We start from the raw sequence: 57,671 nt of genomic DNA, 5'->3' as shown, positions 1-57,671 counted from the left end.
TTTACCTTCATGCGTATCATGATTTGACTTATCTCCACGCTCACAGCGCGGCTCTTTATCACCATCATGTTCTGCTTGAGCAAGGCTTGCAGCAGGCAATGACACTGCTAAAAACGACGCAAGTAGCATTTGTTTAAATGAAAACGTTTGTTTAAATCTGAATGGGGTATTCATGATCAATCCTTTGTATGATTAAAAATTGCTTAAAGTGTACAAGCCGTGAAGGAGTCACTTTTCATACTTGTTTAAGACGATGCCATTGTGTATTAAGGCAATGTTAAAGCGCGTTAAGTGCATGTAAATCTGAGTAAAGTCAGCTATAAAAGATTGTGGCAAGCTTAATGGCTGGTTATTATGGTTATCCATAATGGTTAACATTGATTTAGGGTTGAAGCCACACATGCAAACAGTATTGCTGATTGATGACGATGTTGAACTTGTAGAAATGCTCAAGGAGTATATTGAGCAAGAAAACTTTAGCGTGCAAGTCGCCCACGATGGGATGACTGGTGCGCAAATGCTGTTAGAGCAAGCGATTGATATTGTGGTGCTAGATATCATGATGCCAAGATTAAACGGCATTGAAACGTTAAAAGCCATACGCCAGCATAGCAATGTGCCAGTGATTATGCTTACCGCAAAAGGTGATAACACTGACCGCATCATAGGCTTAGAACTCGGTGCAGATGATTACGTGCCAAAACCAAGTAGCCCACGCGAGTTAGTTGCGCGCATTCGGGCTATATTAAGACGAGTACAGCCAATAGAAACAACCAACGCAAGCGCAAAAATTTCCATTGGCGCACTTAGTATATCGCCCGCAAAACGTCTGGTTGAATGGGATAATCAGCCCGTTATACTCACCAGTACTGAATATAGCCTATTAGAAATTCTAGCAAAAAATGCAGGGCAAATTGTCTCTAAGCAAGATTTATCGCAACAGGCGCTTGGGCGGCCATTAGCCAGATTCGACCGCAGTATAGATGTACATTTAAGTAGCATTCGCCATAAACTTGGGTTGTTGCCTGATGGGCGACACTGCATACAAACGGTGTTTCGCTCAGGTTATCAACTACTTAAAAGTTAATGCTGCACATGTGTGCAAATTAAGGACAGCATATGGGTCGTTTGTTTTGGAAATTTTTTATTTTCTTCTTTTTAGCACAGTTAACTTCAGTGATTGGTGTCGGCCTAACCGTTTCAATTATGCATGAGCGCGAACAACTTCAGCGCGAACATGAATTTCAAATGCAAGCACAGAATAAAAATTTGTCGGCCTCCGTGCCTTCTAAACCACTTAAACCAAGACATAAGCGTTGGTTTCCACAGACGCCTATTTTAGTTGGCGCACTTGCCAGCTTTATTTTTGCGGCAATATTGGCTTGGTATTTTTCAAAACCAATTAAGCAGTTGCGGCAAGCATTTGCAAGCGCAGCTAATGGCAATCTTAATGTAAGGCTTGGCAAATCTATGGGGTCGCGCCGAGATGAGTTGGTTGATTTAGGCAACGCCTTCGACGTGATGGCCGTTCGACTAGGCGCCTTGTTGCAAAGCCAAACGCGTTTGTTACACCAAGTTTCACACGAGTTACGCTCACCCTTAGCGCGCATGCAAATTGCCGTGGGTTTAGCGCGACAACAACCAGATAAACTGGAATCTTCACTCACACGTATAGAGCGTGAATCGGAGCGCATGGATGCTTTGGTCGGTGAGTTACTCGCGCTTTCTCGTTTAGAATCAGGCGTGATTAAGCTAGATAATGAACCCATCAATTTAAACGAATTGCTCACTAGCGTTATAGAAGATGCGCGTTTTGAAGGTGAAGCAAGAAAGATAACCATAGGCTATGTGCAACATGCTGAAAAACCTGATTCGCCAGTAACTTTGCTTGGTCAGCAAGACTTGTTACACCGTGCCATTGATAATGTGTTGCGCAATGCACTTAAGTACAGCCCCAGCCAATCGCATATTTCAATTACAAGCAAGCTTGAAAATGCGCTGATCAAAATTGAAGTTAACGACCAAGGGGCAGGGGTGGCTAATGACGAGTTGGAGAATATATTTCAAGCGTTTTTTAGAGGTAGTAACACCAATCAAACTGACGGGCACGGCGTAGGTCTAGCCATTGCCAAGCAGATAATAGAAGCGCATGGCGGCACAATTGAGGCAAGCAATATCACTACCGGCGGTTTAAGCGTGAAAATGAAATTACCAGTTTCTTAGGTTTGAATGTCAGTTTGTAGGTCGCCCCACGCAAAGCTAAGGAGCGCGGCTCTCATGGACGATTAGCGAAGCCATCAATGTCGGGAAAAACAACAAACCTTTAAACCACCACGATAATTCGCGTCTCGATTGAGCGCCATGTAATGTGGCGAGTATTCATTTCGCCTCGTCAACCATCTGGATGGTTTTCTCCTCAACCTCTTTAGCAACTTGTGCTAACACGGCATCCTGAGATAGTGCTGAAAGCATTTGCACTGGTTTAATAAGACCAATCATCGTTTTGCCTTTCTCTGTAAACACCGAGATACGACACGGCAGCGCCATGTTCAGACGCATATCGGTTGACAGAACTTTAGCAGCCTGCCCCGGATTACAGACTTCAAAAACCTTGCACTGCTCATCAAATGCAATGCCTTTACTGCGAAGTGTGATCCCCAAGTCGTGGACATGCAGTACCCCGAAGCCATGACGTTTAACAGCTGATTCAAGGTCTGCCGACGCTTGGTTGAATGATTTATCGGTTTCAACTATGTAATACATGAATCACCTCGATTGTAGTATCAGACACATACCGTTTGAATTAAGGGGCACGCTTTCACTCAGAATAATGTACTTTAGCACATATATTCTGTGGGGAAGCCAAATGCTGGCTTAGCACGTCCCGCTTGACCAACGGGTTAGGGAGTAGCTTGCCAAGAAATATCAATTTTTCTATGGTGAGCTGCGCAATCTCGTAAATATAGATTGATTAGACTTTGATACGGCATGCCAGCCTCCTCTGCCATTTGCTTGAAATAGCCAATAACATCTTCGCCCAGTCTCATTGTGACTGACTTTTTGAGTTTAGTCGCGTAAGGGTTTTTACGCGACTTCATTGTTGATAAATCATATTCAGTTTTCATGGTTTAATTCCTTGATAATATTTTCCTTCGTTTTTTGTGGCTTTTCTTGCTGAGATGATTCTGATAGTGTTGCTTGCCTTGGTCTCGCTCGCAATGACAAACAATTAAAAGGCGAGCCTCATCGCTAAAGCCAAGCATTAAAAACCTATCTTCTGCCTGAGAACTATCTTCATTAAAGAATTGCACAGCAAACTCATCGTAAAAAACGGATTGAGCTTCTTCAAACGAAACACCATGTTTCTTTTGATTTGATGCTGCCTTAATTGTATCCCACTCAAACTTAATCATAAATACATTGTATGTACATTATAGGGATTGTCAAGAAGCCCTAACGTTTGGTTAAGGGGCGGGCTTGAACCACTTGTTAGGCTTCCCGTGCTGCTAGAGCGATTTTATCTTTTAGTGCGTCACAGGCTGTTCCAAATTCTAATTGAGCATCACTGATCGGCTTGAGAAAAGCTCCACCTGGCTCACCGCGGCGATAGGCAGACTTATGCTCTGCTTCTATAGAGTTAATATGCTCTCGCGTTTTAAGCGTGGCGTCATATGCGGGTTGTACTTGTTCCCCGTAAACACCAATGATCATTTCAAGGCGGTTGAAGTCAACGCGATTAGATGAGTTTTCATTTATAAGAGTGTCGAGGTATTGGTTGTAATCGGTATGTCCTTTCATTACGAGGGACAGATTCATGTAGTTGCTAAACATACCGTTTTGCCATTGACAAACCAAAAGGTACAGCTCTTCGAGGCGTTCTTTTGCTAGTTGCTGGCTCTGTAGTCGCTTTTCGTGCTCAAGCTGTAGTTTCAATTGCTTTCTGTTAGAACTGTTGGTTAGCCAGACGCCAAGAGTTGTAAGCAATGAGCCAAAGATTACTCCTAATAGGCCCACCCAGGCCCCTGAAGGTACTGCGCTTAGAATGTTCCACATGTTTCCATTTGCCTAACGTCAAATTGAGGGGCAGCCCGCTTTTGGGCTGTCCCTCTCGAATGTCAGGTTATGCCTTTTTGGATATTTCATCGACAAGCTCTTCAATTGATGCACCCGAAAAGCCGTTGTCATTTCGCCAGTCTCCTGTAGTACGCTTTTGAACACAATGGACATCTTCGCGCTCAACGATCCGATAGCTTGTTTTTCCAAAAAGAATAGGCGCTCCGTCAACAACTCTCCAATCAAGTATTGATGGGCGGAGCTCATGAAGTTTTGCCATGAACGAAGATGAGTTTGCAAAACGCTGTGCACTATCCACGTGGCACGCCTTCCGTATAAGTCGTTTCAGAGTTTGAGGTACCCAAGGGGGAAGCGACGAAAGATTTAGTACTTTACCGACAACAATTTGTGACCGAATGCACTGATCAACAAACTCACTCTGATCATCAGGCAGTATGATCGATTCGTAGTGCTCGAGCTCGCGACGAGAGAGCCATTCCCGACCATCGTATGGAAGGGCTCCACCAGCTAGTTGGTATAAGACGATACCGGCTTGGTATATATCACCCTCGATGCCGTAACTATTTTTAGTAATACTCTCTGGCGGACGATATAAAAGAGAATGGCTGGAAGCGGGGATGGATGTTGCGCCCTCTGGAATTTTCTTGACTGACCCAAAATCACCAATTACGGCTTTGTTGTCGTCTGAGATGTATATGTTCGCTGGCTTGATGTCACGGTGAAGAAACTGCTTTGAATGGAGATGGCTTAGGCCAGATAAAATCTGATATGTGTAATCGATGGCCGCCATGTTGCCCAGCGATGTTGTCTCAAGTAATTCGTCAAGGTCGCCGTTGGCACAGTTTGGCGTAACAAAGTATGCCCATCTGTTGTCCAATAATGCCGCATCTTGAATTTTAAGGACGTTGTCTGCTTCAATTTGAGCAAGCTGCTTGGGTTCAGCGTGGAACTCAGCTTTGCCGCCCCAATAGTAGAATTTCACCGCTAGGCTTTTCTCAGTTATTCGATTAGTTCCAAAGAAAACGTAACCGTTAGCAGCCTTCACGTCCTCTTTCGTAAATGCAATGTTTTTTGATAGTTCACGTAGCGCCTTTTTGATCTCGGGTGGCGCATTGGTGCCTTCGATATACAGCGTACTCACTCAGCTGCCTTCATTAGAGCCGCACATGCAGTGAGATATGCATCGTGCTGATACTTGTTCAGCGTGGTGGGAATGACAAAGGCGTGTTTTCGTATTTGCGCACTGATCGTTTGAGGGGAAAATAACATCACTTCGCAGTTAGCGAGCATCTGTAGGATGCCCTCGATCTTAAATGTTGTTGGGCCTCCAGCGAACTCCCCTTTCTTGCCACGTTTCTTGATAGCGATATGCTTAATGTCATTGTCTCGAATGAAACCAGCGGCTAATTCAAAAAATGACTGCACATTTTTCGATTCATCGTCATCGGCAAGAGCAATTTTTTTTGTATCAATCGGAACGTGAATTAGCTTGCCATTTGTGAAGCGTGTTATGGCAAGTATTGCTTCACTGCCTTTGATATCAACTCCGCAAATTTTCATACGGTCTCCTTGAAGGCATAACATTTGAGTTAAGGGGCACGCTTTAGCGTGTCCCGCTTGAACGATGGGTTAGAGCATATGTACATTATCCTAACTCCTTTCTGGCATCATCATTAAGATACAACTTTACAAGTTCCAAGTTGTTCAAACCAGAATTACTAAGACCTATATCCTCTCGTATTGCGAAATATAGGGAGTTAACTGACATGAGAAGTTTTTTTGTGTCTCCACTTTCTGACACGTTTTCAAATTCAATTTGAGCTTTTATAACTTTTGGGGAGCCCCATAGCAATATGTCTGCCTTGAATTTAAATAAATAATGAATTAGCTCTTGGCTGTCGGGCTCTTTCAAAGCGAGATTTTGATTTGATGAACCAATCATTCGAGAGATCATGTCAATAAAGCTTTGATATCTCTCTACTTTTTTAAGACGGTGCGCCTCTTCCGATGAGCGCTTACGCTCATGTGCCTGACTAATTAAAACTGCCGATATGCCAACTAAGATTGTAGCCATGGCACCAATAATTGCAGCAACAACTTCAGGACTAGCAACCGCTACAGCAACACGAAATGCGTTTATTAGAAGCCATGCCCCATATATAAAGCCACCAACTAGAGAAAGCCCTAGAATAAATTGAAAGACCTTCTGTGTCTTAGCGTTCATTTTTTTGCTCTAACGTATATTAGCTATCCTTAATGATGAAATAAAATCCATCATGGATGCTTTTTGTTTAAAAAAATTGTACAATAGTTTATTATTTTTCATATACTTATTGCTATTTAGTACATCCTAAAATTATATGGTTACTATATCAACTTCAGAAGATGCACCTAAGTTACTTAACTTGGTGCGTAATGAAATTCGGCTTAAGCATTACAGTATTCGCACTGAACAAGCTTATGTAGATTGGATTAAACGCTATATTTTGCATTTTGGCAAGCGCCACCCTAGCGAGTTGGGTGCGGAGCATGTGGAGCAGTTTTTAACTTATTTGGCGGTTGAAGGTAAGGTTGCCGCTAGCACGCAAAATCAAGCAAAAAGTGCATTAATATTTTTGTATAAAGAGGTGCTTGGGCAGTTGTTGCCGTGGCTGGACGATATTGAGCATGCTAAAACGCCTAAGCGCTTGCCTGTGGTACTCACCAAGCAAGAAGTGCAGGCAGTTTTGCGTGAGCTAAATAACACTAATCATCTGATTGTAAGTTTGCTTTATGGCACGGGAATGCGCATTTTAGAGGCTTTGCGTTTGCGCGTGAAAGATATTGATTTTGCCCGTAAAGAGATTTTAATTCGCGATGGTAAAGGTTTTAAAGATAGGGTGACCATGTTGCCAACCTCGCTGGTGCAGCCCCTGCAGGCGCATCTAGCAAGAGTAAAAGCTTTGCACGAGCAAGATTTAGCCAAAGGATATGGCGCGGTGTATATGCCGCAAGCTTTGGGTAGAAAATACTCTTATGCGGCCATAGATTGGTCGTGGCAATATGTATTTCCATCTGCTAAGTTATCGATTGACCCGCGTAGCGTGAACGAAAGCGGGCAGGGCGTTACGCGCAGGCATCATGTGCAAGATCAAGCCATTCAGCGCGCCGTGCGCCAAGCAGTGGTGAACGCAGGCATTACCAAACCAGCTACGCCGCACACTTTGCGCCATAGTTTTGCTACACACTTGCTTGAAGGTGGCTACGATATTCGCACGGTGCAAGAGTTGCTAGGGCATTCTGACGTGAAAACCACCATGATTTATACGCATGTACTTAATCGTGGTGGGCGCGGTGTGTGCAGTCCGCTGGATGGTTTGTAGGAGCGGCTTGTAGCCGCAAACCAAAAGCTATTCGGGGCTACAAGCCCCTCCTACATTATTCTGGGCTACATTTCTAGAAAATACTTTGTGCTCTCTGCAAATTCGTCATGCCGTTTGTGCGCAGATGACGGTGAAGTATTAGTGATTAAACTCGCCCGATAAGTAATACCAGTTACCATCTATGCGCTCAAACTGGCTTGTTTCGTGCAATCGTTCAGCTTTCCCAGCAGTTTTGTAACGCGCAACAAACTCTACAATCGCGGTTGTTTCACTTGTATTTTCGGTGCGTTTAATTTGTAACCCAAGCCACTTGGTGGGCGGCTCCTCTGCTAAGTTAAGCGGGGCAGGGCGGGTGCTAGGGTGCCAACTTTTGAGTAAATAGTCTTCTAGCCCCAGTACAAATGCTGTGTAGCGTGAACGCATTAAAGCCTCGGCTGTGCGTGCACTCATGCCCTTATGTAAGGGCTCGCAACAAGAGGTGTAGGATTTACCGCTTTCGCAAGGGCAAGGGCTAGTCATTTAAATTCATTAAATTGCATACTAAAGTGTAGTCAAGTTGAGATTAGGCGCTCTGACGAAGACAGTGCACTTAGTGCGGCTAGAAAGCACAACCAGGTATCAGCTTGAATAACTTTTGTATTAGTTAAGCTCACGTGTTTCTAAGAATTCTATATCAGGATAACGCTCTTGCGCCATTTGCAGGTTCACGCGGTTTGGGGCGAGATAAACGTATTCATCTGCGCCATCCAGCGCCACGTTAAAGCCGTACTTATCTGCAATGGCTTTTAAGTCAGAATCTTTGCCGCGTAACCAGCGTGCGGTGTAGCAGTCGTATGGTTCAAATACCATGTCCACGCTATATTCATGTTCTAGACGATGCGAAACCACTTCAAATTGCAGCATACCCACAGCGCCTAAAATTAAATCGTTACTTAATAATGGACGAAATAATTGCGCAGCGCCTTCTTCAGCCAATTGTTTTAGGCCAATTTGCAGTTGCTTCATTTTCATTGGGTTTTTAATGCGCGCGCGGCGGAAAAACTCTGGCGCAAATGATGGAATGCCAATGTATTTTAAATTTTCGCCTTCACTAAATGTGTCGCCTACTTTAATCGTACCGTGGTTGGGTATGCCGATAATGTCGCCCGAATACGCTTCATCCATCGTGGTGCGGTCTTGCGCCATAAAAGTAATGGCATTATTCACGGCTATTTGTTTATTGGTACTCACTTGCTTGATTTTCATGCCACGCTCAAAACGGCCAGAACACACGCGTAAAAAGGCAATACGGTCACGATGTTTTGGGTCCATATTCGCTTGAATTTTGAACACAAAGCCTGAGAATTTATTCTCGTCTGGCGGCACAGGGCGCGTTGCGGTGTTGCGTGCGAGTGGTGCGGGGGATAAGTCAACTACCGCATCCAGCAAGGATTGCACGCCAAAGTTGTTAATCGCAGAACCAAAGTAAACAGGCGTTTGTTTACCATTTAAATAACGCTCGGCATCAAAGGCATGCGATGCACCGCGTACTAACTCAATATCAACACGTAAGTTTTCTGCCACATGGCCTAGCACTTCATCTAAACGCGGGTTATTAAGCCCTTGAATCACCTCAGAAGTGCCTTTTTCTGCACGTGGATCAAAGAATGAAATCGTGTCAGTATATAAATTATAAACGCCTCTAAAGCCTTTACCCATACCGATTGGCCAAGTCATAGGCGCACATTCCATGCCTAGCGTGGTTTCAATTTCATCTAGCAATTCAATTGGCTCGCGGCTTTCGCGGTCTAGCTTGTTAATGAAAGTAATAATTGGCGTATCGCGCATGCGGCAAACATTCAGCAACTTGATAGTTTGCGCTTCCACGCCGTTCACGGCATCAATCACCATGACGGCGGAATCGACAGCCGTTAATGTTCTATAAGTATCTTCCGAGAAGTCATCATGGCCTGGGGTATCCAGCAAATTCACCATGTGTTCACGATAAGGGAATTGCATGACAGATGAAGTCACCGAAATTCCGCGTTGTTTTTCAAGCTCCATCCAGTCCGATGTTGCATGGCGAGAAGCCTTACGCCCACGTACTTCACCAGCCACTTGAATCGCGCCACCGAACCATAATAGCTTTTCAGTCAACGTAGTCTTACCAGCATCGGGGTGAGAAATAATGGCAAATGTGCGGCGGCGTTTGATTTCGAGTTGTAACGGGGTTGCGGGCGATGACATGGTGAACTTTAATCTTTGAAAAATGCTAAAACGACATTTTACCTTAAATTAGCTGTTTAACTTACAGCTAGCTACTTTGGCATTTGCGCTATCAAAGATTTATGGTTTGTTGAGTGATTTAAAATCTCCTTCATGGGCAATTCGCACTAAATCCAACAGGTTAGTCGCGCCAGTTTTATGCATCACTTTTGATTTATGAATCTCAACAGTGCGATGACTAATACCCAGTTGCCTTGCTATTTCTTTGTTAGAGTGACCCTGCACCGCAAGTGCCATTACATCACGCTCACGTTCGGTAAGTTCGGCCAAATGTGATTGTACGCTTTCATTATTGGCTCTTATATTGAGCATTTTTTCACATTCTAAGAGTGCAAATCGCACGCATGTCATGAGTTTTTCGCGAGTGACGGGTTTGGTTAAAAAATCGACTGCACCTGCTTTAATAGCGCGTACGCTCATGGGTATATCGCCATGCCCAGTGAGGAAAATGATAGGCATTTGAATGCGATGTTTTGTAAGCATATCTTGTAGTTGTATACCATCCATGCCGCTCATGCGAATATCAAGGATGGCGCAACCCAAGCGCTCCGTTTGAAAACTTTCAAGAAAATCTTCGGCGCTTTCAAACGTACTAACGGCAAAGCCTTCCTGCGCCATCATTAAGGTTAGAGAGTCCCGTATTGCGGGATCATCATCAATAATAAAGATAGTAGCTTCAGCACTCATTAATTATTTTCATTTAGCAATTTATGTTCACTTAGCAATTATGTTCAACCAGCAAAAGGTAAAGTAAAGTGAAATGTAGCGCCAGGTTTGTTGTTGTGTTCTAGCCAAAGTTGACCGCCATTGGCTTCTGTCAGCGCGCGGCTAATGGCCAGACCCATGCCTATTCCTGTTGGTTTGGTGGTGAAAAATGGTTCAAAAATATGTCTTGCGGTTTCAGCATCTAAACCTGGGCCGCTATCTTGTATGGTCACGTGTGCCATATTAATTTTTTGATTAGTGCGAACTGTAATTGAAATGGCTGAAGACGGCACACTTGCTCCACGCATGGCTTCTACGGCATTTCTTAGTAAATTCACTAATATTTTTCGTACTTGAGTTTCATTGCCTAACACTTCTGGCAGAGCAGGTTCTAACGAGAGCAGCGGGCTAAAGTCGCCGTAACCATCACCTTTCGCAATATTCAGGGCTTCATTTAATACATGATTCAACTCAAAACGCTCCGTGACCAGCTCACCTTTTTGCATAAAAGCCAGCAACTCGTGCAGACTTTTGCCCGCTCGCTGCGCTTGCGTTACTGCACCTTCCAGCGCCCGTTTGAGATTTTCTGAGTTAAAGTTGTTGCTATCAAGCGCGTGCAAAGCCACTTCACTATAGGCGGAAATGGCGGCAAGTGGTTGGTTAAGCTCATGTGCTATCGCTGATACGGTTTGATATGCCACTTGCTGTTTGAATAGCGATTCCATTTCTGCACGTTGTTCTTGCAGTGTTTTTTCTAGAATTTTTTGATCAGTTATATCTCTGGCAATGCCCAGCAGGCGAGTGGCTTGTCCATTGGTAAAGTGAATACGTCCCATGGTTGTTATCCAGCGTTCAACGCCATCGTTGGCGTTTCTTACTCGATAATCTACGCTATATTCACCATTGCTCGCAGGGTCAATAGCGCGTTCAATCACGGTCTGCCTTGCAGCGCGGTCATCGGGGTGTATGGCCGCCACGAATTTTTTATAAGAAACAGTTTCTTCAGATTCTTCGCCCCAGATATCGCGCATACGCTCATCCCAGTGAATAATGTTATTGCGATAGTCAAAATCAAATACACCTAATCCAGCGGCTTCTTTAGCTAAGCGCAATCTTTCTTCACTAATTTTTAATGCTTCTTCAACTTTTCGGCGTTTGTCTGCAATATGAAGTGTCGCTAAAACAAATTGCCGATCACCCGTTTTTATCGGACTTAAACTAATATCAACGGCCAGTTCGCTGCCATCTCTGCGTAATGCAATTAAATCTCGACCTTTACCCATCGGGCGCTTCTCAGGATTTTTAGCATAAGTATTTCTGTGTAGAGAATGCTGGTTACGATAGCTATTTGGCATTAAGGCCTCAATTTCGAGACCATTTATTTGTTCGAAAGAATAGTCAAGCAAGTTAAGTGCAACCTCGTTGGCTTGCACTACACGACCACTCTCATCTACTAACAACATCGCATCTGCTGCCGCATCAAATAGCGTTTTGACACTTAAGTTTGATAAAAATGAATCATTCACCATGACGAATCTTGAAATAAGTAGGTCAACGAATATCCTCTATATTAAAAGTGCTATACGATTCATTTTAAGTCTACGATAAAAGCTGAATCATTGTCTATGATTCATACCGCATATAAGGGTTAGCCCTTACGTGTTCGCACTCATTTACTCAGCTTAGCGACTACTGTAAATTGCTCAGATCGACGGTACGTTCCCAAGCAACCACGGGTTGCAGAATCTCTCTTAAAGTTCTGTGCCGTCGATCTTCTTTTTTACTTAATGGAGGAATTATGGAACTTTCTACTGTAAATGAATTGCATGCAAAAAACCATATTCCTGTGTTTGGTATTGAGTCTAAAGCTGAGTCTGTAATTGACACAAACTCTAAAAGTGAAGCTAAATCTAAAAAGGAATCCATTAACAGAAGCAAAAATTCTAGTAGTGAGAATACTAGTGACGAGGATAAACGTTTTCTAGTGGCAGAATCAGCTTATTATAAAGCGCAAGCAAGAGGATTTGAAACAGGTTATGAGCTAGAGGATTGGCTAGCAGCAGAAGCTGAGGTGATGAAATGAATACCACCGCACAAATTGAATACATCGATTTTTCAAATCAAGCTAAGGAAAATGCTTGTTTATGCCGTAGCGAGCAAGAAACTGCGGTGTTAACGCTTTACGAAAACGGCACCATACGCGATTGTAATCAAGCCGCGGCTGAGTTGCTAGACTGCAATCCCAGCAAACTTACATGGCGGCATATCTCTACTGTCATGCCAGAATTAACCGAAGATAAATTAATGCAAGGTGAAAAAGTTAACCCGCACTTACGTTTTCTTTCCCACATTGGCTATGGCTTTGAAGTAGTAGCTTTTAATGGCGAGCATTTTTCCTGCGCATTATTTTTTAATGAAGTTGAAAGTTTCGGACGTCATTGCTTGCGTTTGATTATTCGTCCAATTACTCAAGATTTAATACCTTCTTAAATATCGCTAAAGACTAAATACATTCACCGCTCCGCCACCTGGTGCGGCGTTCCACTTTGTTAGCTCTCGGTAAGCCCCAGCAGCGCCTGCACCGTCTGAATCCTCAGTTAGCCCTAAGTTGATAGCAATGCCCGCCCAACCACCTATGCCAGACATCACACCAACATATTGCTTGCCTTTGTTTACGTAAGTGAACGGGTTGCCAATGACACCAGACCCTACCTGAAATTGCCATAGATTCTTGCCCGACTTCGCATCAACCGCTTTAAACCATCTATCCAAGGTGCCATAAAGTACTAGATTTGAGCTGGTGGCTAAAACGCCACTCCAAATAGAATATGGCTCTTTTTTATACCACGCAGCTTTCCCCGTTAAGCCGTTCCAAGCCATAAACCCACCAGTCACGCCATCTGGCCCAGGGTGCATGGTTAAACCTGCACCTACCCATGGCTGACCCGCAGTGTATTTAGCTTCTACGACATCGTAATCCATACATAAATGATTAAGCGGTACGTAAAATAATTTGGTTTTTGGTGAGTAAGCGGTTGGTTGTTGGTCTTTTACGCCGAGCGCAGCGGGGCAGATATTTTTAGTTGTAGTATCTTGGTGTGCAGAATATTTAGGGTCTTTTTGCGGAATGCCTGTAGTCAAATCTACACTCGTTGCCCAGTTCACAAACGGGTGCATTTTCTCAGCGACTAACAAGCTGCCATTGGTGCGGTCAAACGTATAGCCGAAACCGTTGCGGTCAAAATGCGTAGCAAGTTTTTTGTGATTCGCATCCCACAAAATCACCTCATTAATGCCGTCATAATCCCACTCGTCATGCGGCGTCATTTGGTAGCCCCATTTTGCCATGCCGGTATCAAGGTCACGTGCGAAAATTGTCATCGCCCATTTATTATCACCTGGCCGCACATCAGCATTCCAAACCGATGGATTACCAGTGCCGTAATAGACTAGATTCAGTTTAGGGTCATAAGAAAAATAGCCCCACACAGGGCCGCCGCCGTGTTGCCAACCATCTTGATTAGCTTGCGGTTTCAGCCAAGTTCTAACGCCTAAATCAGGCTCAGGAAATTTGAGTTGCTCTTTTGTCAGCGCTTTAAATGAGCCATCTTCTTTGTTGCCGCCATTCACATCTTGGTAAGTAGATAAAGCCGAGTAGTACGGATTGGTTTCGTTAAAGCCAGCGCCAATTAGTGCTTCACTATCAGGCCCTGTGCTGTAAGCTTTCCAAGCTAAGGAGCCATCTTTGATATTGTAAGCCGCAATAAAACATCGTACGCCGTATTCGCCACCACTACAGCCTGTGATAACTTTATCTTTCATCACATGTGGTGCGTTGGTGTTACTCGCACCAGTTTTAATGTCATTGACTTTGGTTTGCCAAATCAGCTTGCCAGTTTTTGCATTTAGTGCGACCAATATGCCATCATTTTGCTGCAATAAAATCTTGCCATCGCCATAGCCTAAGCCGCGATTTACCGTATCGCAACACAATAAAGCCTGCGTTTGCGGGCCTTGCTTTGGAAAGTAAGACCATAGTATTTTTTGGTTGTTATTAAGATCGAGCGCGTAAATGTTATTGGGAAAAGCCGTATGCACATACATTGTGCTACCTAACACAATCGGTGAGCCTTCATGACCGCGATTTACACCTGTTGAAAAAGTCCAAGCCAGCTTGAGCTTGTTAATGTTATTGGCTTTGATTTGATGCAAGCCGCTATAGCCAGTATTGGCGTAATCTTTGCGCGGATGCACCCATTGCTTATCATCTTGTGTGAGCTTTTTATAATCATCCGCTCCATGGGCTGACGATATTAATAGGCTAAATAAGCCTAAGAAACTTAGGCAATTGCGTGAAAATGGGGGCATGAGATTTGATGTGCTATTTACGCATTAAAAAGAAGGCTGCTAGTATTAGTGCAATCAATACTAGCAAGCCTTCCATGGTTTCAGTACTTTGTCTAAGCTAACTATTTAACAACTTCTTTGAGCTGATCCAAAATCGCGGGGTTATCCAGTGTAGAAATATCTGAAGTGATTTCTTCACCTTTAGCTAGGCTGCGTAATAATCTGCGCATGATTTTACCTGAGCGCGTTTTTGGCAAATTATCACCAAAACGAATTTCGTCAGGTTTAGCAATCGGGCCGATTTCTTTACCCACCCAATCCCGCAACTGCGCGACGATTTTTTTCAATTCTTCACCTTCAGGACGCGCGCCTTTTAGCACCACATAAGCAACAACAGACTCACCTTTTATATCATGCGGTTTACCTACTACTGCGGCTTCAGCCACTAATGGATTTGAAACTAAAGCGGACTCAATTTCCATTGTGCCTAAACGGTGGCCTGAAACATTGAGAACGTCATCAATTCGACCCATGATGGTGAAATTGCCTGTTTTAGCATCACGCACAGCACCATCACCCGCTAGGTAAATTGTGCCACCTAAATCGATAGGGTAGTAGCTTGATTTGTAACGTTCAGGGTCATTATAAATAGTGCGAATCATTGAAGGCCACGGTTTTTTAATCACTAATAAACCGCCTGTACCCCAAGGCACGTCTTTACCTGTTTCATCCACTACATCAATATCAATGCCTGGGAATGGTAATGTGCATGAGCCTGGCACTAACGCCGTAGCGCCTGGTAAAGGTGTAATCACGTGACCGCCAGTTTCTGTTTGCCAGAAAGTATCCACAATTGGGCAATGGCTGCCACCAACGTTTTCGTAATACCACATCCAAGCTTCTGGATTAATCGGCTCACCTACTGAACCAAGCAGACGCAAGCTGCTTAAATCATAGCTCTTAGGGTGTGTACTGGCGGTTGTTTCAGCCGCTTTAATGAGCGAACGAATTGCCGTTGGCGCTGTGTAAAAAATACTCACTTTATGTTTTTGAATCATTTGCCAGAAACGACCCGCATCAGGGTAGGTTGGAATGCCTTCAAATATAATTTGCGTCACGCCCATGGCGAGAGGGCCATACGCAACATAGGTATGGCCTGTAATCCAGCCTACGTCTGCCGTACACCAAAATACGTCATTGTCTTTAATGTCAAATGTCCAGCGCATGCTGTTCATCGCGTGTAGCAAATAGCCAGCTGATGAATGTTGCACGCCTTTTGGTTTGCCTGTGCTGCCTGAGGTGTAAAGTAAAAATAGCGGATGCTCGGCACTTAACATGACTGGTTCACAGGTATCTGCTTGCCCAGCAATTAAATCGTGCCACCAAATGTTATTGGCGTTCCCATTTTGATTCCAGGCAATCTCTTGCCCAGTTTTTTTCAAAACAACCACATTTTTAATCGACTCACAGCCACCCATTGCGATACCTTCATCTACCGCAGGTTTTAATGGAAGTGCTTTGCCGCCGCGAAATTGACCATCAGAAGTAATCACGGCAACCGCACCTGCGTCAATAATGCGTTCGTTCAGGCTTTTCGCTGAAAAGCCGCCGAATACGACTGAGTGCGTTAAACCTAAGCGGACGCAAGCTTGCATCGCCACTACGGCATCGATACCCATCGGCAAGTAAATAATCACGCGGTCGCCCACGGAGAGGTTGAGCTTTTTTAAGCCATTCGCAAATTGGCAAACGCGGTGATATAGCTCTTTAAATGTGACGTTAATCACAGTGCCGTCATCGGCTTCAAAGATAATGGCGATTTTGTTAGGGATAGTATTGAGGTGTTTATCTAGGCAATTGGCTGAAACATTCATTTCACCATCTTCAAACCATTTATAAAATGGGGCATTATCCTCATTAAGTGTTTTAGTGAATGGCTTGTTCCACACTAAAAGCTCACGTGCCAATTTCGCCCAAAAGCCTTGATAATCGTCAGTTGCCTCTTTGCATAAAGCGTTGTAGGCTGACATACCAGAGACGTTGGCGTTTTTTACAAAATCTGTGCTTGGTTCAAATACGCGATTTTCTTGAAGAACTGACTCAATTGACATGCTTAAAACTCCCTTTAAATCACTTTGATCTATTTATAATTGGTCTATATTAAATTGTTCTATTAAATGATTGTTACGACATTAAAACACCATATTACCTTAAAAAACCTATGATAACACTTGATATGATTCTATCAGAAAACCGCATGAAATCTAGCGATGAAGCCTATGTGCAGCATGCAGTCGCTTGTAGCCCGTTTGTTGCAAAGTTGTTTACAAGAGATGAAGGTTTGCTGAATGATTTGCTAGTAAACCTGCATCAAGAATACCAGTTAAGTGACATGCAAAGTTTTTTAGCGCGTCAAAATATTTTTGACGAAACAACTTTAAAGCAAGCTTTAAGGCATTTGCGTCAGCAGGTCATGGCGAAAATCATCGTGCGTGACTTGAATGGTTTAGCAGATTTAATGGAAGTTATGCGCACGACTTCTGCATTGGCAGAATGTGTAATTAATACTTCGATTGATTACTTGAATACTTGGTTAGTAGATATGTTTGGTCAGCCTGTAAGCGGCGCAGGCTACCCTGAAAGTTTTATGGTGATAGGCATGGGCAAGCTTGGCGGTGGCGAACTTAATGTTTCCTCTGATATTGACTTAATTTTTGCCTATGAAAACGAAGGTGAAACAACCGGTGAGAAATCCATTAGTAACCAAGATTTCTTTACCCGATTAGCCAAAAAATTAATCGCGGCGATAGACGAAATTACCGAAGATGGCTTTGTGTTCAGGGTGGATATGCGTTTGCGACCATTTGGTAGCGAAGGCGCGCTGGTTTCAAATTTAGATGCGCTTGAAGCGTATTACCAAAACAATGGACGCGAGTGGGAGCGCTATGCTTGGATAAAAGGTCGCGAAGTCACAGGTGGCTCGCAAGTAACTAAGTTGCTAAAACCATTTGTTTTTCGAAAGTATTTGGATTTTGGTGCATTTGCCAGCATGCGCGATTTGAAAATCCAAATACAGCGCGATGTGAACAGCAAAGGCATGCAGGACAATATCAAACTTGGTCGTGGCGGTATCCGCGAAATTGAGTTTATTGCCCAAGTTTTTCAGTTAATTCGCGGTGGACAAGATGCAAGCCTGCAAGTGAAATCTACGCTTTCAGTGTTAGCGCTATTAAAAAACAAAGGCTTGTTGCCTGAAAAAACTGTAGCTGAGTTAACTGAGGCTTATGTGTTTTTGCGTAATTTAGAACATAGGTTGATGTATGTAGATGACGCGCAAACACAAGAACTGCCTAAATCAGATGAAGCTAAGGCGCGTATCGCCAAAGCGATGTGTTTTGCAGATTGGGATGAGTTTTTAGCTAAATTAAATGCCTACCGCCAACAAGTGCAACATCACTTTGATGAAACTTTTAGTGATGCTAATACGCCGCAAGGTGAACTGGAAATAGAAAAGTCTATTTGGAATGGCGCAATTGTCGAGCAAGAGTCATTTTCAGCCTTGCAAAAGCTAGGTTTCTTTGATGCACACGAAACATCGCGTCTACTCAATACCTTGCATCAAAGTAACCGTTATCGTCAGCTGCCAGAACTTAGCCGTCAACGTTTTGATGCGTTAATGCCACTAGTCATATCGCAATCGGCTGAGATGCAAAATGCTGACATTACACTAATGCGCATGATTGATTTGCTAGAAAGTATCTGCCGCCGTGCGAGCTACTTAGCTTTGTTAGCTGAACATCCGCAATCCATGCAGCTATTGGTTAAATTGTGTAGCAGTAGCCCGTGGCTCACGAACTATTTAGTACAACACCCTATACTTTTAGATGAGCTATTAGATACGCGCACCTTGTATGCAGCCCCTGATTTCTCAGCCTTGCATGCAGACTTGCTCGCCCGTTTAGCCGAAGTGCAAGGCGATGTCGAGCGTGAAATGGACGTATTTCGCCACTTTAAGCACGCCAATATATTCCGCTTTGCCGCACAAGATATTAACGGCGAGTTAAGCCCAGAAAAGCTATCCGATTATTTGAGTGAACTTGCGCAATTAATTCTAAGCGTAAGTTTGGAAATTATTTGGCCAAATGTGCGCGGTAAGCATTTAGATGTGCCGAAATTCGCTGTGATTGGTTACGGCAAACTCGGTGGAAAAGAGCTGGGTTACGCTTCAGACTTAGATATTATCTTCTTATATGATGACGATGCAGATGAGGCTGGCGAAGTTTACGCACGCTTTGCACAGCGCATTAATAACTGGTTCAATAGCTTAACATCAGCAGGTTTGCTTTATGAAACCGATATGCAATTGCGTCCAGATGGCAATAGCGGCTTGCTAGTGAGTAGTGTGACTGCATTCAAAGAATACCAAATGCAAAAAGCCTGGGTATGGGAACACCAAGCCATTACCCGCGCACGCTTTGTGGCAGGTGATACTAAAATTGGCGAGGCCTTCGATGCCATTCGTATTGAAGTGATAACGCAGCAGCGAGACCTGAACCAACTAAAAACAGAAGTGCACTCCATGCGCGAAAAAATGCGCTCCTCACAACATATTGAAGCCAATATGTTCGATATTAAACACAGTGTTGGCGGCATTATTGATGTGGAGTTTTTAGTACAATATTTAGTGCTGGCGTATGCAAAACAATACCCACAACTCACAGCTAACATCGGCAATATAGGCTTGCTAAGACTACTTGCGTCACTTAATATTATCGACCAAGATTTGGCAGATAAAGTTGTATTGGCATACCGAGATTATCGCCATAGCCAGCATATGCTTAAACTACAAGGCGCCGCGCATTTAAGGGTGGGGTTGCCAACCGTGAGTGAGCATGCGACTGCGGTGAAAACTTTATGGGAAAAGGTTTTGTTGATTAGTTGATGCCTGGGTCTATGGGCTATTGGCATGTTAAAATGCCAAGCTATGAATGTGAATAAATCTGTGAACCCAATTCCTACCGTGTCAAATCCAGCCAACTTAAGCACAGCTTTGCAAAGCTGCATGTTGGCTGATCGTCATGCTTTGCGGCGCAAATTGCGTGATGCGACAGATTTGCAAAAGCTGAAAGATGAAAAATCTGTGGCAAGAGCCCAGCGCCTGTTGGGTGAAATTTCACAAAAAGTGCGCACATCTCAGCAAAAATTTGCAGCGAGATTAGCCAATTTACCTAAGCCTGAATATCCGCTTGAGTTGCCAGTGAGTGGCAAAAAAGATGAAATTGCTGCAGCTATTAACAATAATCAAGTGGTGATTATTTGTGGCGAAACGGGTTCTGGTAAAACGACACAAATCCCTAAAATTTGCCTTGAGCTTGGTCGTGGTGTAGCTGGTTTAATTGGGCATACGCAACCACGCCGCATTGCTGCGCGTTCAGTGGCGTCGCGTATTGCACAAGAGCTACAAAGTCCGTTAGGTGAAGTGGTTGGTTATAAAGTGCGCTTTAACGATAAGCTTTCTGAATCTAGCTACGTTAAGTTGATGACCGATGGTATTTTGCTGGCAGAAACGCAGGGCGATAAATTCCTGAATGCTTATGACACTATTATTATCGATGAGGCGCATGAGCGTAGTCTGAATATTGATTTCTTGCTTGGTTACCTCAAACAGTTGTTACCAAAGCGTCCTGACTTAAAAATTATTGTGACTTCTGCAACGATTGATGCCGAGCGTTTCTCAAATCATTTTTCATCGCTTACAAGCGATGGGGTATTAAAAGTTGCGCCAGTTATTGAGGTATCAGGCCGCACTTACCCAGTTGAAATCCGCTATCGCCCATTAGGGAAAGCTGGTTTTCGTGCCAAAGAAATCGCAGAGGCAGAAAACGCTCAGTTTGATTTTGAGGACGAAACTATCTTTGGTATTGCGCGTAAAGCAAAGACAGAAGCGCGTTGGCTGGAAGAGGATGACGAAGAAGAAGCCATCGAAGAAGCAATTCTAGATGCGGCGGATGACTTGTTGCGCCAAGGCGATGGCGATATTTTAGTGTTTCTACCAGGTGAGCGTGAAATACGCGATGTTGCAGATCATTTGCGTAAATATCAAGGACGTTCGGCGAAGTTAAAGCATATTGAAGTGTTACCTTTATTTGCTCGTTTGAGCATTGAGGATCAGCAAAAGATTTTCAAAAGCCATAGCTCGCGCCGTATTGTGTTAGCGACTAACGTGGCGGAAACGTCACTCACTGTGCCTGGCATTAAGTACGTGATTGATGCTGGGTTGGCGCGGATGAACCGTTACAGCACGCGCGCAAAAGTTGAGCAATTACAGATTGAGAAAATTAGCCAAGCCGCTGCAAAACAGCGTGCAGGCCGTTGCGGCCGTGTTTCAAGTGGTATATGTGTGCGTTTGTATTCTGAACAAGATTTTAACGGTCGCCCAGAGTTTACCGAGCCTGAAATTCTGCGTAGCTCATTAGCGAGTGTGATTTTACGCATGGCGGCATTAAAGCTTGGCGACGTGACGGAGTTTCCATTTATCGAGGCGCCATCATCTCGACTAGTGAGCGACGGCTATTTGTTGTTACAAGAATTAGGCGCGGTAGATAGCAAGCGCCAAATTACCGAAATCGGCTTGCAGCTAGCGCGCTTACCTTTAGATCCGCGAGTTGGTCGTATGATTTTAGCCGCTAAGCGCGAAGGGTGTTTGAACGAGATATTGATTATTGCTAGTGTGTTGAGCATACAAGATCCGCGCGAACGACCCATGGATAAGCGCGAAGCGGCTGATAATGCACATGCAAAATTTGCAGGCGAGGGCTCAGACTTTATGAGTTACCTCAAGCTTTGGGACTTTTTTGACAACGCGTTAAAAACCAAAAAGTCGAACAAGGATTTGCTAAATCAGTGCCATAGCAATTTCTTATCTTTTTTACGCCTAAAAGAGTGGCGAGAATTGCATAGCCAAATTAAGCAAATAACGGACGAAATGGTGCTTCTATCCCCCTCACCCCAACCCTCTCCCACGAGGGGAGAGGTAGTTCAACGACAAGCCAACTTTGAGCAGATACATAAAGCCTTGTTAGCAGGTTTGCTCGGTAATATTGGTTTTAAAGATGGCGATAACGATGCTTATTCAGGCGCACGCAGTATCCGTTTTTATGTTGCACCTGGTTCTTGCCTAAAGAAAACGCGACCGAAATGGGTGATAGCCGCTGAATTAGTAGATACCACTAAGCTTTACGCGCGCTGTGTGGCAAAAATTGAGCCTGATTGGATTGAGCCATTAGCACGCGGCTTAACCGAAAGCCAATATTCTGACCCACGTTGGGATAGAAAAATGGGCATGGTCAATGCATGGGAGCGCGTTTCTCTGTATGGCTTAACTATTATTCCTAAGCGCCGTGTGCATTACGGGCCAATTAATCCAAAAGAAGCTCGCGAAATATTTATTCGCGAAGCCTTAGCGAGTGGCGAGTTTGATACCAGAGCTGCATTTTTCACTGCAAATGAGCGCTTAATCTCCGAAGTTGAAGAGTTGGAGCATAAAGCACGTCGCCAAGATGTGCTGGTAGATGAGCATCAGCTATTTGCTTTTTACGATGCAAAAATCCCAGCTGATATTTTTCAAGCCGCGACTTTTGAAAAATGGCGTGAAACCGCTGAAAAAGAAAATCCGAAGTTGTTGTATCTCACTCGCGATGATTTGATGCGCCATGGTGCCGATGCGATTACAGCTGTGCAGTTTCCTGAAATGATTTTGTTAGATGGCGTTGAAACACATCTCAAATACCGCTTTGAGCCAGGTCATGTTTTGGATGGCGTGACGGCGACTATTCCCTTAGCTTTGTTAAATCAACTGAGTCCAACGCAATCTGAATGGTTGGTGCCAGGTATGCTGCGTGAAAAGCTGACCTATTTGATTAAAGCCCTGCCTAAAACTTTCCGCCGCGTTTGTGTGCCAGTGCCTGAGTTTGTGACGGTATTTTTAGACCAAAATAAAATAGGTGGTGGTGCGATAAAGCAAGTACTGGCAGCACATATTCAGTGTGTGACTACGCTGAAAATTTCAGTTGAAGATTGGACAGAAGAAACGCCAGCGCACTTACTAATGAACTTTAGTGTTGTAGATGATGCAGGCCGCGAGCTTGCCATGGGGCGCGATTGGAATGCGCTTAAAAAACAATTAGGTTCAGCCGCGCAGCTTACCTTTAGAAACACTTCGCCCGATATTGAGAAAACTGGTCTAAAACAATGGGATTTTGGTGATTTACCGCAAACCTTGAGTTTTGAGCGCGATGGCTTAAAAGTGGTCGGTTATCCAGCGCTTGAAGATGATATTGATAGTGTTTCTGTGAAGCTTTTTGACACAGAGCGCGAGGCCGCTGTAAATCTACGTAAAGGTATTTGCCGATTGATTCGTTTTGAGTTAAAAGAACAAATGAAGCAGCTGGAAAAAAGCCTGCCAAATTTTAATCAATACGCTTTAACGCTTAGAAACATAATGTCGCCAGAAGATTTACGTGAAGATATGATTACGGCCATTGCCGATCGCGCCTTTATCGGTGAAGATGATTTGCCTCGCACCAATGCTGAGTTTATGAAGTTGAAACAACGGGCCAGAACACGTCTGCCAGCCGTTAGCGAGGCCATTGCAAGGCAGGCTCAAGCGATTGCCACTGAATATCAGTTGCTCATTACCAAGCAAAGTCAAATGGCGACAACAGCTAATCGATTAAAGCGCGATTTAGAGCAGCAAGTGGTGCAACTGGTTTACAAAGATTGTTTTAGCCAAACACCGTGGGAGCATTTGCAGCAAGTGCCGCGCTACTTAAAGGCTTTAAGATTGCGCATTGAAAAGCACCCTGCGAACCCTGACCGCGATGGCAAAAATGCAGGTAGCGTGGGTGTGTTGTGGGAAAAATGGCAAAATAAAGTTAACGCATTACATCAAGCAAATTTAGCTGTTTCGGAAGATTTGCAAGAATTCCGCTGGTTGATTGAAGAGCTACGAGTCTCCTTATTTGCGCAAGAACTTAAAACGCCATTTCCAGTCTCGCTTAAACGTTTAGAAAAAACATGGGCTGACATCACTTAACCGTGAGTCGCCAGTCACACATTCATGGAAAATAATCTGAATCCGCTAGAAACATCAGCCGACCAATTTGACGAGTTTTTGCTTAAGCCGCGTGGCGATAAGTTTATTCGCATCAATATTAGTCGTAACACGCTAATTGCGATCATCTTTTCGCTGTTGGTGCATGGGCTGCTTTTAATTGTTTTCTTGCCGAAAATTGATTTTACTAATCCTGCGTCACCGCAACCAGAGGCTTTGGAAGTGAGCTTGGCACCTCCAACTCCGCCTAAAGTTGAAGTTCCAGAAATACCTGAGCCAGAACCTATTGTGACTAAATCTCCACCAAAAGTCATTACACGTAAACCAAGTAAAAGTCCTAAGCCATCGACTTTTTCTGTGCCAGATGTGATTGCAACAAAACAACCCACACCAGAACCGTTACCGCCTAAAGAAGTTAAACCAAATGACGCGCCAACTGATATGGCCTCTTACGTTAAGCAGCAACAAGCTAAGCGTAACGCTACGGAGGCAGATGCCGCAAGACAAAATGCAGAAGCTGTAGCGCGTGAAGTTGGCCCTAGCCAAGAAAAAGTCAGAGATGACAGAATTAAAAGTAATTTAAAAGTCGGTACTAATGGAATTTTTGAAATCACCAATTTAAGTGGGCGGCATGGGGCATTTGCATTCAAGGGTTGGACGAATGATTACAGCAGTGCAAAACGTGAATCATTTGAGGTGGAAGCGGGCACTGGTCAAGACGTTAGATTGGTGATGATTAAGAAAATGATCTCTTTGATACGCCGACATTATGAAGGCGACTTTAACTGGGAATCTCAACGCTTAGGTCGTGAAGTGGTGAAGTCAGCACGCCCAGAAGATAGCGCTGAACTAGAAGAGTTTATGATGATGGAGTTTTTTGGCACCAACTATAAGAACACGCCATATTAGCGTCTAGGTCAGATATCCCTTTCAATAAAACTTTTACCAAAGGTGTTAGAAGTTTTAAACCTAGTGTTTATTGAGCTATATCATATAAAAGTGCTGGCAATGCGCTAACATAACAATTCCGCTATTAACGGCAATGTAAAACCATGAGTCAGCACCATCTCAAGCCTTTGTTTTCACCTAAATCTGTAGCCGTGTTTGGGGCGAGTGACCGTGTCGATTCCGTTGGGCAAGTAGTATTTCAAAATATGTTGCAAAGTGGTTACCAAGGTAAGCTCTATGCGATAAATCCCAAACATAGCAAAGTGCAGGGTTGCAAGGCTTATGCTTCTATCACGGAAATTGCTGAACCTATAGACTTGGTGGTAATTGCCACGCCAGCTGAATCTGTGCCAGATATTATTGAGCGCTGTGGTCTTAATAAGGTGAAAGTCGCCATTATTATTAGCGCAGGGTTTGGCGAAGCGGGTGCAGCAGGAAAGCAACTGGAAGCCTCAGTGCTAGAGAAAGCCCATCATTATGGCATTCGCCTGATTGGTCCAAACTGCCTCGGTGTCATGTGTCCAGATATTGGCCTAAATGCGACCTTTAATAAGGGTAACGCCATTTCAGGCAATATTGCCTTTATTTCTCAATCTGGTGCGTTATGCACGGCGATTTTAGATTGGGCAAGCGCTAACGATGTTGGATTTTCTAACGTTGTTTCTATGGGCGCTTCGGTCGATGTGGATTTTGGTGAAATTCTTGATTATTTGATATCAGACACAAAAACGCATAGCATTTTGTTGTATATCGAAGGCATCCATGATGCACGCGGATTTATGAGTTCAATTCGTGCTGCTGCGCGTATTAAACCTGTCATTTTGGTTAAAGTAGGGCGCCATCCTGCGGCGTCTAAAGCGGCTATTTCACATACTTCTGCCATTGTTGGGTCTGATGATGCCTTTGATGCGGCAGTAAGGCGCGCGGGGGTTGTACGCGTGCAAACTATTACACAGTTATTCTCAGCGGCTAAAGCACTTTCATGCGGCTTTGACCCAATAGGCAGCCGCTTGGCTATTGTCACTAATGGCGGCGGCCCAGGTGTGATGGCAACTGATTACGCCATTGATTTAGGCTTAGAAATCGCGGTGCTGTCTGAGGCTACACTTAAAACGCTTAATGAAGCGCTGCCTAACACTTGGTCGCACGGTAATCCGATTGATATTATTGGCGATGCGCAAGTCGATAGATATGAATCTGCCGTTAAAGCTTGTTTAGAAGATCCGAATGTGGATGGCGTACTCACTATTTTGACGCCGCAAGCCATGACTAAGCCGTTAGAGGTAGCCAATGCCATGATTGCGTTAAGCCATCAATATAAAAAACCTTTGCTAACGTCGTGGATGGGCGAAGCGCAGGTGAGCGAGTCGCGCGCTGCGTTTAATCGCACTAAGATGCCTAGCTTCCGTAATCCTGAATCCGCTGTAGATGTATTTTCCTTTCTTTCTGCCTACCATAAAAACCAGAAGCTTTTAATGCAAATGCCTGGGCCAATCTCCCACCATTTAGCACCAGATGTTGAAAGTGCGCGCATGATTATTGAGGGCGCATTGCAAGAAAAGCGTAAGATTTTAGGTGAAATGGAATCCAAAGCCTTGCTATCAGCATTTCATATTCCTGTGGCGCACACCATGGTTGCACGTTCACCCAATGAGGCATTGTTAATAGCACAGCAACTGGGCTTTCCAGTAGCGATGAAAATCAACTCACCAGAAATTACGCATAAATCTGATGTAGGCGGTGTGGTGCTTAATTTGGCTAATGCACAAGAAATCCGCTCGGCCTATCATTCCATTATTGAAAACGTTAAAAGCAAACGCCCTAATGCGCATATCAATGGCATCTCTATTCAGCCCATGATAATCAAACCAAATGGTCGCGAGTTGATGGTAGGTGTGACTAACGACCCTGTATTTGGCCCGATTATCACCTTTGGCGCGGGTGGCACAACCGTTGAAATTATTGCAGATCGCTCGGTAGCGCTTCCACCATTGAATAATTTCTTGGTAAAAGACCTGATTAATAATACGCATGTGGCAAAAATGTTAGGCACATTCAGAAATATGCCGCCAGTGAATATGCAAGCGCTAGAAAGTGTGCTGTTGCGCGTTTCTGAAATGGTATGTGAGTTGCCAATGTTAATGGAAATGGACATTAACCCATTGATATTAGATGAAAATGGCGTGCTGGCTGCCGATGCTCGAATAATGGTAGAAGTGCGGCCGCCAAGTGCCGACCGCTATGCGCATATGGCGATATACCCTTATCCAACGCACTTAGTCACTAACTGGCAACTGGCAGATGGCACCGATGTGAAAATTCGTCCAATACGCCCAGAGGACGTGTGGTTGGTGCAAGATTTTGTAAAAAATCTCTCTGAAGAGGCGCGATATTTTAGGTTTATGAAAAGTGTAGAGCAACTTAGCGAGACCTTGTTAGTACGTTTTACACAAATCGATTACAGCCGCGAGATGGCGTTGATAGCAGTCAGAAATGAAAATAATAAAGAAATTGAGTTAGGCGTCACGCGCTATGCTATTAACCCCGATGGTGAAAGCTGTGAATTTGCTTTAGTAGTCGCTGACAGCATGCGCGGCACTGGCTTAGGTCATAAGTTGATGACGGCACTCATGGATATTGCACGCACAAAAGGCCTAAAACGTATTGAAGGTGAAGTGCTTAAAAATAATGCCAGCATGTTAAAACTCATGAAACGCTTGGGTTTTAATGCCACGGTTAACCCTGACGATAGCAGCATTAAAAACGTGACAATCGATTTATAGTCTAATAAATCATGCACACGGCGTACATCACACATCCTGAGTTTCTTAAGCATGACATGGGGCCAGACCATCCCGAATGTCCGGCACGCATTCATGCGATTCAAGATCAGTTGATTGCATCAGGCTTATTCGACTTTTTGGAGCATTATGAAGCCCCCAAAGTCAGCAAGGAAATATTGGCTTTGGCACATACTCAAGAATATATCGATTGGGTGTTTAGTCAGTCACCCGATTCTGGCCTAGTAGACCTTGATGGCGACACATTAATGAATCCATATACATTGGATGCCGCTTTGTACGCCACTGGCGCGGTTGTGGAAGGCGTTGATTTAGTCATGGCAGGCAAAGTGAATAATGCTTTTTGTAATATTCGCCCACCAGGTCACCACGCCAAACGTGAAGGTGCATCTGGATTTTGTATATTTAACAATGTGGCGGTAGCAGCCACTTATGCGCTTGAACATCATGGCTTAGAACGTATAGCCATTGCCGATTTTGACGTGCATCACGGTGATGGTACGGAAGATATTTTTCACTATGACCCGCGCGTGATGATGTGTTCGACTTTTCAACACCCTTATTACCCATATTGCGGTGCCGATAGTGCTAATGAGCATATGATTAACATACCACTTGCGGCTGGCAGCACAGGCGAACAGTTTCGTAAAGCTGTGACTGAACATTGGCTACCCGCGCTAGACCGTTTTCAGCCACAGATGATATTCATTTCCGCAGGTTTCGATGCGCATTGGGAAGACGATATGAGCGATATTCAACTGCATGAAAAAGATTACTTATGGGTCACCGAAATGTTAAAAGCAGTCGCTAAACGCCACGCGAATAATCGTATCGTTTCCGCACTTGAAGGTGGTTATGCTCTGCATGCGCTAGGGCGATGTGTCATGACGCATGTGAAGTGTTTGAGCGATCTTTAATATTCCTAAATGACTTAACAAATAGGTCAATGAAGTAGCCGCGGACTAGAATAAATACTATGCTTAAATTAATCACCGCCTTATCTTTATTGTTAGCTTGTACCGCGTGCTCTCATCAAACACAACCAATCACGGCAAGCGAGAAATCAGCCCTCGTCTAAGAACAAGTCCTCGATAATAAACAATGTAGCCATTTTAAAAATGACTTACATTCGGCGTCAGTGAGTAATTTAGAGAATGATAAAATCTACCATGATGCGACAAAAGCGCAGTGTCATAGATATTTAATCAGCTTCTTGAGTGACAATAAGCTCATTAACCATTTACATCTTCTACGGATTCTACGACTACTTTGTGGCCGCAAACATTACAAAGCATTGCGAAAACTCCATCGTCTGTAGTGTGCAAATTAAAGTCCATGCTTTTGCATTCAGGGCATTTCTGCTCTGCATCAAAGCCAAGAAACTTCAGATATAGATTTTGGAACATTGAAACAACTGCGCAAGTAAATAGAAGGCAAATTTTCGCATCTGGGATATTCTTGTTTGACGAGTGAACAACTTCGGCTGAGTAATCCCAAGCCATTTCTGACAGACTGCGACTGAATTTCCGCAAATTGCAATTGCTTTTTCCTTGAGCATAAATAGAAATCGCAACCTTTGCGATGCCTTTAAAATCTGCTGACTTGAGATTGTTTTCCTTTAAAAGTGTGGGGTTGGCGTCTACTAGTGCAGCAGTCAGTTCAATCAAGCTTTCCCTACATGTCAATCCTATACTTTGAATATTCTCTGCACCAACAATATCATTCAAGCTTACAGCAGCTAGGTTAAGGCGTCGGCTTATTGATTTTGTAGCATCTATGTCCAAAGGCAATTCATCAATAATATGCTTGAACTCTTTATGGTGTCTTGCATGTAGCCTTTGAGTTATCCCAATGTGAAATGAATATGCTTCATCGGTAGAGAAGTAAAATTCATCTTGTGTATAGAGGTTCATGGGGGCATCTTCCCCTTCAACAACCAACCAATTGCCGCCCATAGTTTTTACGTTCCAAACATTAATTTCGGAACCCAAGTCTCTGTATGTTTGCTCAACTTGAATGTATTTGATGTCCGTTATGTCATTACTATGAAGGTAAGACGTAATTATTTTTTCCGTTTCGATTCTATATTCAGGAGTCATTGCTTGACCTTCTAATAATGCTAGGATTAAACATGTCGTTAAATAGGCATCCTGTTAAGTCTTAAGTATTTCAACAAAAACACAATAACCTGTTCATTGTTAAAACTGTGTTAACGCTTTTCTAATTTCCATTTCATCTAAGCCTTTGCAAATAATCACAATGCGCGATAATGGCTCATCTTCGCTCCAACCTTCTAGCAATGTGGGTGGGTAGGGCGTGAAATGTACGGCATGAATGGCGAGTGGTGCAGATTGGTCTGCCGCATGGATAATGCCTTTTAATCGCAATAAGTTTTTGCCATACTTTTGGCAAAATTTTAATAAATGCGGTTTTAATTGTGACCAGTTAAGCGGGCTGGGCATGGCAACGGTGAAGCTGGTGATTTCGTCATTGTGTGATTTTTGCGAAAGGCTTGATGGTAAAGTACCTTTGGGCTGCACTGGCTTAAGGGGCGCACGCAACCAGCGTTGTGGTTCAGCTTGTTTAGTCGTTAAATCAAATAAACCTACATCGACTACAAATGCGGGGTCTAGCTCGCCATGCATTATTTTATGTTGTGTTGCCCCAGGGTTGATGTTGATGAGTTTTTCTTTTAGCGCATTTATTTGTTCGGCGCTGGCTAAGTCTGTTTTAGTCAGCACCAATACATCGGCCACAGCGGCTTGTTTTAATGCTTCGGTATTGTCTTCAATTTGTTGTAAGCCATAAACGCTGTCTATGGTCACAACGACCGCATCCAAGCGGTAAACAGACTCAATCACAGGTTCGTTCATCAAGTTGGCAAGTATCGGGCCTGGGTCGGCCATGCCAGTGGTTTCAATAATCAGTCGATTAAATTGTGGAACGGCTTGCAGGGCGCGTTTAAAAAACAAATCACGCATGGTGTCAGCCAACTCGTTTTTAAGTGTGCAGCATAAGCAGCCCGAACTCAGCAACACGGTGTTGTCGGCAATATGCTCGTTTTCAATATTTTGCGCTAAGTTGCTGTTGGCGAAAATTTGGTCTAATCCTGCGTCGCCTAGCTCATTAATGATAATTGCGGTGTCGCGCATATCAGGGTGATGCAGGAGCTTGTTCAGTAAGGTAGTTTTGCCGCTGCCTAGAAAGCCAGTGAGTAATGTGACGGGTATGCGTTTATCCATGTTTAGGGTGCTTCTATAAATCCAATTTTCGTTGCTACACTGCGTTACTCACAAAAAATTACTTCTTACATATTCAATATATGCGGCGTCGCAATTTTTTGTTCGCGCCTTGTTTAGCTTAGAAACTTGAATTTATAGAAGCACCCTTTATATTTTAAATGCAATAAAGCGAATTAGCTAATACATAAAGCAAACTCACTAATACAAGGTAAAATGTCACCAATTTAGTTAGAACAACGCATATAAGCATTTATGAACGTATTTTTTGAAGAAGACGGCAGTTTTAAAATTGCCTCCATTATGTCCGAAACGCAGGGCGCTTTGCAGGTGGAATCTGTGAGTGGCAAGCGCACCAAGGTGAAAGCCAGCAATGTGTTAATGCGCTTTGAAACGCCTTTGGCGGGCTTTATGGAAGCGGCTAACACCGAAGCGGAAACGCTAGAGTTAGATTTTCTGTGGGAATGCTGTGGCGAAACTGAGTTTGGTTTTGAAGAGTTTTCCACAGATTATTATGGTCGCAAACCAACTTCAATTGAGGCTGCGGCGATTGCGATTAAGCTGCATAGTGCGCCCGTGTATTTTAATCGTAAAGGTAAAGGCCGCTATAAAGCTGCACCTGCTGAAATATTAAAAGCTGCACTGGCTGGGCTTGAGAAAAAACGCTTATTAGCCGAAAAAATGGCCGCTTTTGTAGAAGATTTAAAATCACACAAAATGCCAGAAGATCTGATGCAAAAGCGCGATATGTTGCTTTATGAGCCAGATAAAAATGCTTTTGAATATAAAACATTAGATGCTGCTGCGAATGCGCTTCATTTAAGTCACCTCAAATTAATGCATTTTTGTGGCGCGATTCCGTCGGTTCATGATTATCACTTAGGTGCTTTTTTACGTGAATATTTTGCTAAGGGTACAGATTTTACCGCTGAGCAAATTGCTGAGATTGCTGCTGATTTAAGTTTTGATTTGCCGATGGCGGATGCGGAAGCTTTTAGTATCGATGACAGCACGACCACAGAAATTGACGATGCATTTTCAATTAAGCAACTTGCCGATGGCATCACTCGCGTGGGTATTCATATTGCCGCGCCGGCCTTGGGTATTAACGTTGAAGGCACGCTAGATAAAGAGGTGATGCAGCGATTGTCTACCGTCTATATGCCAGGTAACAAAATTACCATGCTGCCAGAGTCGGCTATTCGACCATTTAGTTTAGATGCAGGTGAAATTAAACCTGTTTTATCTTTATATTTGCATGTGAATGAGGCGCTAGAAATTATTCAACGTGATAGCAAAGTAGAGTTGATTAAAGTAGCCGAAAACTTACGCCACGATACATTAGAGCCGTTCTTTAATGAAGGCACATTAGAAGCCGATAGCGGACATCCGTATTGGGCTAAGTTACTGTATTTATTTAACTTGGCGGTTTCTTTAGAAAAATCTCGCGGTAAATACGACCCAACAAAACCACCACAAGTTGACTATAATTTTTATGTCACGGATGACAAAGTTAGCATTGTTGGCCGCCACCGTGGCTCACCTATGGACAAGCTCGTGGCAGAGTTAATGATAGAAGCCAATAATCAATGGGGTGCCTTATTGGCATCGCATGAAGTGCCAGGTTTGTATCGCGCACAAATGGGTGGCCGAGTGTATATGACCACTAAGGCCGAGCCGCATCAAGGTTTAGGCGTAGCGCAATATGCTTGGAGCACGTCACCTTTGCGTCGTGCGGTGGATTTAATTAACCAACGTCAAATTATTAGCGTAGTACAAAATGATCAGCCTGCTTATCCGCAGAACAGCGATGCGCTCACTACGCATATGCGCAACTTTGAGTTAACTTACAAGGCTTATAGTGAGTTTCAAACTCGTATGGAGCGTTATTGGTGTTTGCAGTATTTGATTCAAGAGAATGTGCAGGAGGTTCACGCAACCGTTTGGCGCGAGAACTTAGTACGTTTAGATAATATGCCTTATATGACTAAAGTTTATGGCTTGCCCGAGCTTAAATCTGGCACACGCGTGAGCTTGCAAGTTCAAGAAGTCGATACACTTCTGTTGGATTTGCGTACTAAATTCGTACAAGTGTTGGAGGAAGCTGCTGTAGCTTTAGACTTTGATGATGCGGATTCGAATAATGAAGTTTTGGAAGTCTTAGAGCCAGAGCTTGTTGATTCGAATGCACCTGATTTGATTAGTACTGATATAGCCACTCCAGATGATGCCGTTAATGCGGAGACAATCTAATGTTCCGTGTTGCTAAACATTTAATGCGTAATTTCACACATACTAGTGCGGTAGACGAAACCGCTTACGTGAGCGAAACCAATGGCGTTCGCTCTTTGCATTTAGGTTCTGTCACAGTACAAAGCGCTATGCGCATACGTGACCCGTTTGCGCTGGAACTCACCTACACACGCGGCATTATGTGCTTTTTACTGTTTAAAAATAATGTTAAAGACATGCTCACCATTGGTTTGGGTGGTGGTTCCGTTGCAAAATATACTTATAAAAACTGCCCAGAAATTATTAGTACTATCGTTGAGATTAATTCAAAAGTGATCCAAATGGCGCGCAACCAATTTGCGGTGCCAGAAAATGATGACCGAATGAATGTGATTGAAGGTGATGGCTTGCAATATCTAGCCGAGCATATCAATGCCACTGATGTATTGTTGATTGACGCGTTTGATAGCAATGGTATTCCACCCGATTTTTGCAGCCAAGATTTTTTTGATCAATGCTCAGTGACACTTAAACGTGACGGCATTTTCGTGATTAATCTATGGGGTAGTGATAAGAATTTTGATATTTATTTGCAGCGCATCGAGCAAAGTTTTGAGCAAAAGGTACTAATGATGCGCACTGGGAAGCCTGGCAATATCGTTGTTTTCGGCTTTAATAAAACCCCTAGCAACTTAAGTGTAGCTCATCTGCAAGAGCGCGCAAAAGCACTTGAGGCGCAACATCAGATAGAGTTTTCTGATTTCATCGATAAACTATGCAATGATAATCAGGTATACCAAAAAAGATTGATGCTTAGAGGCGACGCAAGCAATATATAGTCAACATCAAAGCCATCAAAGGCAAACAAACAAGCAGTATTTAAACACTTTAATTTAAGAATATTTATTATGATACCCAATCGTTATTTCGCCACCTGCCCACGTGGTTTAGAGCAATTACTTGCAGATGAACTGCAAGAAGTGAAAGCAAAATCCATCAAGCTCACTGACGGCGGCGTGAGTTTTGATGGTGACTGGGCGGTCTGTTATGCAGCAAATTTACATTCGCGCATAGCTACACGTATTTTGTGGCAAGTTGCACGTGGTAAGTATTTGAACGAAGAAGATTTGTTTGAGGGCGCATACAAGCTTAATTGGCCACTATGGTTTGATGTGAAAAATGACTTTATGGTAAAAGTCACGGGCGTGAAATGTCCGCTTAAGAGTTTGGAATTTGCCACCTTAAAAATCAAAGATGCGGTATGTGATAAGTTTAGAATGGCAGTAGGAAGCCGTCCGTACATTGATACCAAAACGCCTGCGGTACGTATTCATGCCTATTTAGCGGCTGACGAATATCAATTCTATTTAGACACTTCTGGTGCGGCTTTGTATCAGCGCGGCAACCGTGGTGCAAGTATTGAAGCGCCTTTGCGTGAGAACTTAGCAGCTGGTATTTTAAAATTATCTGGCTGGCAAGTGGGGCAGCCTTTGTTGGACCCAATGTGCGGTAGCGGTACATTTTTACTAGAGGCCGCGATGATTGCGTTAGACATGGCGCCAGGTTACAAAAGGAGTTTCGGTTTTGAAAAACTGAATACTTTTGTACCCGAGGTTTGGAGTAAGATTAAAAACCAAGCCCTGAGTAAAGTAAAAAAAGTAAGTTTCCAAAAAATCTATGGCTCAGATATTGATTTACGCGCGGTGCGCATTAGCAAGAAAAACTTAGAAGATGCGGGTTTGTTAGAAGCGGTTCAGTTGTCGCATGTGGATATGATTGCCATTGTTCCGCCAGCCGATAGCGGTGTGTTGGTGGCAAATCCTCCTTATGGAGTTCGTATCGGCGAAGGCGATGATTTGGCGCTGCTTTATCCAAAAATGGGCGAAGTGTTAAAACGTAAATTTGCCGGCTGGAATACTTACTTCTTAACCAATGACTTAACCATGCCTAAAGTGATGCGATTAACACCAAGTAAACGTACACCATTATTTAACGGCTCTTTAGAGTGTCGACTGTTCGAAATTAAGATGGTGGCGGGCAGTAACCGTAAGTAGAATTAACTTTGCCACCAATAGAAATGTTTGTTGTAGGAGCGACTTTTAGTCGCGATAGCGATATTGCAATCGCGACTAAAAGTCGCTCCTACATTTGGCATCAGATGATTAATAGGAGTGTTCATGACTGATTCACTGGATAATTTACGCGACAAGATTGATCAATTTGTCACCGAGCGTGATTGGGCGCAGTTTCATACGCCAAAGAATCTAGCAATGGCGATGATTGTTGAAGCCGCGGAATTAGTTGAGCAGTTTCAATGGGATACGCCTCAAGAAAGTCAACAGTTAACGCCCGAAAAGCGGGAGGCTGTTAGTCATGAGCTGGCTGATACTTTTGTTTATTTACTAAGAATTGCTGAAGTTTTAAAGATTGATTTAATTGAGGCTGCGAATGCTAAAATTGAACTGAACGCAAAAAAGTATCCAGTAGAAAAGTCGCGAGGCAGTAACGCTAGATATACGGAGTATTTATAACAGGCTAATAAAAATGCCCTGTAACCTTTTTAACTAAAGGCTTACAGGGTAGTTGATTAAATACTTTTTAGTATTTAATGGTTAAGAATTACAAGCTAGCTAATGCCGCATCATAGTCAGGCTCATCAGCAATTTCTGCCACCAATTGACTATGTAACACCTTATTATTCTCGTCTAACACTACAACTGCACGTGTTGTTAAGCCTGCTAAGCTGCTATCTAAAATTTGCACACCGTAATCTTTTGCAAATTTTGCAGTATCACGGAATGTAGATAAATTCACTACGTTTTCAACACCTTCAGCGCCGCAGAAACGGCTTTGGGCGAAAGGCAAGTCAGCTGAAATGCACAGTACAACTGTATTGTTTATGCTGCCCGCTTTTTGATTGAAAGTTCGCACTGAACTTGCGCATGTTGGAGTATCAATACTTGGAAATATGTTTAGCACCTTACGTTTACCAGTGAATGCATCAAGACCAACCATATTGCGTTTTGCATCAGCAAGTTGAAAATCTGGGGCTGTTTGGCCTTTTTGTGGAAAATTACCGCCAATTGAAACGGCTCCGCCTTTTAAAGTGACTGAATTTGTCATAATGATTTTCCTCTTTTTGTGGGTTTTGAATAGAAATGCTAGACCCGCTATCATAAAACAAAAATGCCCAGTTTGCACTGAGCGTTTAATAATTATTGCTGCTTAATCCCTTGTTTTAATAGGGTCTTTTTAATTTGTAAGCAGTATAGTTAAGCGAATAAATCTTCACTTAGATAACCAATTGTCATCGTTTGGTTATGCAATACACTATCGCTAGTGTCTGGGCGAGGTGCAAATTCGCCATAAGAATAGAAACCTGTAATCGCCGTTTGGGAGCCCAAAATCTGCTTGACCAGTTTCACTTCGTCAACTACTAATTCCGCCATTACACCTTTACGGCCCACACAGCTCACACAAATGGCTAAGCCTGTTTGATTGGTACTGGCTTGGTTGGTGACTAAATGTGCAGCATCACCTGCGCCTTCAACTAATCTGTCATGAGTAGCTTGGCAGAACCGCACGGTTTCACCTTCATCTACGTTACCCGCGAAAGTTAAGCTATTTTTAGCACTGTCGATAGCTAATAAGGTGCGAATTTTCTCAATATCGCGTTTACCTTCTTCAATAATGGCAAAAGGAAAATTCAAGCCGCTGCCAGGTAAACCTTTTGCTGTATGTGCCCCTATGTACATATTGTAGAGAGGCAGGGCGGGTTTGCCATCAAGCTCTAAAACCACGTTCTTTTCAGATCTGGTCACTTTACGCGGTGGGCCATATGGTTTCCAGCCTCTACCTACGCCTGTTGCCGCCACTAAATTTTTGCCATATAAACCAACAGCAATGACTAGGCCGTTAGAAATAGTCTCATTGAAAATTTGCACAGTTTGACTGAAATTAAAACCATCTCCAGCCATGCCGCCCATCAGTGGAGTGTCGCCCAGCACGCTTTTAAAACCTTCTAAAAGCTCTGAACCGTTTACGTTTAATCCGTCGGAATAAACTAATACCGCTTTTAAGTCGTCAGATTTAAGTTGGCGTGCTAAATCCACCGCAGTTTCATAGGAGTTTTGCATGCTTGTCATTTTGGTATGCGTCACGCGCTGTATAGTTTTCTCCCACAATACAGCGGTAATTTGCAAGCTGTCATCAAAAACGCCGTCAGCTGATATTTCGCCAGAGGTTGAGCAACCAATAATTTGTGCTGCAGGATAGCGGTTTTTTAATATGCTATCTAACTTCGAGTCGCCAAAGCGTTTTACTGAGCCAAATACCAATACTAAGTTTGCCATAGGCAGAGGTGAGGCTGCAGGCAGATCTTTTAATGTCATTTTAGCTGTCAAAGATTCTTGTTTTACTATCATGCTCATCCCTTAAGTTTTAGTTACACATCAAACCCTAAGTACCGGTAAGGGTACTTTTAATATAGTTGTTATAATTTGTAACATTTGTTAACAAATTATTATATGCTACCCATATCGGAAATGTAATAATTTTTATTGATAGATTTGTTTTTAATCAAATTTAGATAATACCTATATAAGTTAATATATTGCATATGTTTTTTAAACCTATTGCTTATTAGATGATTCTGTATATACAATGGGAAATAATTAGCGCAATAGCATGGTCAAATTTGAGTATTGCGCATGAATAGGGGAGCTTGCTGGTGAGCCAAAAAAAGCCAAGTCAAGAAATGACAGGTAAAGAATTGCAACAAAAACTGACTATAGAGCAGTTATCGGCAATTAAAGTAATGGTCATTGATGACAGCAATACGATACGTCGTAGTGCTGAAATATTTCTCAAAAACTCAGGATGCTCAGTCATTTTGGCCGAAGATGGGTTTGATGCATTAGCCAAAATTTCAAACGAACACCCAGATATTATTTTTGTTGACATCATGATGCCTAGGCTCGATGGCTACCAAACCTGTTCGCTTATCAAAAGAAATGCACGTTACAAAAGCACCCCCGTCATCATGCTTTCAAGCAAGGACGGCTTATTCGATCGCGCGCGCGGTCGCATGGTAGGTTCTGATCAATACCTTACTAAGCCTTTCACACAAGAAACGTTATTAGAAGCAGTGCAGACTTATGCTTCAATTAGTAGAGCAAACTCACAAGAGGAATAAATATGGCAATTCAAACAATTTTAGTCGTTGATGACTCAGCTACAGATAGATTCTTTTTAACCGAGTTATTAGAAACTGCAGGTTACACCGTAATTGGTGCGGAAAGTGGTGAGGAGTGTTTAACTAAAGTAGCTGTTAAACATCCAGATTTGATTTTGTGTGATGTAGTGATGCCTGGTCTAACAGGCTTTCAAGTGACGCGAACATTGACTAAAGATGCAGCGACTGCACATATTCCAGTGATTCTTTGCACAGGTAAATCACAGGCAACAGATTTAGCTTGGGCTTTAAAGATGGGTGCCAAAGCTTGTGTAACAAAGCCAGTAGTGAGTGCTGATTTGTTATCGTTAATTAAAACTTTAGAATAAAAGCAGTTTTTATAATCCGTTTTACTGATAAGTTGACCTCATAGCTATGGCTAAAACCTCTAATCTACGAGAATTTCAAGAAGCAATTCTTTTACGGCTTAAAGAAGCAACCGCAAAAGGTGGGGCTGTTTCAACCTCACGTTTAGGCGTTATGGTAGGTACTAAAAGAGTGCTCATTAATTTGCATGAGGTTAGCGAGGTTTTACCTTTGCCACCTATGCAGCAGGTTCCACTAACATTACCTTGGTTTTTGGGCGTAGCTAACGTGCGAGGTAACTTGTACAACATTACTGATTTAGCACAATTTATGGGCTTGCCTCCGACTCCAAAGTCTAGCAATAACCGCATCGTGCTTATCAATTCAGAAGTGACAACACAGGTCGCCGTAGTGATAGATAGCTTGGTGGGATTACGTAGTGTAGAAGCAATGATGCTCAAGCCTGTAGCAAAAAAAAATAAGAATAAAGACATGTTTTTGAGTCAAAATTCGTACGAAGATATTGATAAAAACGAATGGTTCGAGCTAAATGTTGAAGCATTAGTACAGGATAAGGCATTTATTCAGCCAACTATAAGTTAGCAGTAGTTTAGTAAATATTAAAGCATGATGATTATTTTTATAAAGCAGAATAATTCTGTGAATTGGGGTTGAAAATGGCATTAAATCTTGCGGTAGTAAAAAATCTGCCTTTACAAATAGGTGATTTATTTAATAAATTAAAAAATAAAACTGCTAGTTCTGGTGCGTCAAGCACCAGTAATATGTCTGGCAGTTTCCGACAATTATATCTGCAAATTGTTGCCTTTATATTGTTTGCTGCTTTGAGCTTCTGGGTGATTAACCAAGTTCGTGTGAATGGACCTGTTTACAATAGCTTGAAACAGTATCAGGATTTGACCGCGGATGCGTTACCACCACCACTTTACCCAGTGGATGCATTTGCGTTCTATAACCAAGCTTATGTAGCCTCAACAAACTTTAATAATGATAAACGTGATAAGGCGATTGCGAATGCGGCTAAGTTTGAAGCCTTATTTAAAGAACGTGCTGATTACTGGCAAAAAAATATTACAAATGAAAAACTGCAAGGTTCTTTAACTGCAACAGTTAAAGCTGGAGAAGCCTTCTTCCAAGTAGCACATACGCGTTTTATACCTGCTTTACCATTAGGCACTGTAGCTGCATCAGCCCCGTTATCAGATTTAACAATTGCTTTTGAGGCTGCTCAGCAAACTGCTAATAACTTTACTAACGAAGTGCATAGTGAAAATCTAGCATTGGTAGAGTCTCAAAGTAGCTTTATTAGGCTGGTATTGTTCTTGTTGTTAATAATCGGCTTGGTTATCGTACTTTTGATGTACTTCTTTGGTAAAAAACAAGTAGCTCAATCATCTGGCTTGACGGATCAGTTAGCAAAAGAAGGCCAGGACAACCAAGCGGCCGTTTTGCAGCTGCTTGACGAGATGGGTGATTTAGCGGATGGAGATTTAACCGTAAAAGCGCAAGTACGAGATAGTATTACAGGGGCGATTGCCGACTCTATTAATTACACGATTGATAGTTTGAGAGATTTGGTTACAGAGATTAACCGTGCGACGGAGCAGGTGACTTCTGCGACCTCTGTAGCGCAAGATACATCATCACAATTGTTGACGGCAGCAGAAACGCAATCAGATCAAATTATGCAAACAACCGATGCCGTTACTGATATGACCCGCTCTATTCTGCAAGTTTCTAGTAATGCGGCCCAAGCCTCACAAGTGGCGCAGCGCTCATTAGAAGCGGCTTCGCAAGGCTCACAAGCGGTACAGAATACAATTTCTGGAATGAACGAAATTCGTACACAAATTCAAGAGACTTCAAAGCGTATTAAACGTTTGGGTGAAAGCTCACAAGAAATTAGTGAGATTGTGGAGTTGATTACCGATATTACTGAACAGACCAACATTTTAGCGTTGAATGCAGCGATTCAAGCGGCATCTGCTGGTGAAGCGGGACGAGGTTTTACGGTGGTTGCGGAGGAGGTTCAACGCTTGGCTGAACGCTCATCTGAGGCGACTAAACAAATTAGTGCAATTGTGAAAACCATTCAAACAGATACGCATGGCGCAGTGGTTGCGATGGAGAAAAGTACCGAGGGTGTAGTTGAAGGGGCGCGAGTTGCCGATGCTGCGGGTCAGGCACTGACGGAAATTGAAACCGTTACTAATAATTTGGCGCGATTAATTCAGTCAATTTCTACTGCAACAAATGCCCAAACTGAATCAGCGACTATGGTTGCAAATAATATGCAGTTGATTCAAGAAATTACTACACAAACAACAGAAGGTACGCAATTGACTGCAGATTCTGTAGGTCAGCTGACATCACTTGCGGAAGAATTACGTTCTTCCGTAGCTGGATTTAAGCTTTAAACATTACGGCATTTATAAAAGCACCTATCCACTTAGCTGTGAAATTTAGAGCAATGGAATATAAGTAAACTCCATGAGAATGACGCAAAAAAAAATCGGGGCAAACAATGGCTGAAACATTTGATATTGGCCCATTGTCATGGGTAAAAGATGAGATTGATCAGTCACTTAAAAAAGTGCATGATAGTTTCATTCTAGTGATGGAAAAACCTAACGAAGTGGCCACACTACGTTTTACAACCGCCCATTTATATCAAGTGAGTGGCGCTTTGGATATGGTCGGTCTTCAAGGTTGTAAACGTTATTGTTCTGAAATTGAAAAGCTCACCAGTAAATTAGAAAAGCTACAGGTGCAAGTCAGTCCGCCTGTAATGACAGCACTTATACAAGCTGTTGATGCGCTTTCCAGATATTTACAAGACTTGCTAAATGGTATGCAAGATACGCCAACAAGGCTTTACGAAAGTTTAAATCCACTTGTAGAACTGCAAGGCGAGTCTTTAGATATTAGTGATTTGTTCTATCCTGATACTAGCTATAACGCACCTAAGGACTTGGCTAGCAACCCGATTGAGGAGTCTGCAATTCCCATTTTCATCTCGGAGCAGCGTCCAGTTTTCCAAAAAGCATTATTGGATTGGCTTCGAAATAAAGATCCTGTCTCGCTCAACCAGATGCGCTTGGCTATATTAAATGTGCAGCAAGTACAACAAAAAAATGCGTTAAAAACACTTTGGTGGATAGCAACAGCATTTACTGATGCCTTGGCTCAAGTTCCTGTCGCCGAACAAGCGGGTGCAAGAAAGTTGTGTAGCAGGTTAGATCAGCAGCTGCGCAATATGTCATTAGGTGATTTGAAAGCACCTTCACAGTTATTGCGTAATTTGCTTTATTACGTGGCGGTTAGTGATAACAGCAGCGATGAAATTGACCGTGTAAAAAAACTATTTGAGTTAGACGAGTTTTTGCCAGCAAATGATAGACATGGTGCGACGACTGCAACCGCAGCGGAGGGTGCCGCACTAGCTCAGCTTAGTGCAGATTTACCTATCCTAAAAGATTTATGGACAAGTGTTAGCACAAGTAACTCTGTTATGGATTTTGATAGCTTTGCCGATAAACTTAACCATCTGTCAATGGTGTTGCTCAGTCTGAATAATCAAAAAGTACTCAAACTCATTAACGCAATTCAAGCAACGGTAAAGGCATTACAAACTGATAAAGTTAAAATCAATGAAAGCGCATTGATTGAAGTGGCTGCCTCACTTAATTTGCTTGAATATATAGGTGAGTATTATCAGCAACTGGATGCTGAGGCTGATCAAAAAATTACCACGCAGACCTCGCGTTTACAATCTATTATTGAAGGTAAAACGCTTGCACCAGCCGTAGATGCTTTTGCAAGCGAACATTTAGATGCAAATGTGACCCAAGCAGTTGCAAAACAAATTATTAGTGAATTACAACGTGCTGAAAAGGCCTTCGATACCTATTTTAGAAACCCCGAGAATGTAGCTGTTCTAGACGAAACTACAAAACCTTTGCAGCAAGTTGCAGCTGCTTTCGATATGCTAGAAATGCCAGTACCAAAAACAATCGCGCAATTAGCATCAGTTTATGTTGAGCATTTCAAAGTTCACTCTGACGGTGCTAGCAGTCATTCCCAATTTGAGTTGGTAGCGGAAAGTTTGAGTATGTTGGGGCTATATGCGGAAGAACTACCTAATATTAGGGCTGAGTCTGAATCTGCTTTATCTAGCGCTTTAATGCGATTAGAGCAAGGCGCAAAAGCACTGAATGTTCTAGTAGAAAACAGTGATCAAGCCGAAAGTGAATTGCCTGCAGGTGATGTGCTCGAAATTTCAGATACTGCTCACTTATCAACTGAAATGGCTGTTGTCGATTTAGAGGCTAATGTAAATAAAGCAGTAACAGACAAAGCGGTCGATGAAGAACTTCAAGATATATTCTTAACTGAAGCTGAAGAAGTATTGGCAAGCTTGGCGCAACATCTACAAACTTTACGCGTTAATCCAACTGAAAGCGAAGCTTTGATTGAAGTGCGTCGCGCTTATCATACACTTAAGGGTAGTGGTCGCACTGTCGGCTTGCTTGGTATCAGTGATGTAGCTTGGGCAGTTGAAAAGTTACTCAATTTAGTCATGGAACGCAAAGCTTTTCCTTCGGTGAAGCAACTGGCATTTGTGGAGAATGTCAGCGCAGACTTTGCTGGCTGGGTAGCAGAGTTACAGGAAAATCAAACCGTTACGTTAGATCCTACCCCGTTTCAACAACGAGCAACCGAACTTGAATCAGAGTTCGAACATGATTTAGCTGTAAACAAGCCTAAGCCGCAAAAAGAAGAGGTTCTCATCGGCGGTACAAGAACATTAAGCAAGGCGTTCTTTAATATTTTCTTAGCTGAAGCACAGCAACATCTTGAAACTTTAGTTGATGCTCAGAAAGCATTAGTGGTCAATTCAACAGAGTTACCTACGGATGATAGCTGCCGTGCTGCACATACCTTAGGTAGCAATGCGCTCACTGCAGGTTTTAATCCAACAGGAGATTTAGCTCGAGCTTTAGAGCGTTGGTTAGATGAACATACAAGTATATGGACTGAACAACATATTACCTTATATGGCAATGTAGTTAAGGCTTTGGCTGATGGTTTGAAAAAGGCAAAAGCGCTTAAAAATCCAAAGTCAGCTCGTGCCTTAATTCTTGCCTTAAGCGAATCAACCGCGGCAATGCAAGCAATTGCAACTCAGCAAGCCGAAGCAGCAGTACTAGAGCATCAAACGGATGCAATCGGGCAATCGGCTCAAAATCTCAATACTTATGAAAATTTAGCAACAGATGGAGTTCAGCTGGATGAAGAAATTAATGAAGCAACCATTGAGATTATACCAACTGCGATTGATGAAAATGAAATAGCTGAAGCAATACAAGAGGTTAAGGAACAAGCTGAAGCTACTCCATTGTTATTGAATAGTGCAGTGTTGGCTGATATCCCAGTGAATAAACTTAAAGAATTGGCTGTAGATCAAGAATTGCTTGGTTTGTTTGTTGAAGAAGCGCGTGAACTAGTGCCGCAAGTTGGCAGAGATTTACGTGGCTGGCGAGCAAATCCACATGAGGCCGAATATCCAGATTCTCTACAACGTGCTTTGCATACCTTAAAAGGTAGTGCGCGTATGGCTGGACAAAGTAATATTGGCGACAGCGTACACAAAATGGAAGATCGCGTGATTCACGCCCTACGTCATAAAGCCACTGCTGATGACTTTGATGAAATGTTTGTCGAGTTCGATCATATTGGCTACATGCTAGAAGATATTACTGGTGGTGCAAAAGTTTCTATTCAAGATATAGAAGTGGCGGCTACAGCAACTGTGCCAACGCGCTCAGCTGAGCGTAAGTCACAATTCTTACGGATGCGTGCTGACGTGCTGGATAGATTAATTAACGAGGCTGGTGAAGTTTCAATTATGCGCTCTCGAATGGATCGAGAGATGCAAAGCTTCAAGCAGTCTTCGTCGGACTTAACTGATAGCATCAGCAGAATGCGTGCTTATTTACGCGAGTTAGAAATTGAAGCTGAAACACAGATGCAATCTCGTATGAGCTTATTGCAAGAGGCTAATGAGACATTCGACCCATTAGAGTTTGACCGATTCACACGCTTGCAAGAACTCACCCGTATGATGGCCGAGAGCGTTAACGACGTTGCAACCATTCAGCATGGATTAGTGCTAAATCTAGACCAAACGGATGCGGCTTTGCAGCAGCAAAACCGTATGAATCGTGAATTGCAACAAGGCTTGATGGGTGTTCGTATGTTGCCATTCGCCACCATATCGGAACGCTTGCAACGTATTGTTCGACAAACTGCAAGAGAGTTGAATAAACGTGTTGAAATGGAGATTCAAGGTGAGAATATTGAGCTGGATCGCGGCGTTCTAGACAAAATGGGCGCTCCCTTAGAGCATTTGTTACGTAATGCAGTTGCGCACGGTCTGGAGTCTACAGATGAGCGTAAGAAGCTTGGTAAACCAGAGGCTGGTCAAATCAAGTTAAAAGTCAGCTTAGAAAATGATGAAATCACACTGATTGTGACTGATGATGGCGGGGGCATTAATCTTGCCAAAGTAAAACAAAAAGCCATTGAAAGAGGATTGTTAAGCGTAGACCAAGAAGTATCAGATCAAGCATTAATGGCGGTTATTTTTGAGCCAGGATTCTCAACAGCTGACAGCATCTCCCAGATTGCAGGACGTGGCGTTGGTTTAGATGCGGTACGTAGTGATATTGCTGCGTTGAGTGGTCGTATTGATGTGAGTAATGTGACTGGTATGGGCGCAATGTTTAATATCTACTTGCCCGTTACACTATCAGTGGCACAAGTGATTATGGCGCGCGTGGGTAATAAGATGTTTGCGATTCCATCTGTGATGGTAGAACAAGTGCAAAAGCTCAAGCAAGCCGATTTGCTGAGTGCCTACCAAGCGCACAATGTAAGCTGGGCTGGTAGAGATTATCCTTTACATTATTTATCCAAGTTAATTGGTGATGTTGACCATGTAGCACAGCAACATACTTATACCCCCGTCGTTTTATTACGTAGTGGTACTTATCGGACTGCGTTACACGTAGACGAAATTATCGGCAACCAAGAGGTTGTGATGAAACAGATTGGCACGCAGCTTGCGCGCGTACCAGGTATGATTGGCGCCACAGTATTGGGTGATGGGGTTATTGTCTTGGTGATTAACCCAGTGCAACTAGCTAATCGTGAAGCGCTTTCAATTGGCGCCATTAAGGTAACGACGTTTGCGCCAGTTGCTGAGGTGGTGAAGAAGGTCGCCTTGGTAGTAGATGATTCACTTACTATGCGTAAAGTGCTTTCTCGCGTACTTGAGCGTGAAGACTTTGAGGTGATTACCGCCAATGATGGTATGGATGCGATTCAAAAACTTCAACTTATCACACCTGATATTATTTTGACGGATATTGAGATGCCTCGCATGGATGGTTTTGAGTTTTCTCGTCATGTGCGTGATAACGAAATGACTGCCAATATTCCATTAATCGTCATCAGTTCACGCACTGCTGAAAAACACAGAAATGTCGCCAAAGAGTTGGGCGTGAATGCGTTCTTGGGCAAACCAGTGCAAGACGAAGAACTCATTGAGCAGGTAAAAGTTTTGCTTAACAAATAAAAACTATCTACATTATTGTCAAGGACAATAATGTAGATAGTTCAAACTTTTTGTCACAAATCTCACTAAGTTTTATTCTCTAAAGCTTCCTCAATAAGGTAAAATTTACCTTATGTTGCAAACCAGTCAAACAGATTTAAAAAAGCCTACATTCGTCCATTTACGCTGCCATAGTGAGTACTCCATTATCGATGGCATTGTGCGAATTGATGACTATGTAAAGCAGGCCTTGAACGATAAAATGCCAGCGCTGGCATTAACCGACTTAAGCAATTTATTTGGCGCTATTAAATTTTATAAAGCCGCCAGAGGCAAAGGTATTAAGCCTATTTTAGGCTGCGATATTTGGTTGGAAAACACGGCTAATCGTGACCAGCCAACACGTTTATTGCTGTTATGTCAGTCACATGCAGGCTATTTATTGTTATGCCAACTACTTAGCCGCGCATATCTGAGTAATCAATATCGAGGACGTGCAGAATTCAAGCGTGAATGGTTCGTTGAATGCGGTACAGATGGGCTCATTGTGCTCTCTGGCGCATTGGCTGGTGACGTGGGTCAAGCATGCACGCAAGATAATTTAGCGTTAGCGACTAAGCTTGCTCAAGCTTGGGAAAATTTATTTCCAAACCGGTTTTATTTAGAAGTACAGCGCACCGCTAGTATTTCAGAAAATAGCACTTCAGAGAATAATGCTCTGCAACATCTGCAAGAGCATTATATTCAGCAAGTGCGTTCAATTGCCCATAGTCTAAACCTGCCCATCGTTGCTACGCATCCCATACAATTTATCACGCCAGATGATTTTAGAGCCCACGAAGCGCGCACCTGTATTTCTGAGGGTTATGTATTAGCGGATACTCGTCGCCCTAAAAACTTTACTACCGAGCAATATTTTAAACCTCAAGCAGATATGGCGGCGTTGTTTGACGATATGCCTGAAGCGCTGGCTAATAGTGTAGAAATTGCCAAACGCTGTAACTTAATGCTCACTTTAGGTAAAAATTATTTACCTAACTTTCCAACGCCAAATAATGAAAGTTTAAATGATTTTCTTATAGAAGAAGCGCGTAGAGGCTTGGCGCAAAGATTAGAGGTACTTTATCCAAATGAAGAAGTACGTGCCGCGAAAAAACCTGACTATGACGCACGTTTAGACTTTGAAACTCAAGTCATTAACCAAATGGGTTTTGCGGGCTACTTCTTAATTGTGGCCGATTTTATTCAGTGGGCTAAAGGTAACGGTGTGCCAGTTGGTCCAGGGCGTGGTTCTGGTGCTGGCTCTGTGGTTGCCTATAGTTTAAAAATTACTGACTTAGATCCATTAGAGTACAATTTACTATTCGAACGATTTCTAAATCCAGACCGCGTTTCGATGCCCGACTTCGATATTGACTTCTGTCAAGAAGGTCGAGATCGCGTCATTGATTACGTGAAACAAAAATATGGTTTAGATGCCGTTTCACAAATCGCCACTTTCGGTACCATGGCGGCAAAGGCCGTGATTCGCGATGTGGGTCGGGTGCTGGATTTGCCATTCTATTTTGTGGATGGTATCAGTAAGCTTATTCCGCTTGAGTTGGGTATTACCTTGTCCGATGCTTTGGTAAAGGAGCCGCAATTAGCTGAGCGTCGTGAAACTGAAGAAGAACTGAAAGAGCTGCTAGAACTGGCATTGCGACTAGAAGGTTTGGTGCGTAATATCGGTATGCATGCGGGTGGTGTGTTGATTTCACCAGGAAAAATTTCCGATTTCTCGCCCGTTTATTGCCAGGCAGATGGCGCAAGTTTAGTCAGCCAATATGATAAAGATGATGTTGAAGCAGTAGGGTTAGTTAAGTTCGACTTTTTGGGCTTACGTACATTAACCATTTTGGAACTGGCTTTAGTCAACGCCAATAAACAGCGTGCCGCTGAGGGCTTAGCGCCATTATCATTCGAAACCTTACCGCTAAATGATAAGCCTACATTCCAGCTATTAAAAACCGCCAATACCACTGCGGTGTTCCAGCTAGAGTCCAAGGGTATGAAGGATATGCTTAAACAAGCGATGCCTGATTGCTTTGAAGATATTATCGCGCTGGTGGCATTGTATCGACCTGGTCCTATGGATTTGATTCCAGATTTCTGTCGACGCAAGCATGGTAAGCAGCGTGTGGAGTACCCGCATCCGCTGACTGAGCCTATCTTAAAAGAGACTTATGGTATCGCTGTTTATCAAGAACAAGTGATGCAGATTGCGCAAGTGGTCGCGGGCTACAGCCTTGGTGGCGCCGATTTGCTTCGCCGTGCGATGGGTAAGAAAAAGCAAGAAGAAATGGATGCGCAGCGCAAAACCTTTACGGAGGGCGCGGTTAAAAATAACATGACGGAGCGACAAGCTACTGAATTGTTTGACTTGCTCGAAAAGTTTGCGGGTTACGGATTTAATAAATCTCACGCCGCCGCCTATGCACTGGTTGCTTATCAAACCGCCTATTTGAAGGCGCATTATCCAGCAGCCTTTTTAGCTTCAACCATGTCTGCGGATATGAACAATACGGATAGTGTGCGTATTTTCTATGAAGATTGCGCGCCGAATCAGGTGGAAATATTGTCGCCAGATGTGAATCAAAGTGAGTTTAAATTTACACCTATTAGCAAAAACCAAGTGCTTTATGGTTTGGGCGCAGTTAAAGGCACCGGGCAAGCGGCGATTGAAGTGATTTTGCAAGCTCGACGTAAAGATGGGCCATTTAAAGACCTTTTCGATTTCTGTAATCGCCTAGACTTGCGCAAAGTAAATCGCCGAGTAGTGGAATCATTAATTCGCGCTGGCGCATTTGATAAACTTTCGCCTAGCCGAAATGCATTATTAGCAGGCGTTGCCATGGCTATGGCCGCGGCAGAACAAAATAGCGCCAATAGTAACCAGAATAGTTTATTTGGCGAAGTTGCAGATAAAGCAGCGAATATTTTACCTACGGTGCCAGATTGGACTGAGCAACAACGCTTGCAAGAAGAAAAAGCAGCCTTGGGTTTTTATTTCAGTGGGCATCCTTATTGGGCGTACCAAAAAGATTTAAGTCAGTTTATTTCGACGACGTTGGCAAATTTAGCACCTAAAGAGCATCCGCAATTATTAGCAGGAATCGTTTCAGGTGTGCGTATTCGCATGACTGGACGTGGCAAAATGGCGATTGTGGGCTTAGATGACGGTACTACGCGACTAGAGGTAGTAGTGGGTAGTGAGTTACTTAATCAGCAACAGGCTTTATTAAAAGATGACCAACTTATCATCATAGAAGGCCGTGTTAGTAATGATGAATTCTCTGGCGGCGTAAGAGTTAACGCAAGAAAGATTTTCGATTTACCTACGTTAAGAAATAGCAAAGCTAGCTTTTTGAAAATATCTTGCAATGGACAAGCTGATGCGGTGAAACTAAAAGCCTTGCTGAAACCTTATTGTAAAAGTGCTTCTGATGAAGTGCGAGGTTGCGCGGTAAAAGTTGAATATCACAATAAAACCAGCAAAGTAGAGTTGATGCTTGGCAATGACTGGCGAGTGGATTTGCATGATGAATTGATTGCAGGATTAACTGCGTGGTTGAGTCGAGAAAACGTAAAAATCCTATATAATTAGACATTCATCAATGCATTCGAATTAATACTGCGTTGTTGGGTCTTGCCGTACTAGTTGTACTGTCTACGAAACTCAACAACACTATCTGAATAAGCGCCTTGTCTTAATGCGAATGCATTGATGAATATAGTCTTTAAGAAATAAGTTACGATTATTGAGTTAAATATATGAAAATAAGTTATTTAGATTTTGAACAACCTATCGCAGAACTTGAAGCCAGAATTGAAGGTTTACAGTCAGCGCACGATGACAATGATGCTTTGGATATTTCTAAAGAGCTTATTGCATTAGAAAAGAAAAATAAAAAATTATCTGAAGATATTTATGGTAATTTAACTGCATGGCAAATTTCGCAGTTGGCGCGTCATCCACAACGTCCTTACACTTTAGACTATATCAAGGCTTTATTTACTGACTTTGAAGAGCTGCATGGCGATAGAGCTTATGCAGACGATCCTGCGATTGTAGGCGGTTTGGCAAAATTTGAAGGTCAGCCCGTGATGGTGATTGGTCACCAAAAAGGTCGGGATGTAAAAGAGCGCCAATACCGTAACTTTGGTATGCCTCGCCCTGAAGGTTACCGTAAAGCGCTACGCTTATTCCGCTTGGCTGAAAAATTCCATATTCCTATCATTACCTTGATTGATACTCCTGGCGCTTATCCTGGTATTGGTGCCGAAGAGCGCGGCCAATCAGAAGCGATTGCACGTAATCTTTATGTGATGGCTGAGCTTGAAACACCTATTATCGGTGTAATTATTGGCGAAGGTGGCTCTGGTGGTGCGTTGGCTTTAGGTGTGGTCGACCAATTGTTAATGTTGCAATATGGTACTTACTCGGTTATTTCACCTGAAGGGTGTGCTTCTATTCTGTATAAGAGTGCAGATAAAGCTTCCATTGCTGCAGAGTCTTTGGCTATAACCGCAACGCGTCTTAAAGCATTAGGTTTGATAGACCGTATAGTGGCTGAACCATTAGGCGGCTCACATCGTGCGCCAGAAGTGGTGATGGAAACTTTACGTGTTGCACTAAAAGAAGAGCTCGCCAAATTAAAGCCAAAATCAATTAAGACTTTACTGGTTAGCCGTTATGAGCGCTTAATGGGCTATGGCAAATACAAAGAAGTCGCTGAAAAATAGCAAGAAAGTTACAGCTCTTGTAACTCATCCTTTACTTTCACAACTCAATCAATTTCTAGGTCGCCACTTAAAGCCCAATCAGCGCCTGTTGTTGGCGTTAAGTGGCGGCTTAGATTCTACAGTGCTGTTGCATTTGCTTGTTGCAGCGAAACAATCTAACTCTTTCGAGTTGCATGCCATGCATGTGCATCATGGTTTAAGCCAAAATGCCGATGCTTGGGCGGACTTCTGCACGCAACAATGTGAGCTTTTGAATGTGCCAATTGAAGTTGTATATGTTCAGCTCGATCCAAGTTCTAAACTTGGCATAGAGGCAGCTGCTAGGCAGTTGCGCTATGAGGCGTTGTTTGATTGTAAGCTTAATGAAATTGCACTAGATTTTATCGTCACAGCGCATCATCAAGATGACCAAGCTGAAACGTTGCTTTTACAAATGTTTAGAGGCGCTGGTGTAAAAGGCATGGCCTCTATGGCGGCAATAGATGAAGCTAGGCGCTTAATGCGTCCCTTGCTTGATGTGTCGCGCCAAACGTTGCAGGATTATGCGGAGCAGCATAATATTTCGTGGTGTAACGATGAGAGCAACGAGAATACCCAATACGAGCGCAATTTTGTGCGGCATGGTATCCTCCCCATTCTGGCGAATCGTTATCCTTCAGTTAAATCAGTGCTTGCACGAACGGCCTCACACTTGGCTGAAGCGAATGAATTGCTGGATAGTTTAGCGAGAATTGACGCTGTTAATTTATTGCAAAACAACAGCCTATGTTTGCAAGGTTTAACCAGCTTAGACCTTCCGCGCGCCAAAAATCTACTACGCTGGTGGTTTGCACAAAACCAACTCTCCATGCCAACCTCTGAGCATTTGAATGAAATTATTTTGCAGTTATTCAATGCTAAGGCTGATGCCAATATCAATATCCAGTTACAACACTTAAGTTTAAAGCGCTATCAACAACGCGCTTATTTATGCGCTGAACGTGTAGTCGAGACGTTTGATATGACTTGGAATGGGGAGTCGCATTTAGACTTACCCAATGGCGGTCAGTTACATTTTAAGCAAGTGATAGGCTCAGGCCTGGCGCTAAAGCATGGCATGACTAAGCTGAGAATCACAAATCGGGATGGCGGTGAGCGCTTTAAGCCAGATGTACTAAGGCCAACTAGAACGCTTAAACATCTACTGCAAGAAGCCAATATTCCACCTTGGCAGCGTGAGTATTTACCCCTTATATATTGGCATGATACTTTAGCCTTAGTGCCAAATATTGGCATAACGCATGAGCTGCGAGCTGGCGAAGGTGAACTTGGAATAGATATTATTTGGCAAGATATTTAGGTCTGAACCACGTAATCATCGTTTAAGTAATGGCTTAAGCTTTGGCCAAATATTATCAAGAATAATCGGCTGCCCTGACACATTCGGATGCAAACCATCGTCTTGAATTAGTTTTGGTTGGGCTGCAACATTTTCTAGCAAAAATGGCACTAACGAAACTTTATGTTGCAGGCTTAAATCAGGGTATGTGTTGCTGAAAGCCTCTGTATATTTAGGACCATAGTTAGGCGGTATTTTCATGCCGATTAACAGTATTTTTGCATTGGCTTTCTTGCTTTGTGTAATCATGGTATCAAGGTTCTCAGTCATGTCTTTTACGGGTAAACCGCGTAAACCGTCGTTAGCACCGAGCTCTATAATAATGATATTGGGTTGTACTTTTGAAAGCGCTGTTTCTAATCTAGTTAAACCGCCGCTTGTGGTTTCTCCGCTAATGCTGGCATTAATCACATCGTATTGATAATGCTGATCTGCCAACTTTTTTTGTAAGAGTGCTACCCAACCTTGAGATTTCGCAATTCCGTATGCGGCAGATAAGCTATCGCCATAAACTAAAATTTTAGGATTAGCGGCGTTTGCCTGTGAAATGGATGCAACGAAACTGAAACTCAGTAGACTAATGCAAAGTAACTTTCGTAACCATAATTTAGATTGCACTGGTTTTGATTGTTTAAGTTTAGAATTTAGCTTTTTTAAAATTAATAATAAGTGGAAAAACATTGATGCAACAACCTCCTGCTATGCAAACAAAAATAAGCCAAGCGACAATAATCCAAGCACAAAATTTAACATATGAATTCGTTAGTCATGATAACCATATTCAGGTTTTACGGGATTTAAATTTATCTATTTTTAATGGCGAGCAAATTGCCATTATCGGTAGCTCAGGTTCTGGTAAATCTACCTTACTCAGCTTGCTTGCAGGGTTGGACATTCCAAGTAGTGGTAGCGTTCAAATTCAAAACAATCCATTTAGTGGTTTAGATGAAGACGGCAGAGCAGCAGTACGTGCCAAAAGTATGGGGTTTATATTCCAGTCATTCCAGTTGCTACCATCACTCACAGCTTTAGAAAATGTCATGTTGCCATTGCAATTGAAAGGCCAAGCTAACGCAAAAGAGCTGAGCCTTGAGGCCTTAGCTAAAGTAGGTTTGAGCGCGCGCGTGCAACATTACCCGAAGCAGCTTTCAGGTGGCGAGCAACAGCGCGTGGCTATTGCGCGTGCCTTTGCCACTCAACCAGCCATTTTGTTTGCAGATGAGCCTACCGGGAATTTGGATAACTCAACAGGACAGATCATCATTGAGCTGTTATTCAAAATGAATATGGAGGCGGGTACAACTTTGGTTTTAGTCACCCATGATGTGCATTTGGCAAACCGATGCCAGCGTCAACTAAAGCTTGAAAATGGTGTGTTAACTGAGCAAACAGATTTGGCTACAGCATGAGTTTAAGTATTAGGTTGGCTTGGACACAAACGCTCAGCTTGTGGCGTTCTGGCGCATTGAGGGTGCTGGTTTTTTCCTTAGTTTTAGCAGTAACAGCTATTTCCGCGATTGGCTTCTTTACGCAACGCGTAGAGACTGCCTTAAATCAGCAAGGAGGCTTATTGCTAGGTGGCGATATTGCTGTGATTGCAGATCATGCTATACCCGATGCGTTGTTAATTAGCGCAGAAAAACAAGGCATAGAAACCGCTAAAACTTATGAGTTTTCTAGCATGGTGGTGTTTGGTGAAGGCAGTCAACTCGCGGAAATCAAGGCGGTTGAACAAGCCTTTCCATTGAGGGGTGATTTAACTTTAGGCAAACATGTCACTGATGTAGGCGTAGTAGTTAAAACCTCTCCTAAGCAGGGTGAGGTTTGGATCGAACCCAGACTTGCAAACTTACTGAATATTAAGGTGGGTGATGATGTTGAAGTAGGTGAGCGCAAGTTGCTTATCAGTGCAATATTGGTACGCGAGCCATCCCGTGGTGGAGACATGTTTGGCTTTGCTCCGCGCCTAATGATGAATGCCGCTGATTTGCCTTCCACCAAGTTGATTCAGTATGGCAGCCGAGTGAAATATCAGTTACTACTCGCTGCTAGCCCGCAAAAAATCAATCAATACAACGCACAAAACAAGTCTTCATTAAGCCGAGGCGAGAAAATACAAGATGTGCGAAATGCGCGCCCTGAAATTAAATCCGCTTTAGACAAGGCGCAACAATTTTTAGGCTTATCCGCTATGGTCAGCGTGATTTTAGCCATGGTCGCCATGTTGCTTTCCAGCTTGCCTTACATCAAACAAAGTTTAGATACCTTTGCCTTAATGCGTTGTTTTGGCGCTTCAAAAAGTACGGTGTTGCAAGTGTTAGCCATACAAACCATTTTAATTGCATTTTTTAGTGCTTTGTTGGGCGTGTTACTTGGGTTCATAGCGCAGTTTGGTTTGGCAACATTAGCGGGTAGCTTGTTTTTAGAGTCACTTCCACCAGCTTCTAGCTCCCCTGTGTTTATAGGTTTAGCAGCTAGTATTGCCATGATGTTTGCAGTGGTGTTGCCGCATGCTTGGCAAATGCGAAACTTAACAGCTATGAATATTTTACGCCGCGAAACGCTGGCTCAACCAATTTCAGCACAAGCTAAGTTTCTACCTGCAGCATTAGTGATGTGTGCGATGATTTTTTGGCAAGCACGTGATGTTAAATTAGCAGCTTCGACGATGGTCGCTTTAGCATTGCTGTGCATAGCGATTGTTGGTTTTTCTTATGTGTTGGTTACTTTGGCGAACCGTTTGTTCATGTTGTCGCCGAAAAGTCAGGTGCTGAACGATATGAAGCTTGGGGTGCTAGGGCTTAAGCGCCGATTTGGATTATCTACGGTGCAGATGATAGGTTTCAGTATGGGCTTGATGGTGTTGATGTTGCTAGCTTTGATACGTGGAGATTTAATTCGCAACTGGCAGGCATCATTACCGATTGATGCGCCTAATCGCTTTATTATTAATATTCAGCCCAGCCAAATCGATGGCATTAAGCAGTTTTTTCTGAAACAGGAAATCAAAGGCGGAAGCATTTTTCCTATGGTGCGTGGTCGTTTGATTAGTAAAAACGGTAAAGAGATTAACGCAACACAATGGCAAGACGAACGTGCCAAACGCCTTGCTGAGCGTGAGTTTAATTTGTCTTGGACTGCCGAAATGCAAAGTGACAACCAATTGTTGTCAGGTCGCTGGTGGACGCCCGAAGAATACGGCAAACCTTATTTATCCATAGAGCAAGACTTGGCAAAAACCCTTGGTATTCAATTGGGCGATAAGCTAATCTTTGACGTAGCTGGAGATCAACTTACACTTACTGTCACTAGTCTAAGAAAAGTAGATTGGGACACGATGCGAGCTAACTTCTTTGCTGTTACACCGCCCGGCGTATTAGATAATTATTCTGCAAACTACATTAGCAGTTTTCACTTGCCCATTGGTACAGATGCGGCGATGAATCAACTGATACGAAACTACCCTAATTTGACGGTGATTGATGTTGCCGCACTTATGCAGCAAGTACGCGGCATTATGCAAAAAATGAGCAGTACCATAGAGTACGTCTTCGCTTTTAGCTTGCTTGCGGGTTTAGCGGTACTTTACGCAGCTCTAATCGCCACCCGAGAAGAACGTATTGCCGAAGCCACGCTGATGCGTGTATTCGGCGCATCTCGTCGCCAAGTGAGTATTGCTTACATTGCAGAGTTTGCTTGTATTGGCTTGGTGTCCGCGTTGATTGCGACTGTTGCCGCTAACCTGTTGGCTTACTATATCAACGCTCAGATATTAAATATTCCTTTTCAGTTTAATGCAACGCTTGCATTAGGCATCACCCTAATAGCTGCCTTCATTATCCCGCTTGCCGCTTGGCTTGGTTTACGTGGATTTTTGAATGTTCCAGCAAGACAGCTACTCAACAGTATTTAATAAATATGGTTGTATACAGCCAATAATTGGCCACAAATTGACCAATTATTGGCTGTATACAACCAGTTTTTATGTGTACAATTTTTATCTAACCTCAGGGCTAATCTTTACTATCTGATTATATTGATTATTTTATAAAATTAAGTTTGAGGAATGTATTTTGCTTATTCAATACGGCTGAAATACATCTAACTTAGGGGATCGCATGCAAATTTCATTACAACAAAAAAACATGACACCAAAATTAATATTGGTCGCAATTTTAGGGGCTTATGCCATGCCGCAAATGGCAATGGCGGAAAATAAAGCTGAAGTGATTGAACTGGGTAAAATTGAAGTGATTGGCACTACGCCATTAGCTGGAGTGGGTTTGCCTTTAGAGAAAATTCCATCTAACGTACAAACAGTGAAAGCTAAGGATTTGCAACAACAAAATAATCAGACAATTGCTGATTTTATGAACAATAACATGTTGGGAGTGAGCGTAAACGAAACCCAAAATAACCCATATCAACCAGATATTTTGTTTCATGGGTTCACGGCTTCTCCACTTTTGGGTACGCCACAAGGTCTTTCTGTATTTCAAGATGGTGTGCGAGTAAATGAGCCTTTTGGAGATGCTGTAAATTGGGATTTAATTCCAGTGAATGCAATTGCTGGCATGAACTTGATGCCAGGGTCTAATCCAGTATTTGGTTTAAACACTTTAGGCGGGGCGTTATCAGTACAAACAAAAAATGGCCGTACACACCAAGGTGGCGGCATTGAAGCAAGCTATGGTTCATGGGCGCGCAAAAATGTAGCAGCTGAATTTGGTGGCGTTTCTACTGATAACTCAGTAGATTATTTTATTTCTGGTAATTATTTTGACGAAAATGGCTGGCGCGACAGTTCGCCAACAGAAGTCAAACAAGTATTTGGTAAATTAGGCTGGCAAAATGATGCAACACGTGTGGAGTTAAGTTATACAGGTGCTGATAACGACATGATTGGTAATGGTTTAGTGCAAAAAGAGTTAATAGACCAGTTCGGTCGTGAAGCCATCAATACCAAACCTGACCAAACAAAAAATACACTTTCATTTTTCAATCTTAACGGTAGTCATTGGTTTAATGATGACGTACAGTTAACTGCAAATACTTATTATCGTAAATCAAAGCGCAACACTTTGAATGGCGATGTGAATGATGATTATGAGCTGGATGTTGATATTGCTGGAAATGATGCTGATTGTTTAGCCAACACTGGTGGCGATGCGGATGAATTTTGTAGTGGAGCGCTAAATCGGAGCAAAACAGACCAAAAAGGCTACGGTTTCAATACACAGCTGGCGTT

General features: G+C 43.0%; 44 protein-coding genes (2 of these 44 only partly in view). 25 read left to right on the top strand and 19 right to left on the bottom strand.

The genetic code is table 11. The features are described 5' to 3' along the window. Positions 1-174, bottom strand: the 5' portion of a protein-coding gene (locus tag PSV17_RS01045; protein ID WP_300478665.1) for a Spy/CpxP family protein refolding chaperone. The gene continues 399 nt to the left of window position 1, outside the view; only the first 174 of its 573 coding nucleotides appear in the window; the start codon lies at positions 172-174; its stop codon lies beyond the left edge, outside the window. 226 nt (positions 175-400) lie between these two features. Between PSV17_RS01045 and PSV17_RS01040 the strand changes: the two genes are divergently transcribed. Continuing rightward, entirely contained in the window at positions 401-1,087 is a 687-nt protein-coding gene (locus tag PSV17_RS01040) for a response regulator (RefSeq protein ID WP_300478663.1), read from the top strand. Positions 1,088-1,119: 32 nt separating this feature from the next. Then, a complete protein-coding gene (locus PSV17_RS01035; protein ID WP_300478661.1) occupies positions 1,120-2,223 on the top strand; it encodes an ATP-binding protein in 1,104 nt (367 codons plus the stop codon). A 156-nt stretch (positions 2,224-2,379) separates the two neighbouring features. Here the strand turns inward: PSV17_RS01035 and PSV17_RS01030 are convergent, their stop codons facing one another. From PSV17_RS01030 to PSV17_RS01000, 7 genes are all read right to left on the bottom strand, one after another. Further along, the gene (locus tag PSV17_RS01030) at positions 2,380-2,763 is read right to left on the bottom strand and encodes a DUF302 domain-containing protein (protein ID WP_300478658.1); all 384 of its coding nucleotides are present in this window, start codon (positions 2,761-2,763) and stop codon (positions 2,380-2,382) included. 137 nt (positions 2,764-2,900) lie between these two features. Next, positions 2,901-3,125: a CopG family antitoxin gene (locus PSV17_RS01025; RefSeq protein WP_300478655.1), complete on the bottom strand. Its 225-nt coding sequence runs from the start codon at positions 3,123-3,125 to the stop codon at positions 2,901-2,903. Between the two features lie 3 nt (positions 3,126-3,128). Next, positions 3,129-3,413: a BrnT family toxin gene (locus PSV17_RS01020; protein ID WP_300478652.1), complete on the bottom strand. Its 285-nt coding sequence runs from the start codon at positions 3,411-3,413 to the stop codon at positions 3,129-3,131. A 76-nt stretch (positions 3,414-3,489) separates the two neighbouring features. Next, on the bottom strand, positions 3,490-4,053 hold the full coding sequence (locus PSV17_RS01015; protein ID WP_300478650.1) for a hypothetical protein: 564 nt from the start codon (positions 4,051-4,053) through the stop codon (positions 3,490-3,492). A 67-nt stretch (positions 4,054-4,120) separates the two neighbouring features. Beyond that, complete coding sequence (locus PSV17_RS01010; RefSeq protein WP_300478648.1) at positions 4,121-5,215, bottom strand: protein kinase; 1,095 nt, start codon at positions 5,213-5,215, stop codon at positions 4,121-4,123. Then, positions 5,212-5,634 (bottom strand): DUF3010 family protein, encoded by a 423-nt coding sequence (locus PSV17_RS01005; protein WP_300478645.1) that lies wholly within the window; start codon positions 5,632-5,634, stop codon positions 5,212-5,214. Before PSV17_RS01005 ends, PSV17_RS01010 begins: the two co-directional genes overlap by 4 nt. A gap of 85 nt (positions 5,635-5,719) precedes the next feature. Next, positions 5,720-6,298, bottom strand: coding sequence for a hypothetical protein (locus tag PSV17_RS01000; RefSeq protein WP_300478642.1), 579 nt, complete (start codon positions 6,296-6,298; stop codon positions 5,720-5,722). Positions 6,299-6,434: 136 nt separating this feature from the next. Between PSV17_RS01000 and PSV17_RS00995 the strand changes: the two genes are divergently transcribed. Further along, positions 6,435-7,436, top strand: a complete 1,002-nt coding sequence (locus tag PSV17_RS00995) for an integron integrase (RefSeq protein ID WP_300478639.1) — start codon at positions 6,435-6,437, stop codon at positions 7,434-7,436. A 138-nt stretch (positions 7,437-7,574) separates the two neighbouring features. Here PSV17_RS00995 and PSV17_RS00990 read toward each other — a convergent pair whose 3' ends face one another. The 4 genes from PSV17_RS00990 to PSV17_RS00975 all read right to left on the bottom strand — a co-directional run bounded on the left by PSV17_RS00990 (position 7,575) and on the right by PSV17_RS00975 (position 11,935). Beyond that, the gene (locus PSV17_RS00990) at positions 7,575-7,955 is read right to left on the bottom strand and encodes a YchJ family protein (protein ID WP_300478636.1); all 381 of its coding nucleotides are present in this window, start codon (positions 7,953-7,955) and stop codon (positions 7,575-7,577) included. 120 nt (positions 7,956-8,075) lie between these two features. Then, positions 8,076-9,662: a peptide chain release factor 3 gene (locus PSV17_RS00985; RefSeq protein ID WP_300478633.1), complete on the bottom strand. Its 1,587-nt coding sequence runs from the start codon at positions 9,660-9,662 to the stop codon at positions 8,076-8,078. A 99-nt stretch (positions 9,663-9,761) separates the two neighbouring features. Continuing rightward, on the bottom strand, positions 9,762-10,388 hold the full coding sequence (locus PSV17_RS00980; RefSeq protein ID WP_300478630.1) for a response regulator: 627 nt from the start codon (positions 10,386-10,388) through the stop codon (positions 9,762-9,764). Positions 10,389-10,432: 44 nt separating this feature from the next. Further along, positions 10,433-11,935 carry a PAS domain S-box protein gene (locus tag PSV17_RS00975; protein ID WP_300478627.1) on the bottom strand — a complete coding sequence of 501 codons (1,503 nt, stop codon included), beginning with the start codon at positions 11,933-11,935 and terminating at the stop codon, positions 10,433-10,435. A gap of 269 nt (positions 11,936-12,204) precedes the next feature. Between PSV17_RS00975 and PSV17_RS00970 the strand changes: the two genes are divergently transcribed. Both PSV17_RS00970 and PSV17_RS00965 read left to right on the top strand, forming a co-directional pair. Further along, positions 12,205-12,489 carry a DUF2934 domain-containing protein gene (locus PSV17_RS00970; RefSeq protein ID WP_300478624.1) on the top strand — a complete coding sequence of 95 codons (285 nt, stop codon included), beginning with the start codon at positions 12,205-12,207 and terminating at the stop codon, positions 12,487-12,489. Then, positions 12,486-12,896, top strand: coding sequence for a hypothetical protein (locus PSV17_RS00965; RefSeq protein ID WP_300478621.1), 411 nt, complete (start codon positions 12,486-12,488; stop codon positions 12,894-12,896). The genes PSV17_RS00970 and PSV17_RS00965 overlap by 4 nt, the downstream gene beginning before the upstream one ends. Before the next feature lie 6 nt (positions 12,897-12,902). Here PSV17_RS00965 and PSV17_RS00960 read toward each other — a convergent pair whose 3' ends face one another. After that, positions 12,903-14,774, bottom strand: coding sequence for a methanol/ethanol family PQQ-dependent dehydrogenase (locus PSV17_RS00960; RefSeq protein WP_300478618.1), 1,872 nt, complete (start codon positions 14,772-14,774; stop codon positions 12,903-12,905). Between the two features lie 101 nt (positions 14,775-14,875). Beyond that, positions 14,876-16,864 carry an acetate--CoA ligase gene (acs, locus tag PSV17_RS00955; RefSeq protein WP_300478616.1) on the bottom strand — a complete coding sequence of 663 codons (1,989 nt, stop codon included), beginning with the start codon at positions 16,862-16,864 and terminating at the stop codon, positions 14,876-14,878. Between the two features lie 110 nt (positions 16,865-16,974). Between acs and glnE the strand changes: the two genes are divergently transcribed. The 5 genes from glnE to PSV17_RS00930 all read left to right on the top strand — a co-directional run bounded on the left by glnE (position 16,975) and on the right by PSV17_RS00930 (position 28,531). Next, positions 16,975-19,695, top strand: coding sequence for a bifunctional [glutamate--ammonia ligase]-adenylyl-L-tyrosine phosphorylase/[glutamate--ammonia-ligase] adenylyltransferase (gene glnE, locus PSV17_RS00950; protein WP_300478613.1), 2,721 nt, complete (start codon positions 16,975-16,977; stop codon positions 19,693-19,695). Between the two features lie 120 nt (positions 19,696-19,815). Then, a complete protein-coding gene (gene hrpA, locus PSV17_RS00945) occupies positions 19,816-23,847 on the top strand; it encodes an ATP-dependent RNA helicase HrpA (RefSeq protein ID WP_300479038.1) in 4,032 nt (1,343 codons plus the stop codon). Positions 23,848-23,871: 24 nt separating this feature from the next. Then, positions 23,872-24,774 carry a hypothetical protein gene (locus tag PSV17_RS00940; RefSeq protein ID WP_300478611.1) on the top strand — a complete coding sequence of 301 codons (903 nt, stop codon included), beginning with the start codon at positions 23,872-23,874 and terminating at the stop codon, positions 24,772-24,774. A 143-nt stretch (positions 24,775-24,917) separates the two neighbouring features. After that, positions 24,918-27,596 (top strand): bifunctional acetate--CoA ligase family protein/GNAT family N-acetyltransferase, encoded by a 2,679-nt coding sequence (locus PSV17_RS00935; RefSeq protein ID WP_300478608.1) that lies wholly within the window; start codon positions 24,918-24,920, stop codon positions 27,594-27,596. Between the two features lie 11 nt (positions 27,597-27,607). Further along, positions 27,608-28,531: a histone deacetylase family protein gene (locus PSV17_RS00930; RefSeq protein ID WP_300478605.1), complete on the top strand. Its 924-nt coding sequence runs from the start codon at positions 27,608-27,610 to the stop codon at positions 28,529-28,531. 315 nt (positions 28,532-28,846) lie between these two features. On the opposite strand, the gene PSV17_RS00925 is transcribed toward PSV17_RS00930, so the two are convergent. Together PSV17_RS00925 and PSV17_RS00920 are read right to left on the bottom strand one after the other, a co-directional pair. Then, positions 28,847-29,713 carry a hypothetical protein gene (locus PSV17_RS00925; RefSeq protein ID WP_300478603.1) on the bottom strand — a complete coding sequence of 289 codons (867 nt, stop codon included), beginning with the start codon at positions 29,711-29,713 and terminating at the stop codon, positions 28,847-28,849. 99 nt (positions 29,714-29,812) lie between these two features. Continuing rightward, positions 29,813-30,856 (bottom strand): GTP-binding protein, encoded by a 1,044-nt coding sequence (locus PSV17_RS00920; RefSeq protein ID WP_300478601.1) that lies wholly within the window; start codon positions 30,854-30,856, stop codon positions 29,813-29,815. A gap of 252 nt (positions 30,857-31,108) precedes the next feature. Between PSV17_RS00920 and PSV17_RS00915 the strand changes: the two genes are divergently transcribed. The 4 genes from PSV17_RS00915 to PSV17_RS00900 all read left to right on the top strand — a co-directional run bounded on the left by PSV17_RS00915 (position 31,109) and on the right by PSV17_RS00900 (position 35,616). Beyond that, on the top strand, positions 31,109-33,106 hold the full coding sequence (locus tag PSV17_RS00915) for an RNB domain-containing ribonuclease (protein WP_300478598.1): 1,998 nt from the start codon (positions 31,109-31,111) through the stop codon (positions 33,104-33,106). Then, positions 33,106-33,924 carry a polyamine aminopropyltransferase gene (locus tag PSV17_RS00910; protein WP_300478595.1) on the top strand — a complete coding sequence of 273 codons (819 nt, stop codon included), beginning with the start codon at positions 33,106-33,108 and terminating at the stop codon, positions 33,922-33,924. Before PSV17_RS00915 ends, PSV17_RS00910 begins: the two co-directional genes overlap by 1 nt. Positions 33,925-33,993: 69 nt before the next feature. Then, entirely contained in the window at positions 33,994-35,139 is a 1,146-nt protein-coding gene (locus PSV17_RS00905) for a class I SAM-dependent RNA methyltransferase (protein ID WP_300478593.1), read from the top strand. Positions 35,140-35,262: 123 nt separating this feature from the next. Further along, a complete protein-coding gene (locus PSV17_RS00900; RefSeq protein ID WP_300478591.1) occupies positions 35,263-35,616 on the top strand; it encodes a nucleotide pyrophosphohydrolase in 354 nt (117 codons plus the stop codon). Between the two features lie 88 nt (positions 35,617-35,704). Here PSV17_RS00900 and tpx read toward each other — a convergent pair whose 3' ends face one another. Together tpx and PSV17_RS00890 are read right to left on the bottom strand one after the other, a co-directional pair. Beyond that, positions 35,705-36,208: a thiol peroxidase gene (tpx, locus tag PSV17_RS00895; protein WP_300478590.1), complete on the bottom strand. Its 504-nt coding sequence runs from the start codon at positions 36,206-36,208 to the stop codon at positions 35,705-35,707. A gap of 149 nt (positions 36,209-36,357) precedes the next feature. After that, a complete protein-coding gene (locus tag PSV17_RS00890) occupies positions 36,358-37,509 on the bottom strand; it encodes an FIST N-terminal domain-containing protein (RefSeq protein ID WP_300478588.1) in 1,152 nt (383 codons plus the stop codon). Between the two features lie 332 nt (positions 37,510-37,841). Here PSV17_RS00890 and PSV17_RS00885 point away from each other — a divergent pair, with 332 nt between their 5' ends. The 8 genes from PSV17_RS00885 (at position 37,842) to tilS (ending at position 52,384) form a co-directional block, all read left to right on the top strand. Next, the gene (locus PSV17_RS00885; protein WP_300479035.1) at positions 37,842-38,279 is read left to right on the top strand and encodes a response regulator; all 438 of its coding nucleotides are present in this window, start codon (positions 37,842-37,844) and stop codon (positions 38,277-38,279) included. Positions 38,280-38,281: 2 nt separating this feature from the next. Next, entirely contained in the window at positions 38,282-38,647 is a 366-nt protein-coding gene (locus tag PSV17_RS00880) for a response regulator (RefSeq protein ID WP_300478585.1), read from the top strand. A 46-nt stretch (positions 38,648-38,693) separates the two neighbouring features. Further along, positions 38,694-39,227: a chemotaxis protein CheW gene (locus PSV17_RS00875; protein ID WP_300478582.1), complete on the top strand. Its 534-nt coding sequence runs from the start codon at positions 38,694-38,696 to the stop codon at positions 39,225-39,227. A 74-nt stretch (positions 39,228-39,301) separates the two neighbouring features. Continuing rightward, a complete protein-coding gene (locus PSV17_RS00870; RefSeq protein WP_300478579.1) occupies positions 39,302-41,062 on the top strand; it encodes a methyl-accepting chemotaxis protein in 1,761 nt (586 codons plus the stop codon). A 107-nt stretch (positions 41,063-41,169) separates the two neighbouring features. Then, on the top strand, positions 41,170-46,284 hold the full coding sequence (locus PSV17_RS00865) for an Hpt domain-containing protein (protein WP_300478577.1): 5,115 nt from the start codon (positions 41,170-41,172) through the stop codon (positions 46,282-46,284). Between the two features lie 112 nt (positions 46,285-46,396). Then, complete coding sequence (gene dnaE / locus PSV17_RS00860; RefSeq protein ID WP_300478575.1) at positions 46,397-49,906, top strand: DNA polymerase III subunit alpha; 3,510 nt, start codon at positions 46,397-46,399, stop codon at positions 49,904-49,906. A 167-nt stretch (positions 49,907-50,073) separates the two neighbouring features. Next, positions 50,074-51,045 carry an acetyl-CoA carboxylase carboxyltransferase subunit alpha gene (locus tag PSV17_RS00855; RefSeq protein ID WP_300478573.1) on the top strand — a complete coding sequence of 324 codons (972 nt, stop codon included), beginning with the start codon at positions 50,074-50,076 and terminating at the stop codon, positions 51,043-51,045. Then, on the top strand, positions 51,014-52,384 hold the full coding sequence (gene tilS, locus PSV17_RS00850) for a tRNA lysidine(34) synthetase TilS (RefSeq protein WP_300478570.1): 1,371 nt from the start codon (positions 51,014-51,016) through the stop codon (positions 52,382-52,384). The genes PSV17_RS00855 and tilS overlap by 32 nt, the downstream gene beginning before the upstream one ends. A gap of 15 nt (positions 52,385-52,399) precedes the next feature. On the opposite strand, the gene PSV17_RS00845 is transcribed toward tilS, so the two are convergent. Beyond that, on the bottom strand, positions 52,400-53,041 hold the full coding sequence (locus PSV17_RS00845; protein WP_366910263.1) for an arylesterase: 642 nt from the start codon (positions 53,039-53,041) through the stop codon (positions 52,400-52,402). Positions 53,042-53,106: 65 nt separating this feature from the next. Between PSV17_RS00845 and PSV17_RS00840 the strand changes: the two genes are divergently transcribed. The 3 genes from PSV17_RS00840 to PSV17_RS00830 all read left to right on the top strand — a co-directional run. After that, positions 53,107-53,832: an ATP-binding cassette domain-containing protein gene (locus PSV17_RS00840; protein WP_300478566.1), complete on the top strand. Its 726-nt coding sequence runs from the start codon at positions 53,107-53,109 to the stop codon at positions 53,830-53,832. Beyond that, complete coding sequence (locus tag PSV17_RS00835; protein ID WP_300478563.1) at positions 53,829-56,336, top strand: FtsX-like permease family protein; 2,508 nt, start codon at positions 53,829-53,831, stop codon at positions 56,334-56,336. The genes PSV17_RS00840 and PSV17_RS00835 overlap by 4 nt, the downstream gene beginning before the upstream one ends. 205 nt (positions 56,337-56,541) lie before the next feature. Beyond that, positions 56,542-57,671, top strand: the beginning of a protein-coding gene (locus tag PSV17_RS00830) for a TonB-dependent receptor (RefSeq protein WP_300478561.1). 1,270 nt of this gene lie beyond the right edge of the window; only the first 1,130 of its 2,400 coding nucleotides appear in the window; it begins with the start codon at positions 56,542-56,544; the stop codon falls past the right edge of the window.

The organism is Methylotenera sp., assembly GCF_029946165.1.
Lineage (GTDB): Bacteria > Pseudomonadota > Gammaproteobacteria > Burkholderiales > Methylophilaceae > Methylotenera.
This window is presented reverse-complemented; position numbering and strand designations above follow the sequence as displayed.

What these genes read in the sequence shown, in the direction of transcription:
- PSV17_RS01040 (WP_300478663.1), top strand. Translation starts at nt 401, where the DNA reads ATGCAAACAGTATTGCTGATTGATGACGATGTTGAACTTGTAGAAATG.
- PSV17_RS01035 (WP_300478661.1), top strand. Translation starts at nt 1,120, where the DNA reads ATGGGTCGTTTGTTTTGGAAATTTTTTATTTTCTTCTTTTTAGCACAG.
- PSV17_RS01030 (WP_300478658.1), bottom strand. Translation starts at nt 2,763, where the DNA reads ATGTATTACATAGTTGAAACCGATAAATCATTCAACCAAGCGTCGGCA.
- PSV17_RS01025 (WP_300478655.1), bottom strand. Translation starts at nt 3,125, where the DNA reads ATGAAAACTGAATATGATTTATCAACAATGAAGTCGCGTAAAAACCCT.
- PSV17_RS01020 (WP_300478652.1), bottom strand. Translation starts at nt 3,413, where the DNA reads ATGATTAAGTTTGAGTGGGATACAATTAAGGCAGCATCAAATCAAAAG.
- PSV17_RS01015 (WP_300478650.1), bottom strand. Translation starts at nt 4,053, where the DNA reads ATGTGGAACATTCTAAGCGCAGTACCTTCAGGGGCCTGGGTGGGCCTA.
- PSV17_RS01005 (WP_300478645.1), bottom strand. Translation starts at nt 5,634, where the DNA reads ATGAAAATTTGCGGAGTTGATATCAAAGGCAGTGAAGCAATACTTGCC.
- PSV17_RS01000 (WP_300478642.1), bottom strand. Translation starts at nt 6,298, where the DNA reads ATGAACGCTAAGACACAGAAGGTCTTTCAATTTATTCTAGGGCTTTCT.
- PSV17_RS00995 (WP_300478639.1), top strand. Translation starts at nt 6,435, where the DNA reads ATGGTTACTATATCAACTTCAGAAGATGCACCTAAGTTACTTAACTTG.
- PSV17_RS00990 (WP_300478636.1), bottom strand. Translation starts at nt 7,955, where the DNA reads ATGACTAGCCCTTGCCCTTGCGAAAGCGGTAAATCCTACACCTCTTGT.
- PSV17_RS00985 (WP_300478633.1), bottom strand. Translation starts at nt 9,662, where the DNA reads ATGTCATCGCCCGCAACCCCGTTACAACTCGAAATCAAACGCCGCCGC.
- PSV17_RS00980 (WP_300478630.1), bottom strand. Translation starts at nt 10,388, where the DNA reads ATGAGTGCTGAAGCTACTATCTTTATTATTGATGATGATCCCGCAATA.
- PSV17_RS00975 (WP_300478627.1), bottom strand. Translation starts at nt 11,935, where the DNA reads ATGGTGAATGATTCATTTTTATCAAACTTAAGTGTCAAAACGCTATTT.
- PSV17_RS00970 (WP_300478624.1), top strand. Translation starts at nt 12,205, where the DNA reads ATGGAACTTTCTACTGTAAATGAATTGCATGCAAAAAACCATATTCCT.
- PSV17_RS00965 (WP_300478621.1), top strand. Translation starts at nt 12,486, where the DNA reads ATGAATACCACCGCACAAATTGAATACATCGATTTTTCAAATCAAGCT.
- PSV17_RS00960 (WP_300478618.1), bottom strand. Translation starts at nt 14,774, where the DNA reads ATGCCCCCATTTTCACGCAATTGCCTAAGTTTCTTAGGCTTATTTAGC.
- acs (WP_300478616.1), bottom strand. Translation starts at nt 16,864, where the DNA reads ATGTCAATTGAGTCAGTTCTTCAAGAAAATCGCGTATTTGAACCAAGC.
- glnE (WP_300478613.1), top strand. Translation starts at nt 16,975, where the DNA reads ATGATAACACTTGATATGATTCTATCAGAAAACCGCATGAAATCTAGC.
- hrpA (WP_300479038.1), top strand. Translation starts at nt 19,816, where the DNA reads ATGTTGGCTGATCGTCATGCTTTGCGGCGCAAATTGCGTGATGCGACA.
- PSV17_RS00940 (WP_300478611.1), top strand. Translation starts at nt 23,872, where the DNA reads ATGGAAAATAATCTGAATCCGCTAGAAACATCAGCCGACCAATTTGAC.
- PSV17_RS00935 (WP_300478608.1), top strand. Translation starts at nt 24,918, where the DNA reads ATGAGTCAGCACCATCTCAAGCCTTTGTTTTCACCTAAATCTGTAGCC.
- PSV17_RS00930 (WP_300478605.1), top strand. Translation starts at nt 27,608, where the DNA reads ATGCACACGGCGTACATCACACATCCTGAGTTTCTTAAGCATGACATG.
- PSV17_RS00925 (WP_300478603.1), bottom strand. Translation starts at nt 29,713, where the DNA reads ATGACTCCTGAATATAGAATCGAAACGGAAAAAATAATTACGTCTTAC.
- PSV17_RS00920 (WP_300478601.1), bottom strand. Translation starts at nt 30,856, where the DNA reads ATGGATAAACGCATACCCGTCACATTACTCACTGGCTTTCTAGGCAGC.
- PSV17_RS00915 (WP_300478598.1), top strand. Translation starts at nt 31,109, where the DNA reads ATGAACGTATTTTTTGAAGAAGACGGCAGTTTTAAAATTGCCTCCATT.
- PSV17_RS00910 (WP_300478595.1), top strand. Translation starts at nt 33,106, where the DNA reads ATGTTCCGTGTTGCTAAACATTTAATGCGTAATTTCACACATACTAGT.
- PSV17_RS00905 (WP_300478593.1), top strand. Translation starts at nt 33,994, where the DNA reads ATGATACCCAATCGTTATTTCGCCACCTGCCCACGTGGTTTAGAGCAA.
- PSV17_RS00900 (WP_300478591.1), top strand. Translation starts at nt 35,263, where the DNA reads ATGACTGATTCACTGGATAATTTACGCGACAAGATTGATCAATTTGTC.
- tpx (WP_300478590.1), bottom strand. Translation starts at nt 36,208, where the DNA reads ATGACAAATTCAGTCACTTTAAAAGGCGGAGCCGTTTCAATTGGCGGT.
- PSV17_RS00890 (WP_300478588.1), bottom strand. Translation starts at nt 37,509, where the DNA reads ATGATAGTAAAACAAGAATCTTTGACAGCTAAAATGACATTAAAAGAT.
- PSV17_RS00885 (WP_300479035.1), top strand. Translation starts at nt 37,842, where the DNA reads ATGACAGGTAAAGAATTGCAACAAAAACTGACTATAGAGCAGTTATCG.
- PSV17_RS00880 (WP_300478585.1), top strand. Translation starts at nt 38,282, where the DNA reads ATGGCAATTCAAACAATTTTAGTCGTTGATGACTCAGCTACAGATAGA.
- PSV17_RS00875 (WP_300478582.1), top strand. Translation starts at nt 38,694, where the DNA reads ATGGCTAAAACCTCTAATCTACGAGAATTTCAAGAAGCAATTCTTTTA.
- PSV17_RS00870 (WP_300478579.1), top strand. Translation starts at nt 39,302, where the DNA reads ATGGCATTAAATCTTGCGGTAGTAAAAAATCTGCCTTTACAAATAGGT.
- PSV17_RS00865 (WP_300478577.1), top strand. Translation starts at nt 41,170, where the DNA reads ATGGCTGAAACATTTGATATTGGCCCATTGTCATGGGTAAAAGATGAG.
- dnaE (WP_300478575.1), top strand. Translation starts at nt 46,397, where the DNA reads ATGTTGCAAACCAGTCAAACAGATTTAAAAAAGCCTACATTCGTCCAT.
- PSV17_RS00855 (WP_300478573.1), top strand. Translation starts at nt 50,074, where the DNA reads ATGAAAATAAGTTATTTAGATTTTGAACAACCTATCGCAGAACTTGAA.
- tilS (WP_300478570.1), top strand. Translation starts at nt 51,014, where the DNA reads ATGGCAAATACAAAGAAGTCGCTGAAAAATAGCAAGAAAGTTACAGCT.
- PSV17_RS00840 (WP_300478566.1), top strand. Translation starts at nt 53,107, where the DNA reads ATGCAACAACCTCCTGCTATGCAAACAAAAATAAGCCAAGCGACAATA.
- PSV17_RS00835 (WP_300478563.1), top strand. Translation starts at nt 53,829, where the DNA reads ATGAGTTTAAGTATTAGGTTGGCTTGGACACAAACGCTCAGCTTGTGG.